At 57.6% G+C, this 55,512-nt stretch carries 56 protein-coding genes and 3 tRNA genes (1 of these 59 only partly in view); 36 read left to right on the top strand and 23 right to left on the bottom strand.

All coding sequences use genetic code 11. The features are described 5' to 3' along the window. On the top strand, positions 1–280 hold a 280-nt coding region (locus RRU01S_RS04130), incomplete at its 5' end, for a GNAT family N-acetyltransferase (protein ID WP_045229003.1). Here the strand turns inward: RRU01S_RS04130 and RRU01S_RS04135 are convergent. After that, the gene (locus RRU01S_RS04135; protein WP_045229073.1) at positions 281–958 is read right to left on the bottom strand and encodes an alpha/beta hydrolase; all 678 of its coding nucleotides are present in this window, start codon (positions 956–958) and stop codon (positions 281–283) included. Between the two features lie 213 nt (positions 959–1,171). Between RRU01S_RS04135 and RRU01S_RS04140 the strand changes: the two genes are divergently transcribed. From RRU01S_RS04140 to sufA, 8 genes are all read left to right on the top strand, one after another. After that, positions 1,172–2,341, top strand: coding sequence for a cysteine desulfurase family protein (locus RRU01S_RS04140; RefSeq protein WP_045229004.1), 1,170 nt, complete (start codon positions 1,172–1,174; stop codon positions 2,339–2,341). A gap of 180 nt (positions 2,342–2,521) precedes the next feature. Beyond that, positions 2,522–3,991, top strand: coding sequence for a Fe-S cluster assembly protein SufB (sufB, locus tag RRU01S_RS04145; RefSeq protein WP_045229005.1), 1,470 nt, complete (start codon positions 2,522–2,524; stop codon positions 3,989–3,991). A gap of 5 nt (positions 3,992–3,996) precedes the next feature. After that, complete coding sequence (locus tag RRU01S_RS04150; protein WP_165572206.1) at positions 3,997–4,695, top strand: hypothetical protein; 699 nt, start codon at positions 3,997–3,999, stop codon at positions 4,693–4,695. Further along, positions 4,688–5,443, top strand: a complete 756-nt coding sequence (gene sufC, locus RRU01S_RS04155; protein WP_045229007.1) for a Fe-S cluster assembly ATPase SufC — start codon at positions 4,688–4,690, stop codon at positions 5,441–5,443. Before RRU01S_RS04150 ends, sufC begins: the two co-directional genes overlap by 8 nt. Before the next feature lie 21 nt (positions 5,444–5,464). Next, complete coding sequence (gene sufD / locus RRU01S_RS04160; protein ID WP_045229008.1) at positions 5,465–6,736, top strand: Fe-S cluster assembly protein SufD; 1,272 nt, start codon at positions 5,465–5,467, stop codon at positions 6,734–6,736. Then, positions 6,729–7,979 (top strand): cysteine desulfurase, encoded by a 1,251-nt coding sequence (locus tag RRU01S_RS04165; protein ID WP_045229009.1) that lies wholly within the window; start codon positions 6,729–6,731, stop codon positions 7,977–7,979. Before sufD ends, RRU01S_RS04165 begins: the two co-directional genes overlap by 8 nt. A 12-nt stretch (positions 7,980–7,991) precedes the next feature. Next, entirely contained in the window at positions 7,992–8,375 is a 384-nt protein-coding gene (locus RRU01S_RS04170; protein ID WP_045229010.1) for an SUF system Fe-S cluster assembly protein, read from the top strand. Between the two features lie 85 nt (positions 8,376–8,460). Next, positions 8,461–8,850, top strand: a complete 390-nt coding sequence (sufA, locus tag RRU01S_RS04175; protein WP_045229011.1) for a Fe-S cluster assembly scaffold SufA — start codon at positions 8,461–8,463, stop codon at positions 8,848–8,850. A 152-nt stretch (positions 8,851–9,002) separates the two neighbouring features. Here sufA and RRU01S_RS04180 read toward each other — a convergent pair whose 3' ends face one another. The 5 genes from RRU01S_RS04180 to RRU01S_RS04200 all read right to left on the bottom strand — a co-directional run bounded on the left by RRU01S_RS04180 (position 9,003) and on the right by RRU01S_RS04200 (position 13,779). Then, positions 9,003–9,920 carry an MYG1 family protein gene (locus RRU01S_RS04180; RefSeq protein ID WP_045229012.1) on the bottom strand — a complete coding sequence of 306 codons (918 nt, stop codon included), beginning with the start codon at positions 9,918–9,920 and terminating at the stop codon, positions 9,003–9,005. Between the two features lie 80 nt (positions 9,921–10,000). Further along, the gene (greA, locus tag RRU01S_RS04185) at positions 10,001–10,483 is read right to left on the bottom strand and encodes a transcription elongation factor GreA (protein ID WP_045229013.1); all 483 of its coding nucleotides are present in this window, start codon (positions 10,481–10,483) and stop codon (positions 10,001–10,003) included. Positions 10,484–10,548: 65 nt separating this feature from the next. After that, complete coding sequence (locus RRU01S_RS04190; RefSeq protein ID WP_045229014.1) at positions 10,549–11,757, bottom strand: ABC transporter permease; 1,209 nt, start codon at positions 11,755–11,757, stop codon at positions 10,549–10,551. Beyond that, complete coding sequence (locus RRU01S_RS04195; RefSeq protein WP_045229074.1) at positions 11,747–12,466, bottom strand: ABC transporter ATP-binding protein; 720 nt, start codon at positions 12,464–12,466, stop codon at positions 11,747–11,749. The genes RRU01S_RS04190 and RRU01S_RS04195 overlap by 11 nt, the downstream gene beginning before the upstream one ends. Positions 12,467–12,480: 14 nt before the next feature. After that, positions 12,481–13,779 carry an efflux RND transporter periplasmic adaptor subunit gene (locus RRU01S_RS04200; RefSeq protein WP_045229015.1) on the bottom strand — a complete coding sequence of 433 codons (1,299 nt, stop codon included), beginning with the start codon at positions 13,777–13,779 and terminating at the stop codon, positions 12,481–12,483. 273 nt (positions 13,780–14,052) lie between these two features. On the opposite strand from RRU01S_RS04200, the gene RRU01S_RS04205 reads away from it, so the two are divergent. Beyond that, positions 14,053–14,129, top strand: a tRNA-Pro gene (locus tag RRU01S_RS04205). A 104-nt stretch (positions 14,130–14,233) separates the two neighbouring features. Here RRU01S_RS04205 and RRU01S_RS26165 read toward each other — a convergent pair. Further along, entirely contained in the window at positions 14,234–14,380 is a 147-nt protein-coding gene (locus tag RRU01S_RS26165) for a hypothetical protein (protein ID WP_165572207.1), read from the bottom strand. Positions 14,381–14,623: 243 nt separating this feature from the next. On the opposite strand from RRU01S_RS26165, the gene RRU01S_RS04215 reads away from it, so the two are divergent. Both RRU01S_RS04215 and RRU01S_RS04220 read left to right on the top strand, forming a co-directional pair. Beyond that, the gene (locus RRU01S_RS04215; protein WP_045229017.1) at positions 14,624–14,929 is read left to right on the top strand and encodes an ETC complex I subunit; all 306 of its coding nucleotides are present in this window, start codon (positions 14,624–14,626) and stop codon (positions 14,927–14,929) included. A gap of 13 nt (positions 14,930–14,942) precedes the next feature. Beyond that, positions 14,943–15,019: transfer RNA gene (locus RRU01S_RS04220), tRNA-Arg, on the top strand. An 82-nt stretch (positions 15,020–15,101) separates the two neighbouring features. On the opposite strand, the gene RRU01S_RS04225 is transcribed toward RRU01S_RS04220, so the two are convergent. Next, complete coding sequence (locus tag RRU01S_RS04225) at positions 15,102–15,371, bottom strand: DUF982 domain-containing protein (protein WP_045229018.1); 270 nt, start codon at positions 15,369–15,371, stop codon at positions 15,102–15,104. A 189-nt stretch (positions 15,372–15,560) separates the two neighbouring features. On the opposite strand from RRU01S_RS04225, the gene RRU01S_RS04230 reads away from it, so the two are divergent. Continuing rightward, on the top strand, positions 15,561–15,809 hold the full coding sequence (locus RRU01S_RS04230; RefSeq protein ID WP_045229075.1) for a BON domain-containing protein: 249 nt from the start codon (positions 15,561–15,563) through the stop codon (positions 15,807–15,809). A 41-nt stretch (positions 15,810–15,850) separates the two neighbouring features. On the opposite strand, the gene RRU01S_RS04235 is transcribed toward RRU01S_RS04230, so the two are convergent. Together RRU01S_RS04235 and RRU01S_RS04240 are read right to left on the bottom strand one after the other, a co-directional pair. Beyond that, positions 15,851–16,336: a DUF192 domain-containing protein gene (locus tag RRU01S_RS04235; RefSeq protein ID WP_045229019.1), complete on the bottom strand. Its 486-nt coding sequence runs from the start codon at positions 16,334–16,336 to the stop codon at positions 15,851–15,853. Next, positions 16,336–16,914 (bottom strand): cold-shock protein, encoded by a 579-nt coding sequence (locus tag RRU01S_RS04240; protein ID WP_045229020.1) that lies wholly within the window; start codon positions 16,912–16,914, stop codon positions 16,336–16,338. The genes RRU01S_RS04235 and RRU01S_RS04240 overlap by 1 nt, the downstream gene beginning before the upstream one ends. A 188-nt stretch (positions 16,915–17,102) precedes the next feature. Between RRU01S_RS04240 and RRU01S_RS04245 the strand changes: the two genes are divergently transcribed. From RRU01S_RS04245 to RRU01S_RS26350, 3 genes are all read left to right on the top strand, one after another. Further along, the gene (locus tag RRU01S_RS04245; protein WP_045229021.1) at positions 17,103–17,543 is read left to right on the top strand and encodes a VOC family protein; all 441 of its coding nucleotides are present in this window, start codon (positions 17,103–17,105) and stop codon (positions 17,541–17,543) included. Positions 17,544–17,694: 151 nt separating this feature from the next. Beyond that, positions 17,695–18,909 carry a YcbK family protein gene (locus RRU01S_RS04250; RefSeq protein ID WP_045229076.1) on the top strand — a complete coding sequence of 405 codons (1,215 nt, stop codon included), beginning with the start codon at positions 17,695–17,697 and terminating at the stop codon, positions 18,907–18,909. Positions 18,910–19,006: 97 nt separating this feature from the next. After that, a complete protein-coding gene (locus RRU01S_RS26350) occupies positions 19,007–19,225 on the top strand; it encodes a hypothetical protein (protein WP_045229022.1) in 219 nt (72 codons plus the stop codon). A gap of 264 nt (positions 19,226–19,489) precedes the next feature. Here RRU01S_RS26350 and RRU01S_RS04260 read toward each other — a convergent pair. Then, positions 19,490–19,565 (bottom strand) — tRNA-Lys (locus tag RRU01S_RS04260). 237 nt (positions 19,566–19,802) lie between these two features. On the opposite strand from RRU01S_RS04260, the gene RRU01S_RS04265 reads away from it, so the two are divergent. After that, on the top strand, positions 19,803–20,549 hold the full coding sequence (locus RRU01S_RS04265; RefSeq protein ID WP_045229077.1) for a cytochrome c biogenesis CcdA family protein: 747 nt from the start codon (positions 19,803–19,805) through the stop codon (positions 20,547–20,549). Between the two features lie 34 nt (positions 20,550–20,583). Beyond that, positions 20,584–21,528 carry an AEC family transporter gene (locus RRU01S_RS04270; protein ID WP_045229023.1) on the top strand — a complete coding sequence of 315 codons (945 nt, stop codon included), beginning with the start codon at positions 20,584–20,586 and terminating at the stop codon, positions 21,526–21,528. On the opposite strand, the gene RRU01S_RS04275 is transcribed toward RRU01S_RS04270, so the two are convergent. Then, complete coding sequence (locus tag RRU01S_RS04275; RefSeq protein WP_045229078.1) at positions 21,506–22,720, bottom strand: UbiH/UbiF family hydroxylase; 1,215 nt, start codon at positions 22,718–22,720, stop codon at positions 21,506–21,508. The two genes, RRU01S_RS04270 and RRU01S_RS04275, sit on opposite strands and share 23 nt — an antisense overlap. A gap of 209 nt (positions 22,721–22,929) precedes the next feature. Between RRU01S_RS04275 and pcsA the strand changes: the two genes are divergently transcribed. From pcsA to RRU01S_RS04320, 9 genes are all read left to right on the top strand, one after another. Then, complete coding sequence (pcsA, locus tag RRU01S_RS04280; RefSeq protein ID WP_045229024.1) at positions 22,930–23,661, top strand: phosphatidylcholine synthase; 732 nt, start codon at positions 22,930–22,932, stop codon at positions 23,659–23,661. 172 nt (positions 23,662–23,833) lie between these two features. Continuing rightward, positions 23,834–25,405 carry an ABC transporter ATP-binding protein gene (locus tag RRU01S_RS04285; protein WP_412674260.1) on the top strand — a complete coding sequence of 524 codons (1,572 nt, stop codon included), beginning with the start codon at positions 23,834–23,836 and terminating at the stop codon, positions 25,403–25,405. Further along, complete coding sequence (locus RRU01S_RS04290; RefSeq protein ID WP_045229025.1) at positions 25,395–26,483, top strand: ABC transporter permease; 1,089 nt, start codon at positions 25,395–25,397, stop codon at positions 26,481–26,483. The genes RRU01S_RS04285 and RRU01S_RS04290 overlap by 11 nt, the downstream gene beginning before the upstream one ends. Next, on the top strand, positions 26,483–27,403 hold the full coding sequence (locus tag RRU01S_RS04295; protein WP_045229026.1) for an ABC transporter permease: 921 nt from the start codon (positions 26,483–26,485) through the stop codon (positions 27,401–27,403). The genes RRU01S_RS04290 and RRU01S_RS04295 overlap by 1 nt, the downstream gene beginning before the upstream one ends. 37 nt (positions 27,404–27,440) lie before the next feature. Then, entirely contained in the window at positions 27,441–28,514 is a 1,074-nt protein-coding gene (locus tag RRU01S_RS04300) for a BMP family ABC transporter substrate-binding protein (protein ID WP_045229027.1), read from the top strand. A 76-nt stretch (positions 28,515–28,590) separates the two neighbouring features. Then, the gene (locus RRU01S_RS04305) at positions 28,591–28,929 is read left to right on the top strand and encodes a pentapeptide repeat-containing protein (protein ID WP_045229080.1); all 339 of its coding nucleotides are present in this window, start codon (positions 28,591–28,593) and stop codon (positions 28,927–28,929) included. Between the two features lie 91 nt (positions 28,930–29,020). Further along, positions 29,021–30,379, top strand: coding sequence for a bifunctional UDP-N-acetylglucosamine diphosphorylase/glucosamine-1-phosphate N-acetyltransferase GlmU (gene glmU / locus RRU01S_RS04310; RefSeq protein ID WP_045229028.1), 1,359 nt, complete (start codon positions 29,021–29,023; stop codon positions 30,377–30,379). Positions 30,380–30,479: 100 nt separating this feature from the next. Beyond that, positions 30,480–32,306, top strand: a complete 1,827-nt coding sequence (gene glmS / locus RRU01S_RS04315; protein WP_045229029.1) for a glutamine--fructose-6-phosphate transaminase (isomerizing) — start codon at positions 30,480–30,482, stop codon at positions 32,304–32,306. A gap of 185 nt (positions 32,307–32,491) precedes the next feature. Next, positions 32,492–33,160, top strand: a complete 669-nt coding sequence (locus tag RRU01S_RS04320) for a DUF502 domain-containing protein (RefSeq protein ID WP_045229030.1) — start codon at positions 32,492–32,494, stop codon at positions 33,158–33,160. A gap of 3 nt (positions 33,161–33,163) precedes the next feature. Here RRU01S_RS04320 and RRU01S_RS04325 read toward each other — a convergent pair whose 3' ends face one another. Both RRU01S_RS04325 and recG read right to left on the bottom strand, forming a co-directional pair. Continuing rightward, on the bottom strand, positions 33,164–33,424 hold the full coding sequence (locus RRU01S_RS04325; RefSeq protein WP_045229031.1) for a hypothetical protein: 261 nt from the start codon (positions 33,422–33,424) through the stop codon (positions 33,164–33,166). Between the two features lie 5 nt (positions 33,425–33,429). Then, a complete protein-coding gene (recG, locus tag RRU01S_RS04330) occupies positions 33,430–35,535 on the bottom strand; it encodes an ATP-dependent DNA helicase RecG (protein WP_045229032.1) in 2,106 nt (701 codons plus the stop codon). 398 nt (positions 35,536–35,933) lie between these two features. On the opposite strand from recG, the gene RRU01S_RS04335 reads away from it, so the two are divergent. From RRU01S_RS04335 to RRU01S_RS04345, 3 genes are all read left to right on the top strand, one after another. Next, on the top strand, positions 35,934–36,251 hold the full coding sequence (locus RRU01S_RS04335; RefSeq protein ID WP_045229033.1) for a succinate dehydrogenase assembly factor 2: 318 nt from the start codon (positions 35,934–35,936) through the stop codon (positions 36,249–36,251). Next, positions 36,248–39,745, top strand: a complete 3,498-nt coding sequence (gene mfd / locus RRU01S_RS04340) for a transcription-repair coupling factor (protein ID WP_045229034.1) — start codon at positions 36,248–36,250, stop codon at positions 39,743–39,745. Before RRU01S_RS04335 ends, mfd begins: the two co-directional genes overlap by 4 nt. A gap of 132 nt (positions 39,746–39,877) precedes the next feature. Then, entirely contained in the window at positions 39,878–40,204 is a 327-nt protein-coding gene (locus RRU01S_RS04345) for a hypothetical protein (RefSeq protein ID WP_045229035.1), read from the top strand. Positions 40,205–40,224: 20 nt separating this feature from the next. Here the strand turns inward: RRU01S_RS04345 and RRU01S_RS04350 are convergent, their stop codons facing one another. The 3 genes from RRU01S_RS04350 to RRU01S_RS04360 all read right to left on the bottom strand — a co-directional run bounded on the left by RRU01S_RS04350 (position 40,225) and on the right by RRU01S_RS04360 (position 43,818). Beyond that, positions 40,225–41,169, bottom strand: a complete 945-nt coding sequence (locus tag RRU01S_RS04350) for a DMT family transporter (RefSeq protein WP_045229036.1) — start codon at positions 41,167–41,169, stop codon at positions 40,225–40,227. Positions 41,170–41,224: 55 nt separating this feature from the next. Then, a complete protein-coding gene (locus RRU01S_RS04355; protein ID WP_045229037.1) occupies positions 41,225–41,896 on the bottom strand; it encodes a DsbA family oxidoreductase in 672 nt (223 codons plus the stop codon). A 95-nt stretch (positions 41,897–41,991) separates the two neighbouring features. After that, a complete protein-coding gene (locus tag RRU01S_RS04360) occupies positions 41,992–43,818 on the bottom strand; it encodes an extracellular solute-binding protein (RefSeq protein WP_045229038.1) in 1,827 nt (608 codons plus the stop codon). Positions 43,819–44,142: 324 nt separating this feature from the next. On the opposite strand from RRU01S_RS04360, the gene RRU01S_RS04370 reads away from it, so the two are divergent. Continuing rightward, positions 44,143–44,799, top strand: a complete 657-nt coding sequence (locus RRU01S_RS04370; protein ID WP_045229040.1) for an invasion associated locus B family protein — start codon at positions 44,143–44,145, stop codon at positions 44,797–44,799. A 72-nt stretch (positions 44,800–44,871) separates the two neighbouring features. Here RRU01S_RS04370 and hspQ read toward each other — a convergent pair whose 3' ends face one another. The 3 genes from hspQ to RRU01S_RS04385 all read right to left on the bottom strand — a co-directional run bounded on the left by hspQ (position 44,872) and on the right by RRU01S_RS04385 (position 47,160). Further along, on the bottom strand, positions 44,872–45,201 hold the full coding sequence (gene hspQ / locus RRU01S_RS04375) for a heat shock protein HspQ (RefSeq protein ID WP_045229041.1): 330 nt from the start codon (positions 45,199–45,201) through the stop codon (positions 44,872–44,874). Positions 45,202–45,347: 146 nt separating this feature from the next. Continuing rightward, a complete protein-coding gene (gene glnA, locus RRU01S_RS04380; protein WP_045229042.1) occupies positions 45,348–46,757 on the bottom strand; it encodes a type I glutamate--ammonia ligase in 1,410 nt (469 codons plus the stop codon). Positions 46,758–46,821: 64 nt separating this feature from the next. Further along, positions 46,822–47,160, bottom strand: coding sequence for a P-II family nitrogen regulator (locus RRU01S_RS04385; protein ID WP_007753933.1), 339 nt, complete (start codon positions 47,158–47,160; stop codon positions 46,822–46,824). Between the two features lie 348 nt (positions 47,161–47,508). Here RRU01S_RS04385 and RRU01S_RS04390 point away from each other — a divergent pair, with 348 nt between their 5' ends. Beyond that, entirely contained in the window at positions 47,509–48,984 is a 1,476-nt protein-coding gene (locus RRU01S_RS04390; RefSeq protein WP_045229043.1) for a bifunctional ADP-dependent NAD(P)H-hydrate dehydratase/NAD(P)H-hydrate epimerase, read from the top strand. Here the strand turns inward: RRU01S_RS04390 and RRU01S_RS04395 are convergent. Then, complete coding sequence (locus tag RRU01S_RS04395) at positions 48,981–49,979, bottom strand: GlxA family transcriptional regulator (RefSeq protein WP_178126726.1); 999 nt, start codon at positions 49,977–49,979, stop codon at positions 48,981–48,983. The genes RRU01S_RS04390 and RRU01S_RS04395 overlap by 4 nt on opposite strands. Positions 49,980–50,407: 428 nt before the next feature. Between RRU01S_RS04395 and RRU01S_RS04400 the strand changes: the two genes are divergently transcribed. Next, entirely contained in the window at positions 50,408–50,836 is a 429-nt protein-coding gene (locus RRU01S_RS04400; RefSeq protein WP_045229044.1) for a response regulator, read from the top strand. Positions 50,837–50,892: 56 nt separating this feature from the next. On the opposite strand, the gene glgX is transcribed toward RRU01S_RS04400, so the two are convergent. Continuing rightward, positions 50,893–52,968: a glycogen debranching protein GlgX gene (glgX, locus tag RRU01S_RS04405; protein WP_045229045.1), complete on the bottom strand. Its 2,076-nt coding sequence runs from the start codon at positions 52,966–52,968 to the stop codon at positions 50,893–50,895. Positions 52,969–53,092: 124 nt separating this feature from the next. Next, positions 53,093–53,533 carry a DUF1127 domain-containing protein gene (locus tag RRU01S_RS26425; RefSeq protein WP_234935995.1) on the bottom strand — a complete coding sequence of 147 codons (441 nt, stop codon included), beginning with the start codon at positions 53,531–53,533 and terminating at the stop codon, positions 53,093–53,095. Positions 53,534–53,538: 5 nt separating this feature from the next. Here RRU01S_RS26425 and RRU01S_RS04415 point away from each other — a divergent pair, with 5 nt between their 5' ends. From RRU01S_RS04415 to RRU01S_RS04425, 3 genes are all read left to right on the top strand, one after another. Continuing rightward, complete coding sequence (locus RRU01S_RS04415; protein ID WP_045229046.1) at positions 53,539–54,435, top strand: LysR family transcriptional regulator; 897 nt, start codon at positions 53,539–53,541, stop codon at positions 54,433–54,435. A 114-nt stretch (positions 54,436–54,549) separates the two neighbouring features. Next, positions 54,550–54,711, top strand: a complete 162-nt coding sequence (locus RRU01S_RS04420) for an entericidin domain-containing protein (RefSeq protein WP_045229047.1) — start codon at positions 54,550–54,552, stop codon at positions 54,709–54,711. Between the two features lie 184 nt (positions 54,712–54,895). After that, positions 54,896–55,512 carry the 5' portion of a phosphodiester glycosidase family protein gene (locus RRU01S_RS04425; protein ID WP_045229048.1) on the top strand. The gene runs 136 nt beyond the window's last position, so the window shows 617 of its 753 coding nt (coding positions 1–617); its start codon is at positions 54,896–54,898; its stop codon lies beyond the right edge, outside the window.

Raw genomic sequence — 55,512 nt, forward strand, 5'->3', positions numbered from 1 at the left:
GCTGCCGACTACCGGGTCAATCACCGAACCGGATTTCGAGTTGGGCTATTCTCTTTCTCAGAACGAATGGGGGCAAGGTTACGCCACCGAAATCGCTTCAGCGCTACGCGACTGGTTTTTCGATCAAAATCTCGCGTCCAAGTTCGTTGCTTTCACGCATCCAGACAATGCCGCATCCCAAAACGTTTTAACAAAAATTGGCATGCGTTGCCGCATGCCGATGATAATTGACGGGCTCGAATGCCCGACTTTTGAATATTCTGCGCAGATGCGCAGCTAACTACCGAATCCGCTTAGCTGCAGGCTCTGGCACCAACTCGCCGTTCAAACGGCGGTCGAGGTAGTCTTCGCATTCGGCCATCAGCGTATCCACCTGGCCGTTGAAGAAGTGGTTTGCGCCGGGAACGGTGCGGTGGGTGATGAGGATGCCCTTTTGGGTCTTAAGCTTTTCCACCAGAACATTCACATCCTTCTCCGGCGCAACCTTATCCGCATCACCATTGATGATGAGGCCCGACGATGGGCATGGTGCCAGGAACGAGAAGTCGTAGGTGTTGGGTTGCGGTGCAATCGACATGAAGCCTTCGATCTCAGGGCGGCGCATCAGAAGCTGCATGCCGATCCATGAGCCGAAGGAGTAACCGGCCACCCAACAGCTCTTCGAATCCGGGTGCAGGCTCTGGACCCAGTCGAGCGCCGATGCTGCATCCGACAACTCTCCTGCGCCGTGGTCGAACTCGCCTTGGCTGCGGCCGATGGAGCGGAAGTTGAAGCGCAATGTGGTGAAGCCGCGCTTCTGGAACAGATAGAACAGCTGGTAGACGATCTGGTTGTTCATCGTGCCGCCGAACTGCGGGTGCGGATGCAGAATAATCGCAATCGGGGCGCTTTTTTCCTTGGACGGCTGGTAACGGCCTTCGAGGCGACCCGCAGGGCCGTTGAAAATGACTTCGGGCATATGTACTCCGGTCGTGTTTTTCTGTTTCTGAACCTTTTCCATGCGCAAGAAGACTTGACGCGGATGGTCAGCTTTTCTAAAACCCAGTTTAGAATTATTCGAAACTTCGTGTGCTGTCTGCACTGTTGGACGTGTCATAAGGCAAGCACGACGGAAATTTCAAGGAAAATGCGCTTTGGCGCATCAATCATAGGTAAACAGAGCCGATATCCCATGGGCAGCATGATGCGCACATATCTCGATTGGAACGCGACAGCACCTTTGCTGCCCGCCGTTCGGGATGCGCTCGTCTCTGCGCTGGATTTGTCCGGCAACCCGTCTTCCGTTCATAAGGAAGGCCGCGTGGTTCGCGCCGCAATCGAATCCGCGCGCCGCGATGTGGCTGCTCTGGTCGGTGCGCAGGCGTCGCAAGTCATTTTCAACAGCGGTGCGACGGAAGCTGCCAATCTGGTTCTTTCGCCTGCCTTCAAGATGGGGCGTTCGGCGCTTTCCATCGGCCATCTCTACGTTTCGGCCATCGAACATCCGGCCATTCGTGAGGGCGGGCGGTTCGACAAGGCTGATGTAAGCGAAATCGCAGTTACGGCTGATGGTATTCTAGACCTCGCGGCGCTTGAAGCTGCGCTGGCATCGCATGATGCCGCCAAAGGTCTGCCGATGGTTGCGCTGATGCTGGTCAATAACGAGACAGGCATTATCCAGCCCGTGGAAGAAGCTGCACGTCTGGTTCACGCTGCTGGCGGTCTGCTGGTTGTCGATGCCGTTCAGGCTGTTGGCCGTATTGCTGTCGATATCGAGACGCTTGGCGCGGATTTTCTGATTGTCTCCTCCCACAAGATCGGCGGCCCGAAGGGCATGGGCGCATTGATCTCGCGTGGTGAAGTGATGATGCCGAAGCCTTTGATCCACGGTGGCGGGCAGGAAAAGGGGCATCGTTCCGGCACGGAAAATACCTCTGCTATTATCGGGTTTGGAACGGCTGCCGTTGAAGCGTCGAAAAACCTCGATGGTGAAGCTGCGCGCCTGAATGGGCTGCGGGCCGTGCTGGAAGATGCGATGCGTGTGGCGGCGCCCGATGTCATTATTCATGGTGCCGATGCTGCGCGGGTTTGCAACACGACCTTCTTCACGCTGCCGGGCCTCAAATCCGAAACGGGGCAGATCGCATTCGATATTGAAGGTATCGCGCTTTCGGCAGGTGCTGCCTGCTCTTCGGGCAAGGTGGGCGAGAGCCATGTGCTGACGGCCATGGGGCATGATCCCAAGCTGGGTGCGCTGCGCGTATCGTTGGGCGCGGCGACGACTGAGGCAGATATCGACAAGGCCATAGCAGCTTTTGCCAAGATTGCCGGGCGGCGAAAGCTGGCCGTGCAGGCAGCGTAGGGCCAAAAACAATTGCGGAAAGTCAAATTTCCGCTTGCCGGAGAGTGTGAAAAGCGCCATCCGAACACTAAATAAGGCATGACGACGAAAGTTATGCTGGACACGAATGAAGGCGGGTCTTCCGTCTTGATACGTTGACAAGCCACCGGACCTTGGATCCGGCGAGATTGGAGAACGACTATGGCAGCGGTTCAGGAAACGATCGATCAGGTCCGCCAGATCGATGTGGACCAGTACAAATACGGTTTTGAAACCGAGATCGAAGTGGACAAGGCTCCGAAGGGTCTTTCCGAAGAGGTCATCCGTTTCATTTCCGCCAAGAAGGAAGAGCCGGAATGGATGCTTGCATGGCGTCTTGAGGCTTACCAGCGTTGGCTGACGATGGAAGAGCCCACCTGGGCCCGCGTCAATTACCCCAAGATCGATTTCAACGATCTCTATTATTACGCCGCACCGAAGAGCACACCCGGCCCGAAATCGCTTGAGGATGTCGATCCCGAGCTGTTGAAGGTTTACGAGAAGCTCGGCATTCCCTTGATGGAACAGGAAATTCTGGCTGGCGTCGAAAACCGTCGCGTGGCCGTTGATGCCGTGTTCGACTCGGTCTCTGTCGTCACGACCTTCAAGAAAGAGCTGATGAAGGCCGGCGTGATTTTCATGTCGATCTCGGAAGCCATTCGCGAATATCCTGATCTGGTGAAGAAATACATCGGCTCGGTCGTCCCGACGACGGACAATTATTATGCGACGTTGAACTCGGCGGTCTTCACCGATGGTTCCTTTGTGTTCGTGCCCAAGGGCGTTCGTTGCCCGATGGAGCTGTCTACCTATTTCCGTATCAACGAGAAGAACACCGGCCAGTTCGAACGCACGCTGATCATCGCGGAAGAGGGCGCCTACGTGTCCTATCTCGAAGGCTGCACGGCCCCGCAGCGCGACGAAAACCAGCTTCATGCTGCCGTGGTCGAGCTTGTGGCGCTTGATGATGCCGAAATCAAATATTCCACCGTCCAGAACTGGTATCCTGGTGATAAGGACGGCAAGGGTGGCATCTATAACTTCGTGACCAAGCGCGGCGATTGCCGTGGCCACCGTTCGAAGATTTCGTGGACGCAGGTGGAAACCGGCTCTGCCATCACCTGGAAATACCCATCATGCATTCTGCGCGGCGATGACAGCCGTGGTGAGTTCTACTCGATTGCCGTCTCCAACGGCCATCAGCAGATCGACAGCGGCACCAAGATGATCCACCTCGGCAAGAACACGTCGAGCCGCATCATCGCCAAGGGCATCGCTGCCGGTTTCTCGGAAAACGTCTATCGCGGCCAGGTTTCGGCGCATCGCAAGGCGACCAACACGCGCAACTTCACGCAGTGCGATAGCCTTCTGATTGGCGACAAGTGCGGCGCGCATACCGTGCCTTACATCGAAGCAAAGAACTCGTCCTGCCAGTTCGAGCACGAAGCAACGACATCCAAGATTTCCGAGGACCAGCTGTTCTACTGCCTGCAACGCGGCATTCCCGAGGAGTCGGCCATTGCGCTGATCGTCAACGGCTTCGTGAAGGATGTGATCCAGCAGTTGCCGATGGAATTTGCGGTTGAAGCGCAGAAGCTGATCGGGATTTCGCTGGAAGGTAGTGTGGGTTGATGTCTATGACAGGCGAAGATTCATTTTTTGATGAGTTGCCAGAAGACGGTGAGCTCGCTTTTATAAAATACGCCTTAAAGGTAAAAGACGAGATAATTTCCTATGATAATGACGGGGACCCGATTCCTGTGACTGTTGAGTTGTACCGCAGTCGTCTTATCCAGGTATCTTCGTTGTTTGAGCTTTCAGATGAGACCCTTCTCGCCGTGAACACTAATTCGGCTATAGATAATTGGGCCTCCGCAAAGGCATATTTGTTCGGCATAAGTGGTTTGCGCGACATCAAGATGCTTTCGGAATCTCGTAAAAAGCACTCTGTAGTTTTTGAATATGTGGAAATTGATGAACACTACAAAGGCAATATTCGAGATCTTGTTGATCGAATTAAAGCTAGGATTGACGCTGCCGATGTCGGCGTTGAGAAGCGCGACAGCTTATTCGGAAAGCTCAATTTATTCTTAAATGAGTTAGACAAAAGCAGAACCAAGCTCACTGCTTTGACTGCCGCTTTTGTGCAAGTTAGCGGTGCTGTAGGCGAGGCAGCAGAGAAGTTAGAGCCAGCTATCGAGTTGTTTGAACGCATCATGAAGGCAGTTGGTTACGGTAGCAAACCTATGCCTAGTCTGCCGAAATCGGAAGAGGATCAAAAACGACTTCCTCCACCAGACGTAAGCGACGAAGAGAAAGAGAACGAACATGCTTGAAATCATCGACCTGCACGCAAAGATCGCCGATACCGAAACCGAGATCATCAAGGGCTTGAACCTGAAGGTTGCGGCTGGGGAAGTGGCGGCTATCATGGGGCCGAATGGCTCTGGCAAGTCCACGCTGTCCTACATTCTGTCGGGCCGCGAAGATTACGAAGTCACTTCCGGTGACATTCTTTATAACGGCGAAAGCATTCTGGAACTGGACGCTGCCGAGCGTGCGGCCAAGGGCATCTTCCTTGCCTTCCAGTACCCGGTTGAAATTCCGGGTGTTGCCACCATGCAGTTCCTGAAGGTTGCGATGAACGAGCAGCGCAAGGCACGCGGCGAGGCTGAGCTGACGACGCCTGATTTCATCAAGAAGGTCAAGGAAGCTGCTGGCGATCTGAGGATCGACATGGACATGCTGAAGCGTCCGCTGAATGTCGGCTTCTCCGGTGGTGAAAAGAAGCGCGCCGAAATTCTGCAGATGGCGCTGCTGGAGCCGAAGCTTTGCGTGCTGGACGAAACCGACTCCGGTCTCGACATCGATGCGCTGAAGATCGTGGCCGATGGCGTCAACGCGCTGAAGTCCCCGGATCGCGCCACCATCGTCATCACCCACTATCAGCGCCTGCTCGATTACATCGTGCCTGATAGCGTTCACGTTCTCTACAAGGGCAAGATCATCCGTTCCGGCGACAAGAGCCTGGCGCTCGATCTGGAATCCAACGGTTACGCCGACATCATCGGTGAAGCAGCCTGATTGGCTGGGAAAGGTGATGTGATGAACATGCAAACAACCAACCGGCAGACGCCAGCGGAACTTGCGCTGGCAGACGCTTTCACCGCCAAGTTCAGCGCGCTGCCCGGCGACGGTAACGTCGTCGCTGCACGCGATGTGCTGTTCGATGATCTGAAGACCGGTGGCCTGCCGACACGTCGCGTCGAGGCCTGGCACTATACCGATCTGAAGACACTGCTACGTGGCATCCCTGAAGATGCGCCTGCACCCATGATCGAAAAGCGTGCCGCACTCGTTTCCGGTGCGCCGATTGCTTACGTCATGCACGGCAAGGCTATCGATTCCGAAATCGAAGGCTTCAGGATCGAAAGTTATGCGGAGAGCCTCACCGATGGCACCGCTGCGGCAGCTCTCGTTGCTGCGAGCAGGGACGATGCGATCGGTCGCATCAATGGCAGCTTCGTGCGTGATGGCCTGTCCGTCATCGTTCCCGATGATTCCGTTTTCGTCAATCCGCTAGAACTTCAGGCCATCCACGGTGCAGGGCAGGTGCATAGCCGTTTCCCTGTTACCTTCGGCAAGGGCTCCAAGGCAACGATCATCGAACGTCACCTTTCGGTGACTGGTGAAGCAGCCTTCGTGTCTTCGGTCAGCGAGATCGAGGTTCAGGACGGTGCGGAAGCGACTTACGTCATTCTCCAGCAACAGGGTGCAGCCGATACGCATCTCGGTCAACTGCGCATCGTCATGGGTGCGGATGCCACGCTGCGGCTGTTCGTCATCAATGCCGGTGGCAAGCTGGTACGTCAGGAACTGCGCGTCGATGTGAACGGTGAGGGCTCCGACCTCTCCATCCGTGGCGTCAACCTGCTGGGTGGCGAAACGCATACCGACGTAACCATGGTTCTCGGCCACAACGTGCCGAACACGACCTCGACGGAAGTGTTCCGCAACGTGGTGTTCGACCGTGCCAAGGGCATCTTCCAGGGCATGATCCGGGTTGCGCCCGATGCCCAGAAGACCGATGCCAAGATGGCCTGCAATACGCTGCTGATGTCCGACGATGGCGAGTTTTCTGCCAAGCCGGAACTCGAAATCTTTGCGGATGACGTTCAGTGCGGCCATGGTGCGACCGTTGCCGATATCAGCGACAACCATCTCTACTACCTGATGGCACGTGGCGTGCCACGGGCGAAGGCGCGGGCCGTGCTGGTCAATGCTTTTGTCGATGAGATCATCGAAGAGCTGGAAGACGAACAACTGGTGGAAGCGCTGGAAGACATCATCGCCAGCTGGCTGGAACATCATGCCTGATCGCGAACGCGCCGCCGTGGCCGCCCCTTATGACGTTGAAGCCGTGCGGAAGGATTTTCCGATCCTTTCGCGCGAGGTCTACGGCAAGCCGCTGGTCTATCTTGACAACGGCGCGTCCGCGCAAAAGCCGCAGGTCGTCATCGATGCCATCTCGAATGCCTATTCGAACGAATATGCCAATGTGCATCGCGGCCTGCATTTTCTCTCCAATGCCGCCACGGACGCTTATGAAGCATCGCGCGAAAAGGTGCGTCGCTTTCTGAATGCCGGTTCGGTGGACGAGATCGTCTTTACCAAATCTTCCACCGAAGCCATCAACACGGTGGCTTATGGTTATGGCATGCCGAAGATCGGGGATGGCGACGAGATCGTCATCTCGATCATGGAGCATCATTCCAATATCGTTCCATGGCATTTCATTCGTGAGCGGCAGGGTGCCAAGCTCGTCTGGGTGCCGGTGGATGATGATGGCGCTTTTCACATCGAGGATTTCGAAAAGAGCCTGACCGAAAAGACCAAGCTGGTTGCCATCACGCATATGTCCAATGCGCTCGGCACCGTCGTGCCGGTCAAGGAAATCTGCCGCATTGCGCATGAGCGCGGCATCCCGGTGCTGGTCGACGGCAGCCAGGCTGCCGTTCATATGCCGGTCGATGTGCGCGATATTGATTGCGACTGGTATGTGATGACCGGCCACAAGCTGTACGGCCCGTCGGGCATCGGCGTGCTCTATGGCAAGGCCGACCGCTTGAAAGAGATGCGTCCGTTCCAGGGCGGCGGCGAGATGATTCTCGACGTCTCCGAAGACGAAATCACCTACAACGAGCCGCCGCATCGTTTTGAGGCGGGCACGCCACCCATCGTGCAGGCCATCGGTCTTGGTTACGCGCTGGATTATATGGACGGCATCGGCCGTGCAGCCATTGCGGCGCATGAGGCGGATCTGGCTGCCTATGCGGCGGAACGTCTGCGCGAGATCAACTCGCTGCGCATCATCGGCAATGCGCCGGGCAAGGGTGGTATCTTCTCGTTTGAGCTTGAGGGCATTCACGCCCATGATGTCTCGATGGTGATCGACCGTCGCGGCGTTGCCGTGCGGGCTGGCACCCATTGCGCCATGCCGCTCTTGAAACGCTTCGGCGTCACCTCCACATGCCGTGCATCGTTCGGCCTCTACAATACGCGCGCGGAAGTGGACGCTCTGGCCGAAGCGCTGGATTACGCCCGCACATTTTTCGCCTGAAGGATCAGGATCATGACGACTGACATCACCGAGCAGACACCAGCCGTAACAGACGTTCCGGCAAAGGTTTCGACAATCGCATCGGATGAACTGGCGCGCATCAGCGACGACGTGATCGCCGCGCTCAAAACGGTCTACGACCCGGAAATTCCGGCGGATATTTTCGAACTCGGTCTTATCTACAAGATCGACGTGGAAGACGACCGCATGGTCAAGATCATGATGACGCTGACCGCCCCTGGTTGCCCCGTTGCCGGGGAAATGCCGGGCTGGGTGGAAAATGCCGTCGGTGCTGTCGAAGGCGTTTCCGGTGTGACTGTCGAAATGACGTTCGATCCACCATGGACGCCGGATCGCATGTCGGAGGAAGCGCAGGTTGCCGTCGGTTGGTATTGAGCCTTGATACCGGCTGACGATGAGACTAGATTCAATCCATGAAAGCATCGGGCCTTGAACCCGATTGTTGAAGGAGAATGGGCCCATGGGCTTTGCAGTAATGACGATGACCGAGGCTGCGGCTTCCCGTGTCAAAGCAATCGTCGAGAATTCCGGGCCAGACGCCAAGGGCCTTCGCGTAGGCATCAAAAAGGGTGGCTGCGCTGGCATGGAATACACCATCGACATGGTGACCGAGCCCTTCGCCAAGGATGATCTCATCGAGTTTCAGGACGCCAAAGTCTGGATCGAACCATCGGCTGTGCTTTATCTGCTCGGCACGCAGATGGATTTCGAGACGACGACGTTGCGCTCTGGGTTTACGTTTACGAACCCGAACCAGACATCGGCCTGTGGCTGTGGAGAGTCGGTAGAGTTGAAGCCTGCGGATCTGGCGGCACTGGCGAAACAACGCCAAGAGGCAGTTGGGGCTTAGGAAATTGTTTTGCGGTAGGTCGCAAACCTCACCTTCATCATGCTCGGGCTTGTCCCTGATATCTGCTAGGTCTCATTTCTCGCAACGTGATTAGATCCTCGGGACAGGCCCGAGGATGACGAGAGGGGTAGTCTGCGTCTTTATAGCGCTGCTTAAACCGCTTCCCGCACAGCAATCTCCGCCATGGCCAGCGCAGCTTCCCGCGTCTTCGCCGCAGCAATAAATCGTCCGTTGTGACAGAAGGTTGCACCTTCCACACCTGATGCCGTTTCCAGATCACCATTCGTCAGTCCGGCCCATGCGGCGGGCAGGTCGGCGCGCAGTTCGAAGCCTTCGTCGGCGCGGCGGATGCCGGTCACGCACCAGTCCTTGTCACGGGGGTGGACGACGAAGAGCAGGTGGTCTGCGCCGGCCTTGATGATGGCGGGGCGGAAGGGCATGCCTCGGGAGAGTTCCAGAACGCGGCTTTCGCCTGCGGCCTCGATCGAGCCAAGCACCTGCGTTTCTGCACGCAATTTCGCAGCTTTTTTCTCGATGCTGGCTTCAACGAAGCTGCGGGCGATGGCGAGGGCTGCGTGGAACGCGAGATCGTCGGCCTTCGGGTCGTCATTGTCGAAGGTGGGTTTCAGCGTTTCCAGCAGGGACGGCAGCGTCAGGCCTGCGAGAGGACCCGCGATCGATGGGCTGAGTGCGCCATTATCCGTGAGATCGATGGGCAAAACGAAGCTTTTGTCGAAAGACTGATGGATCGTTTCGGTGTGACCTTCTGGAATGCCGTAGGCTGCAAGATAGGCATGGCCGTAGTGCTTCCAGATCAGCCCAAACGAGCTGTAGGGCTGGCCGTCTTCCCGAAGCGGAGCGCCGCGCTGGTGATGGTCGAAAATGCGTGCGTCCGCGTCATAGGCACCGCCGACATCATAGATGATGCGGTCTTCGCTTGGCGTGATCCACTCCGGGGCGCGGCTACGAACGATCTTCGCCTGCGGGAACAGCCGGGTGAGGATGACGCTGGACAGCAGTTCATCGGCATGGAAGCCACCGGAATGGGTGACGAGAAAATCCACTGACATGGGAGGACCGGCCTTATTGTTCGGACAGAGCGTGATGACCGATCAGATACCGTTTGTGTGCCTACGCCGCAACCCGCCAATCAGGCGATTGCGGTGATTTCCAGCTCCTGATCGCCAACTTGCACGAGGTCACCCAACGCCTTGCCCAGAAGGGCGCGGGCAACGGGTGATACATGCGACATCGAGCCCGCCTTCGGGTCCGCTTCGTCTTCTCCAACGATACGAAATGTCTGCACGCGCCCGTCATCCCTGTCGAACGTAACCGTACTGCCGAAGGCGACGACGTCGTTGCTCTCAGGGGCTGGCATAGGCTGGGCCGTGTGCAGCCGTTCCGAGAAATAGCGAAGGTCGCGCATGTGCGGTGCCGCCAGTCGTCTCCGCTCATTGATATCTTCGATGGCGTTTGCCTCGTCGAAAGCCTTGCGGGCTTCATCAACCTGCGCCGCCAATGCTTTCAGCCCGGCTTCGGTGACGAGGTTTGGGTGTGGCGAGACGGGGCGATCGGGCAGCTGTGTTTCTGCTGCGGTTTCGGCACTCTCTTCTTTGACAAAGGCGACGCTCACTTCAAAACTCCTCTTTCATACCTTTCTTATATGGAGAGGGGATGGATGAATGACAACGGGCTGCGTCATTCATGCCGCAGCGCTTCGATGGGGCTGAGGCTCGCGGCTCTGCGCGCCGGGAAGTAGCCGAAGATAACACCGATGGCCGCCGAGAAGGCAAAGGCGAGCGCTATGATCGCCGGGCTGGTGACGAAGGGAACGCCGAGGAAGCTGACGACGCTATAGGCGAGGCCAAGACCGAACAATATGCCTGCTACGCCGCCGAAGGCAGAGAGCATGACGGCCTCCACCAGAAACTGTGTCAGCACCTGCTTTTCTAGCGCGCCGATGGCCAGGCGTATGCCAATTTCGCGCGTTCGTTCCGTCACCGACACCAGCATGATGTTCATAATACCGATACCGCCGACCAGAAGGCTGACGGCAGCGACTGCGCCCAACAGGCCGGTCAGCAGCGTCGTCGTGCCTGTCATGGCGGATGCGATCTGCGCCATGTCGTTGACGGTGAAATCATCATCGCGGCCCAGCGCTATGCGACGACGTTCGCGCAGGAGGTTTTCGATATCGGACTGAACCTTGGCCGTGGATACGCCGTCCTGCGCCGACACCATGATGCTTGAAATGGTGGTGGTGCCGCCGATGCGTCGCTGGTGGATTTTCAGCGGCATGATGATGGTGTCATCCTGATCGTCGCCCAGGCCGGATTGTCCCTTACGGGCGAGAACAGCGATGACAGGGCAGGCGATATTGCTGACGCGAATCGTCTGTCCAACCGGATTTGCCGAGCCGAACAATTCCTGACGCACGGTTTCGCCGATGATGCAGCCGATCTGCCCGCCGCGATCTTCCGCTGGCAGAAAGGTGCGGCCCTGTGACAGCGTCCAGTCCTGCGTGACCAGATAATCATTGGTGGTGCCGACGACGCTGGTGGAATGGTTCTTGCCGCCATAGATCACGGTGGCTGCCGAGCTTCTGTTGACCGGCGCGACCGCTCTGATGCCGCTCAGCTGATCGCGCATGGCCTGTATGTCGTGGTCGTTGAAACGCTTTGCCTCGGTACTAGCACGGCCGGGGCCGAACTGGCCGGGGCGAACGAACAGCATGTTGGTGCCAAGGCGTGACAGTTCCGATTTCACCTGTGCCGTCGTGCCATTGCCGATCGTGACCATGGCGATGACGGCGGCCACGCCGATGACGACGCCGAGCACGGTCAGAAACGAGCGCAGAATGTTGCGGCTGATGGCGCGCAGTGCGAGGCGCGCGGTTTCAAGAAACATCTGCAACCTCCTGCCGTTCGGCGGCGCTGTCTGATTCCAGATGCCCATCCTTGAAGCGCAGCAGCCGGTTGCCGTAGGCGGCTATGTCTTCTTCATGCGTGACCATGACAACGGTAATGCCCCTGTCGCGGTTGAGCGAGGTGATCAGCTCCATGATTTCGGTGCTGGTCTTGGTATCGAGATTGCCGGTCGGCTCATCGGCTAAAAGCAGGGCAGGGCGTGTCACGATGGCTCGGGCAATGGCCACGCGCTGTTGCTGACCGCCGGAAAGCTCCTGCGTGGTGTGGTGCTCGCGTCCTGCCAAGCCAACCTGCGCCAGCGCTTCCATGGCCTGCGGGCGTCGTTCTGCCGCCTTCATGCCGCGATAGATCAGGGGCAATTCCACATTCTCGACGGCAGATGTGCGTGGCAAGAGGTTAAAGCCCTGAAACACGAAACCCAGCATGTGACGACGCAACAGCGTCAGTTGCTCGTTATCGAAACCGCTGGTGGGCACGCCCTGAAACAGATACTCGCCCGCTGTCGGGGTATCGAGGCAGCCGATGATGTTCATCGACGTGGATTTGCCGGAGCCGGAGGGGCCCATGATGGCGACGAATTCCCTCTCATGGATAGCAAGACTGACGCCATCCAGCGCGCGGATCGTCGCTTCGCCAAGGCCATATTGTTTGATGACGCTGCGAAATTCGATGAGGGGCTGGGCTGTCATTGGCTCATCCCGCATCAGTTGCTGCGCTGGGTGGCATCGGTGATAACCTGATCGTCCGCGGTGATCTCTCCCGATTTGATGGCCGTGAATTGCCCATCGGTGGAGCCCGTCTCGATCTGCACGGAGACGGGCGCATTGTTGCGCAACACCCAGATACTGCGTTTCGTTACGGCCTGATCGCCACCACCACCGCCACGCTGGCGGTTCATGCGCGGTGGGCGGAAAAGACCCATCAAGCCGCCGCCACGTGATGCCTGCTCGCGCGGAGGTGTATAGCGAAGCGCAGCATTGGGAACGAGGATCGCGTCTTTCACCTGCTCGACGACGATGTTGGCCGTTGCCGTCATGCCGGGGCGCAGCAGCAGTTCGGCATTGTCCACCGTCAAGATGCCTTTGTAGGTCACGACATTGGAGACGGTTTCCGAAGCGAATCGTACGGTTTCGATGGCCGCGGGAAAACTCCGTTCCGGATAGGCATCCACGTTGAACGTCGCGGTCTGCCCTGTCTCCACCTTGCCGACATCCGCCTCATCGATGGCCACCTGAAGCTCCATATGGCGCAAGTCACCAGCGATAGTGAACAGCACAGGTGCATTGAGCGAAGAGGCGACGGTTGCGCCGGGATCGACATCACGCGTCAGAACCACCCCGTCGATTGGGGATACGATCTTCGCCTTGCTGAGATTAAGATCTGCCAGACGCAGATCGGCCTCGGACGACAGAACCGATGCGCTGTTGACTTCAAGTGTTGCGGCAGCAGCGTCATAATTGAACTGCGCCACTTCCAGATCCTGCTGGCTGGACACGCGGCTTTGAACCAGCGATCTCAGCCGGTCCATCGATGATTTGGCAGACCCCAGGTCTGCCTGTGCCTTCAGGACGCTGGCCTTGGCGGAGGCAAGCTTGGCGCGCGCGCTTTGCACGTCCGCCTCCAGCTTGTTGGTATCCAGTTCGGCCAGCACATCGCCGGATTTGACCGCGCTGTTATAGGTGACATTGACCTTGCGGATGGTACCGGAAAGCTCGCTGGAAATATCCACCTGATCTGTCGGCTGCACCGATCCGGTGGATGTGACGATGACGGACAGCTCGCCCTTCTTCACCGGCTGTGTCGTATAGGTGTAAGCAACGCCCGACCCACCGGCGACATAATAATAGGCGCCAGCACCCGCCAGCGCCAAAAGCGCGACGGTGACATAGACAGAACGACGCGATTTCTTTTTGCCCGATTTGGCCGAAACCAGAATGTCACGCAGATCCGGCGACGGTGTCGGCGTGGTCGATATCGAGCTCTTATCGTCGGCAGACGTCATTCAATGGTCCTATCAAGACAATGCCAAAGGAGGCGGGCGGCCTTTGCAAAAGCCGCAGCGCTCGTAAGCGTTATCGCGTCTTTCGGCAGCGTTTCCTCACAATTATCCCCGGCTTCGCATAGCTTTGGTGCCGGGTGAAGTGAAAACTTCGTAATAATGGCGTGCGGAACGGTATCAGCCCGTTTCAGATGCCTCGATAAAAAAACAAAAGAAAAGATGATTTTACCTGTTGCAGGGCAGGGATGAACCGTGTATCTCCCCACCATCGAAAGACGGAGTGTAGCGCAGTCTGGTAGCGCATCTGGTTTGGGACCAGAGGGTCGGGAGTTCGAATCTCTCCACTCCGACCACTTTCTCGGAAGTCATATTTTACAATGACTTCGGCAATTTCCCCAAGAAATTGATTGAAGATTTAAGCGCTCACCATTCACGTGTAGCGCTTTTTGCTTCTCCCTTATGCCACATACTGGAAGTATGCCCAGGCCGCGGCGAAGAAGGCGATGACGCCGACGACGATTGCCAGTTTGCGCAGTTGCGGGTTGGGCTTGCGCGGCTGTTTGGGTGGTTCCGGTTTGCGGAATTTGATGACGTTTTCGTTCATGTCTGAGATCCCATTGAATTGCTGGCCGATAAAATATGCTTCGCTGGCAACGTGCAAGACGGGGACGGGTCTTTTCCGTGTTGATGGCTTTTATGGTTTCCGCAATATGCGTGTCGCGAGCGGCTTGACTTCGAGGGTGAGTCGGTCCAATTGAGTTTTGCTATCGCGTTGTTATCAATCTATGATGCGTGATGGCGAGAAAAAGCGGAAGGCCGTTTGATCGCAAGACCGGAGCAGTTTGAGATGTCTGCAAAAATTTATCGTCCAGCAAAAACGGCCATGCAATCCGGCAAGGCGAAGACCAATCTCTGGGTGCTGGAATTCGACGCTGAAATTCCGCGCAAGATCGATCCGATCATGGGTTACACGTCGTCCTCGGACATGAACCAGCAGGTCAAGCTATCGTTCGAAACGCAAGAGCAGGCGGAAGCCTACGCTCATCGCAAGGGGATCGAGTACCGGGTGATCTTGCCGCAGGAAGCAACGCGCAAAGTCGTGTCCTACACGGACAATTTCAAATACAGCCGCACCCAGCCCTGGACACACTAATTCAATTACCAAAGGCCCCTTAGCTCAACTGGATAGAGCAACTGCCTTCTAAGCAGTAGGTCGCAGGTTCGAGTCCTGCAGGGGTCGCCAACATCATAACGCCCTCGGACATCGTCCGGGGGCGTTTTTATTTGTCTTGCGATTGGTAAATCCGCTGAATGGGTCAGCTTGCTCAGTGCACGTTCAAAACGTGGGCATGATTGCTGGCAAGCAGAAACGATTCGCGGGCTTTTTCTATATCGCATTTGCCTTCGATGGCTTCGAGGCAGTTGCGTCGTGCCTGTTCATATTCGGAGCCGTGATCGTTGGGCCAGCGATACATCAGTATGTCGAGCGCGATCAATGGGCTATAGATTTCCAGTGCCGCGCAGAGCGGCAGATGGATAGCCACCGGCTTGACCCAGCGGGCATGATGGCATGGTTCGGTTCTGTGGATGAGCATTGGGATCCTCCTTCCCGTCGTCCGGATCGCAAACCCCAGATTCACGAATTAGTTCCCGCTCACGTAAAACGTGAACGGTTTAGGGGTTTCCTTTTTCCCAGATGAATGGAATATGAACAACTAAATGAACTGAAGATGAACGAAAACACGAATCAAGCGTTTACCGCTCACGATGTAGGAGATCCGATCATGTTCAATATGTCTGGAATTCAGGAAAGCTTCTTTGGTGACCGTATGGCTGGCGTATGCCAGGCTATCACCTCGGCACTGGCATTTGAGTCGGGCCTCGAGAAGTCCAGTATCCTGGCGACCGTCGATAACGACGTTATCTACCTGGAAGGAACGGCGGATTCCGTCGAAGCCATCGACATCGCTATCAGCCTGGCATCCTCCATCTCGAATTGCCGTATTCTGAGCCACATCGAGCCTTGCTACTGATGTGATGCATCGCCGGGCGGCGCTCGCCCGGCCACCGGTCGCTAGTTTGCGTTGCCGATCTGTTTGCTGCGAACGATATCGCCGCGCGTTATTCCAAGATTTTTAGCTGCACCTCCATTCAGTTCCAGAACGTAGCGAACCGCGCCGTTCGAGCTGATGATGGACTCCGAATGCGGAACCGCGTTCGGATGAATATGCTGGATTTTTCCATCCTTTGCGATGAACAGCATATCAAGTGGAATGAGCGTATTGCGCATCCACATGTTGACCTCACGATCTGTCCCAAAATCGAACAGCATGCCGCTCGTCGGTGCCATCGTCTTGCGGTACATCAGCCCCTGCTGGCGCTGACCATCCGTGGTGGCAAGCTCTGCTGTAAATTGATGCGCCTTTCCATCTGCCGTCTGGATCGACAGGGGTTCCGAGGGGAACGTCTCTTCGGCTGCAAGCGGCAGAGTGGCTGCAACGCAAAAAGTGAGCACTGCCAGAGCGCTCACGATAGACTTAGACAGCAATTTCGCGATCATCAGTGGGCCATGCCTATAGGAGCGGGATTGTCGGGGTGAATTTCAGCCGCCATCAGGCCCTTGTCGCCATCACCGAAGCGCACGAGCACGACCTGTCCGGGACGCAGTTCGGCAAGGCCGAAGCGACGCAGCGTTTCCATGTGAATGAAGATGTCTTCGGTGCCTTCGCCGCGGCTGAGGAAGCCGAAGCCTTTGGTTCGGTTGAACCATTTGACGATGGCGCGTTCCAGCCCACTCGACGGCGTGACCTGAACATGCGTGCGCACGGGCGGCAGTTGAGACGGGTGGACGGCTGTGGATTGGTCCATGGAGAGGATGCGGAACGTCTGATATCCGCGATCCCGGCGCTGGATGAGTGCCACGATGCGGGTGCCTTCCAGAATTGTCTGGTAACCGTCGCGTCTGAGGCACGAAACGTGTACAAGAACGTCCTGCATGCCGTTATCCGGTACGATGAAGCCGAACCCTTTGGCCACATCAAACCACTTGACGACGCCGGTGATCTCGATGAGGTCTACCGCATCACTCGAAAGGTCTTCGAATTCCGCTATGTTTTTTGACGACATTCTGTCAGCCATTTCGCCCCAGCCCCTCTACGCACACACCACTACCGGTCAACTGATTCCCTAACGGTAGATTAACATCTTGGTAACGGTTTCGCGCAAGCCCTAGTTTTTGATTTATCCACCTGCTTTTATGGCTTTGGGCTTGCTCAAGGCTGACTTACCTGCCGTTACGGCAAGTTTAGAACTCAAAGGAGAAGTACATGCGATATCTGCACACGATGGTTCGTGTAAAAGACCTCGAAAAATCCCTGGAATTTTACTGTAATCTTTTCGAACTGGCGGAAGTTCGCCGGATCGAAAACGATAAGGGACGCTTCACGCTGGTGTTTCTTGCTGCAAAGGACGACGTGGCGGCAGCACGCGAGAACAAGGCGCCGTGCCTGGAGCTCACCTATAATTGGCATGCCGAGGACTATACCGGCGGCCGCAACTTCGGACATCTGGCCTATGAGGTGGACGATATCTACGAAACCTGCACCAAACTTCAGGCCGGTGGCGTGACGATCAACCGCCCGCCGCGCGATGGCCATATGGCGTTCGTGCGCTCCCCCGACGGCATTTCCATCGAGATATTGCAAAAAGGCGCAAGCCTTGCACCAGCCGAGCCGTGGATATCCATGGAGAATACCGGCTCCTGGTGAGGTGATTCCTGTTCGTCAGGAATTCCTCACTTTCGTATGAGCGTTGCCAGATGAGCATTTCGTCCTTAAACGTACGACATGCTCATCGCTTTAAAGGGAACGCGACGCGACTGCGTCGGTCTGGTTGAAACGCATCTGCGGAGGCTTGGCCTTGAAAATCGTTAAAGGCAGTTCGGCATACAGGGCTCAACGCTGCCTCGCTGCCTTTTTTCTTCTGGTACTCTCTGGATGCGTATCTGCCGTCTCCGAAGACAAGGATGTGTCGGCTGGCGTTGCGCCAGCTGTTGCTGCCACGCCTGCTGGCACTGCAAACACTGACCAAGCCAAGCTTGCTGCTGCTCAGCGTCAGGTTCCGGGCTATGTCGACCCGGCCATGGTTTCTGCCAATTCCGCCCAGGCATCACCCGCAGTTTCTGCCACCGCGCAAGTGCCAGGGGCGCCGCAGGTTTACGGGCAGGCTCCTCAGGTGTCAGGCCTCGTGACGCAGCCCACCGGCATCTCTGCCAGTTCGCTGAGCATCTATGCCAGCACGGCGCCGGGTGCGGCACCTGTGGCTGCGCAGACCGGAAATGCGGCGACTGCAAATATTCCGGCTTACTCGGCGTCTACCAAAATCGTTCCCGCTTTCAACAGCGTCTATTCGACACCTGCGGGCGCCCCGCAACCCGCACCCGTCGCCTCTCCGGTGCCTCAAGAGCATTCGGCGACGGCCACGATGCCTAATGTAACGCAGAAGGTTGCGGCACAAACGGAGCCTGCGAGCGGCAAGGTGCCTGCCGATCCATCCGGCGTGCCGATCGCAGCCTTTTTCGCAAGTGCCGCCAAGAAACGTGGTGTTGGTGCGACGCAAGGGTTGACGCAGATGGCTGCCTTGCCTGCGTCCACACAGCCTGTCGGCATTGCGCTGGCCGGTCGCTCCACTATGAATGATGGGTTCGATGACAGTCATGCGGACGAGGATGACAGCAAACCGGCCGGTTTGATGAAACTCGCCTCGCTCTCCGGCCTTAGCCGCGTTGCGCCCAACGGCCTGCTGCTGCAAACGGAACAGGTCAATGTCGGCTGTTTCAAGCCGGAAATGATCCGGCGGATCAAGGAAGTCGAGGCCCATTACGGTCGTCCTGCCATGGTCACCTCCGGTTACAGGCCACCCAGAGCCACCACACAGGGCTCCAAGCATTATACCTGTGATGCTGCCGATATTCAGGTCAGCGGCGTTTCCAAGTGGGATTTGGCCAATTATCTGCGCTCGATTCCAGATCGTGGTGGCGTTGGCACCTATTGTCATACCGAGTCTGTTCACATGGATCTTGGTGAGCCGCGTGACTGGAATTGGCGCTGCCGCCGGACGTCGAAAAGCCTTTAATCCGCTGCTGATTTCGTAAAACCATGTCCGTTCAAACGTTCAGCGCCCCGACACGAGGTGACGGAGCGCTGAGTTCGTTCTGGAATGAAACGTCGTTATGACGTCCAGTCTTGTAGGCCTACACCAATATTATGGTGCTGCTGGCGTTGCTGGGGCCGGCGTTGCAGGGGCAGGTGCTGGCGTAGACGGTGCCGGTGTTGCCGGGGCAGGCGTCGCAGGCGCTGGTGCAGGCGTGCTAGGCTGTGTTGTGGTCGCTGCTGGCGGTGTTGCTGGCGCGGTTGTCGTGCTGGGTGTGCTCGATCCCATCATAAAATAAGCGAGTGCCAGGACTACGACGATACCTGCAATTACGATTGTCAAAGTACGATTGTTCATGAATGCTTCCTCCAAAATCACTACAATGCCGATAATCGGCATTCCAGATGACCTCATAACAATGTGGTATCAGCGTGATTGGTTTCAACTGGAAAGATTATTCAGTTAATAAAATGTCCAGGAACGCAACTCATGGCATGGTTGAGTACAGCCCGCATAAAGGTATTCCGGCGTAATTGATGCATGTTTTGATTGTTTGGAAAAGTGGTGAGAGGCGTGGGACTCGAACCCACGACCCGCGCATTAAAAGTGCGCTGCTCTACCAGCTGAGCTAGCCTCTCTCACCATTTTCGTCTGCGCGTCTCAATTGCCTTATCGGCAAAACTGCGCTTGTTCCGCTTGGCGGCGAAGCGCCCCTCGGAAGTGGGCGGAACATAGGGAGGGGCACGTCTGCGGTCAACCCATAAAAATGCGATTATTTCTCCATCCTGCGTTTTTTTGTCGCTGATACAAAAAGATGATTGGTCGTAAGGGGTTGGCGGCGCTAAATGCAGTTTGAAATCTCGCGGAGTCCTGCCTTGTCCATCGCCGATATATCCCTTTTCACAGCGCTTCTGGCGGGTGCACTTTCGTTTCTGTCGCCCTGCGTGCTGCCGTTGGTGCCGCCCTATCTGTGTTACATGGCCGGTGTTTCCGTCGAGCAGTTCCGTGATGACCGGTTCGAGGCAAAGCCGCAAGTTCGCAAAGCCGTCATGCTGGCGGCACTGTTTTTCACGCTGGGGTTTGCCACGGTTTTCATCGCTTTGGGGGCGGGGGCATCCAGCATCGGCATGGTGCTGCGGCAAAATCTCGATATTCTCGCAAAAATCGGTGGCTTCATCATCATTCTGATGGGGCTGAATTTTCTGGGCGTCTTCCGTATTGGCATGTTTTCGCGCGAGGCGCGCTTTCAAAGCGGCGGCAAGCCTGCGACGCTGTCGGGTGCCTATATCATGGGGCTCGCCTTTGCCTTTGGCTGGACACCCTGCATCGGCCCGGTGCTGGGTGCCATCCTGGGCGTCGCCGCATCACGTGACACGGTGGGTGATGGGGCGATGTTGCTTGCCGTCTATTCGGCGGGTCTTGCCATCCCGTTCTGGATTGCGGCTGCCTTTTCGGGAAGTTTCATGCGGTTTCTCGCCCGCTTCCGCCGCCATCTTGGCGTGGTGGAAAAGGCCATGGGCGTGCTTCTGGTGCTGACCGGCATCGCCTTCATGTCCGGTTTCGCCACCAACGTGGCGATCTGGTTTCAGGAAAGCTTTCCAATCCTCATGCAAATCGGCTAAACGCTGCCGGGCATAAAATACGGCGAGGGGAGCCATGGCCGACATCGCCGGATTGCTGTTTCCATTTTTCGGACTGATTTTCATCGGCTATCTGGCAGGGCGCATCACCCGCCAACCCGCTGAAGCGATGGGATGGCTGAACACCTTCATCATCTATGCCGCCTTGCCCGCGCTGTTCTTCAAGCTGGTGGCAAAGACACCGGTCGATCAACTGGCGCGCATGGATTTCGTGGGCCTGAGCCTTCTGGCGACCTATTCCATTTTCGCGCTGCTGTTCGTCATTGGTTACGTCATCCGCCGCAACAGCCTGGCTGATTCCACCATTCAGAGTTTTGCCGGAAGCTACGGCAATATCGGCTACATGGGTCCCGGCCTTGCGCTGCTGGCGTTAGGTGAACGGGCGGCGGTGCCGGTGGCGCTGATTGTCTGTCTGGAAAACGCCATGCATTTCATCACGGCCCCCGCATTGATGGCGGTGGCCGGTGGGGACAAGCGGTCACCGCTGAAACTGGCGGGCGATGTGACGAAGAAGGTGCTGACACATCCTTTCATCCTGTCGGTCATTGCTGGGTTTCTGGCGGCTGTCATCGGCTGGGCACCGCCGCAGCCGGTGCAGCAACTGGTGGATTATCTGGCGCAATCGGCAGCGCCCTGCGCCCTGTTTGCCATGGGGGTGACGCTGGCGCTGCGACCTTTGAAGCGTGTGCCGGTCGAGGTCAGCTATATCGTCCCGGCCAAGCTCATTCTGCATCCGTTGCTGGCCTATGCCATTCTGTCGTCGTTTGGAAATTTCGATCCTGTCTGGGTCTCGACGGCGGTGCTTCTGGCAGCGCTGCCTACGGCAACGAATGTCTTTGTCATCGGCCAGCAATATCAGGTCTGGCAGGAGCGCGCCTCGGCAACCATCCTGATTTCCACGGCGCTTTCGGTTTTTACCGTAACGGGCGTGCTGTATGTCATCCGTTCCATGAGCGTCTGAGGCTGCCGACCAGAAGAGACGGCAGCGCCTTTAGCCCACGGCCCGGCTCGATTCCTTCTCGCATGACCAGACCGCGCAAGGGTCCGACGTTGGAAAGCACATGCAGCCCTGCTGCGCGCGCCACCTGCATCGACAGGAAGCTGGACAGAAGCGAGCGGTTGAGCAGATCGACGCTCAAGGTGCGGCTTACCACATCGGCGCGGCGGCGGCGGTCGAATGCGTTGCCTGCATCGGCGGGAATAGGCCCGCCTGTCAACGTGCCCGAAAGCTCCGTCAAGACAATGATATCACGCAGGCTGAGGTTCAGGCCCTGCGCGCCAATGGGCGGAAAGCCGTGTCCCGCTTCACCCACCAGTGCTACGCGGCCCTTGCCGAAGCGATGGGCGGTCATGCTGGAAAGCGGCCATGTCTGGACGCTGTCTTCGACGGTTACGGAGCCGAGCATGGACTGCATGCGCTCTTCCACCCGAAGGCTCAGTTGATCGAGCGGCAGCGCGGAGAGTTCCGCAGCCTGTTCCGGCGTTACCACCCAGACGAGGCTGGAGCGGTCGCCCGTCAATGGTACCTGCGTAAACGGGCCTGTCGGTGTGTGGAACTCGGTGGAGACATTGCCGTGCGGGCGGGTGTGGGCGAAGTTCAGCACCAGCGCCGTCTGCGGGTAAGACCACGTGCGCACGCCGATTTCGGCGACCTCGCGCACCCTGGATTTGCGGCCATCGGCACCGATCAAAAAGTTTGCCGAGATGTGCTCACCGTTATCGAGCGTGATGGTGGCATCGTGCTGACCGATATCGATGGTCTCGGCGACCGCGTCGATGACGGTGATGTTGTTTTCCTGCGCTACCGCTTCTCCAAGCGCCGTCAGCAGCGCTTCGTTGGGCATGTTCCAGCCAAAGGCGGTTAGGCCGATTTCGGAGGAGCGGAAGGCGACCGTGGGCGCCCGCAACAGACGCTCGGTTCCATCGATGATCTGCATGGTGGAAAGCTTGGCGGCGGATGGCTCGATCTTCGACCAGAGGCCGAGGCGGTCGAGAAAGCGAATGGACTGGTCCATCAACGCCGTCGTGCGCTTGTCCACCTTTTCGGTTTTCGGGGCAATCAGCGCCACACTGCGACCGGAACGCGCCAGCGCAATGGCGGCGATTTGACCGGCAAGGCCAGCACCAACGATAGCGATCTCGACGTTTTTCATCGTGTCGTTCCAATTCTGACGCGCATCCACGTCCCCAACATAGGATTTTCAGCCCGGCAAATCCAGACGGCAGATGTGTCGTGGGGACCATGATCCTGATGTAAAATCCATATTAGTCCTAGGATAAGCCTTGAGGAATGGTTGCAAACAGCGATGAATGGTCGCATACCGGAATGGATATTGCGGATTAAAGCGAGGCGCATGCGCTGATGAAGATATTCAAATACAAGCGCGTGCCCTATGCAGAAATGCGGGCCTTCTCGGTCCACATTCTGACTGCATCCGGTTCCTTCCTCGCATTTCTGGGCGTCGTGGCGGCTGCTGAGCATCGCTTCGTCGATATGTTCTGGTGGCTGGGTCTGGCGCTCGCCGTCGACGGTATCGATGGACCCATTGCCCGCAAGGTTCGGGTGAAAGAGGTTCTGCCCAACTGGTCCGGCGATACGCTCGACAATATCATCGACTATGTGACCTATGTCCTGCTGCCCGCTTTCGCGCTTTATCAGAGCGGCATGATCGGCGAGCCCTGGTCCTTCGTTGCCGCAGGCATGATCGTGGTGTCCAGCGCCATCTATTATGCCGATATGGGCATGAAAACAGACGAATACTTCTTCTCTGGCTTCCCCGTGGTCTGGAACATGGTGGTCTTCACGCTGTTCGTCATAGATGCGAGCGCGACCACGGCCATGACCGTCGTGACCATTTCGGTCATCCTGACCTTCCTGAATATCAATTTTCTGCATCCGGTGCGCGTCAAGCGTCTGCGCCCGCTTAACATGACGATTTTCCTCGTATGGTGCGTGCTGGGAGGGTATTCTCTGCTGCTGCATTTCGACACGCCGACATGGGTGGCCGTGGGCGTGGCAATTACCGGGCTCTACCTCTATTGCGTCGGTGGGATCATGCAATTGTTTCCAAAACTCGGCACCCGCGCGGAATAGAAAAAACAGTCGTTCAAAACTTGCATGCCCGGTCTGTTTTGCAGTTGTGCGCAGCCATAAAACGGGTATCTAGTACCAATAACGGGCACTGCCCAATTTTAGTGCATGGTTATCGGTCCGGCGGCTCAACACTTCGTAGAAAGTGCGGCACCGGGTTGGAAAAGGGGAACAGGTGACGGGATCGGTGACGTCTGGGGCCTTGCCTCTATTGTCCGTTCGCCAGCTAACCAAGCTGTTTGGAACATTCGGCGCTTGCAATGCGATCGATCTCGATATTGCGCCCGGTGAAATTCATGCGCTGCTGGGTGAGAACGGGGCTGGAAAATCCACGCTGGTCAAAATGCTGTTCGGCGTGCTGGAACCATCGGCAGGCGACATCCTGTGGAAGGGTGAGCCGGTTCGCATCACCTCTCCGGGTGAGGCGCGCAAGCTTGGTATCGGCATGGTCTTCCAGCACTTCTCGCTGTTCGAAGCGCTGACGGTTGCCGAAAACATCGCGCTGTCGCTGGATCCGAAAATTTCGCTGAAAGAGATTGCCCGCGAGGCGGAAGCGCTGTCCAAGGCCTATGGTCTGCCGCTCGACCCTTATGCCCACGTAGCCGACCTTTCGGTGGGCGAGCGCCAGCGCATCGAGATCGTGCGCGCTCTATTGCAAAATCCGCAGCTCATCATTCTGGATGAACCGACCTCGGTACTGACCCCGCAGGAGGCCGACCGTCTCTTCGAAACGCTGGCAAAGCTGAAGGCGGAAGGGCGCTCCGTTCTCTACATCAGCCACCGTCTGGAAGAAGTGCAGCGCATCTGCGACCGCGCGACCGTTCTGCGCCATGGCCAAGTGACGGGCGCCTGCGATCCGCGCAAGGAAACGCCGTCTTCTCTGGCACGCATGATGGTGGGTTCCGATGTCGCAGGCATTCAGCGTGATGACACCTGTACGATCGGTGACATGAGCGTGGAGATGATCGGCCTTTCGGTCGCGGCCCGCACGCCGTTCGCCGTTTCGCTCAAAGACGTCTCCATGAAGGTTCGCTCCGGTGAGGTTCTGGCCATTGCCGGTGTTGCCGGAAACGGGCAGGGGGAACTGTTCGATGCGCTCTCAGGTGAATATCCTGTCGCGAAGGACGACTCGATCTTCCTGCGTGGCAAGCCGGTGGGGCGCATGGGTATCAATGGCCGCCGCCTGCTGGGTGCCGGTTTTGTGCCGGAAGAACGCCACGGCCACGCCGCCGTGCCGACCATGACGCTCTCTGACAATCTGCTTCTGGCGCGCTGTCGCTCCGACAGAAAGGCCTTCCTTAGCGGCGGTTTTCTGAAGGTCATTCGCAGCTCGACCATCAAGAATGCGGCCAGACGCATCTCTACATCGATGGATGTACGCAAGAGCGGGGACGATCCGCTGGCCGGATCGCTTTCGGGTGGCAACCTGCAAAAGTTCATCGTCGGGCGTGAGCTCGATCGCCAGCCGTCCGTGCTGGTCGTCAACCAGCCGACATGGGGAGTGGATGCCGGAGCCGCCAGCCGCATTCGTCAGGCACTGGTCGATCTGGCCAAGGCTGGCTCTGCGGTTATCGTCATCAGCCAGGATCTGGATGAAATCTTTGAAGTGGCCTCCAGCATCGCTGTCATTTCCGATGGGCGTCTGTCGCAATCCTATCCGGCGGGCGAGATGAACCGGGAAAAGATCGGACTTTTGATGGGCGGTGTTCACGCGGGACATGCGGAGGCTGCCGCACATGCGCATTGAGCTCGAAAAACGCACCGGCGTCTCCAACCTCTTCGCCATTCTCTCGCCTCTGCTGGCGCTGGCTCTGACGCTGGTCTTCGGCGCGATCATGTTTGCGCTTTTGGGCAAGAACCCGTTCAGCGCGCTCTACAGCTTCTTTATCGATCCGCTCTTGGAAGTCTGGTCGCTGCATGAGCTGGCGATCAAGGCTGCACCTTTGATTCTTATCGCGGTCGGCCTGTCGGTCTGCTACCGCTCGAACAACTGGAATATCGGTGCCGAAGGGCAGTTCACCATCGGTGCGATCACGGGTTCCATCCTGCCGGTGCTCTATCCGCAGTGGCAGTCGCCCATGATCCTGCCGCTGATGCTCATCATGGGTGCTGCCGGCGGCGCGCTCTATGCCGGTATTCCGGCGCTGCTCAAAACGCGTTTCAACACCAATGAAATTCTGACCAGCCTGATGTTGGTCTATGTCGCGCAATTGTTTCTGGACTGGCTGACGCGGGGCATCTGGCGTGATCCGGCGGGCTATAATTTCCCCCAGACAACAGCCTTCAACGAAAGCGCTGTGCTGCCGGAAATTCTGGAATCCGGTCGCGCCCATTGGGGCATCGTCTTTGCCATCATCGCGGCCATCGCGCTGTGGTTCATGATGCGCTTTATGCTCAAGGGGTTTCAAGTGACCGTGCTGGGCCAGTCGCCACGGGCAGGACGCTTTGCCGGTTTTTCCTCGCGCGGCATGGTGTGGTTTTCGCTGGTGCTATCAGGCGCGCTGGCGGGGCTTGCCGGTATTTCGGAAGTCTCAGGCTCCATCGGCCATTTGCAGCCGTCCATCTCGCCCGGTTACGGCTTTACCGCCATCATCGTTGCGTTTCTGGGGCGCTTGAACCCGCTCGGCATCATCGCCTCCGGCTTCGTGTTGGCGCTGACTTATCTGGGTGGCGAGGCGGCGCAGCTTTCCATCGGCGTGTCCGATAAGGTTACACGCGTCTTTCAGGGGCTGATGCTGTTCTTCGTGCTCTCCTGCGATACGCTGATCATCTACAAAATCCGCATCCGTTTCGGGCGCGGCAATAGCACCGAAGGAGCCGCATGATGGATATGTTTCAGGCGATCCTTCTCACCGTCATCACCGCTGCGACGCCGCTGGTCATTGCCGCTCTCGGCGAGCTGGTAACCGAGCGCGCAGGCGTGCTCAACCTCGGCGTCGAGGGCATGATGATCATGGGCGCGGTCTGCGCCTTTGCTGCCGCCCACATCACTGGCTCGCCCTATATCGGCATCGTCGCTGGTATCGCATCCGGTGCTGTCTTCTCGCTGCTCTTCGGTTTCCTGACGCTGACACTGGTGACAAATCAGGTGGCGACAGGGCTGGCGCTGACCATTCTCGGACTTGGCGTTTCCGGCATGCTGGGCGAAACATTCGTGGGTCTGCCCGGCGTCAAGCTGCCGCCCATCGTCTTTCCCGTTCTGTCCGAAATCCCAATCATCGGACCCGCCCTGTTCCGGCAGGATCTGATTTTCTACATGTCGATCGCGCTCGTCATCGGCATCGGCTGGTTCCTGTTCAAAAGCCGCACGGGACTGAAAATCCGTGCCATTGGCGATAATCACGGCTCTGCCCATGCGCTCGGCATCAACGTCATCCGCACGCGCTACCTTGCCGTCATGTTTGGCGGTGCCTGTGCGGGTCTCGCCGGTGCACAGCTTTCGCTGGTCTATACGCCGCAATGGGTGGAAAACATGTCTGCCGGGCGTGGCTGGATTGCGCTGGCGCTAGTGGTGTTTGCCTCCTGGCGGCCATGGCGGGTTCTGGCGGGCGGATATCTCTTTGGGGCCGTCACCATCGGCCAGTTGCACGCGCAGGCTCTCGGCATCGGTGTGCCGTCCCAACTTCTTTCAGCAATGCCTTACATAGCGACTATTGTGGTCCTCATCATCATCTCCCATAATCGTCGCACAACGCTGATCAATACACCGGCATCGCTCGGCAAACCGTTCGTGCCGGACCGCTAAAAAAACCAGGTTCACGCCTAACCAAGCAGGGGTAAAAATGAAAAGACTCATCATCGCACTGGCCGCCTCGGCCGCCGCAATCGTCGGCGTGGTTCCAGCCGCCCAGGCCGCAGACGCCAAAAAGGTCTGCTTCGTCTATGTCGGCACCAAGACGGATGGCGGCTGGACGCAGGCGCATGACATCGGCCGTCAGGAATTGCAGAAGCATTTCGGTGACAAGATCGAAACGCCGTTCCTTGAAAGCGTTCCCGAGGGACCAGACGCCGAACGCGCCATCGAGCGCATGGCCCGTTCCGGCTGCGAGCTGATCTACACGACGTCGTTCGGCTTCATGGATGCCACCGTCAAGGTTGCCCAGAAGTTCCCGAAGGTGAAGTTCGAACACGCGACCGGCTTCAAGAACGCCGAGAACCTCGCGACCTACAATTCGCGCTTCTATGAAGGACGTTACATTCAGGGCCAGATCGCAGCCAAAATGTCGAAGAAGGGTGTCGCCGGTTACATCGCGTCCTTCCCGATTCCTGAAGTCGTGATGGGCATCGACGCCTTCGTTCTGGGCGCACAGTCCGTGAACCCTGAATTCAAGGTCAAGGTCGTCTGGGCCAACACATGGTTCGACCCCGGCAAGGAAGCCGATGCCGCCAAGGCACTGATCGACCAGGGCGTCGACATTCTGACCCAGCATACCGACACCACAGCCCCGATGCAGGTTGCAGCCGAGCGCGGCATCAAGGCCTTCGGTCAGGCATCCGACATGATCAAGGCCGGTCCAAACACGCAGATGACGGCCATCGTCGATACCTGGGGCGCTTACTACATCAAGCGCACACAGGCGCTTCTGGATGGCACATGGAAGTCCGAATCGATCTGGGACGGTCTCAAAGACGGCATCCTCACCATGGCGCCTTACACCAACATGCCAGATGACGTGAAGAAAATGGCCGAGGAAACCGAAGCCAAGATCAAGTCCGGCGAGTTGCACCCCTTCACCGGCCCGATCAAGAAGCAGGACGGTTCCGAGTGGCTGAAGGCTGGCGAAAAGGCTGAAGACAAGGTCCTTCTCGGCCTGAACTTCTACGTCGCAGGCGTAGACGACAAGCTGCCGCAGTAACGGTTGCGTCTAAAATTCTTCATCACTATCATGCCGCGCATATCGAAATATGCGCGGCATTTTTTTGGAGAAAAAGATGAAGTTATTTCGGACGACAGAGATTCTTGAAGTCAACGACAGCGACCTTTCCGGCTCGACTTTCAATGATGCTAATCTTTCGGGCACTTCTTTCAACCAAATCAATTTTTCAGGTGCGTCCTTCAATGACAGCAACATGAGTGGCTGGTCCGTAAATGACGTCAACCTGTCTGGCTTGGCCATGAACGCCGTAAATTTGTCAGGTGCCGTTATCAAGAACGCGAATCTGACCGGTGCGCAGTTCTCCGGGTGTCGTTTGATGGGTGCTACCATCGAGGGGGTCGAGATCAGCGAACTTCTGGCTGTCTATAAGGCAAACGGCCCCGTCAAATCCTAAGCTTTCGATCTTGCTTTGATCTTTATGGCGCAACTGCTAAATGACCGACGCGTGCTTTGGTACGCGTCGTTTGTTTGTTACGGAGATACCAATGGAACGCAGTTGCCTTGCCGTCATTCTCGCCGCTGGTGAAAGCACACGCATGAAATCGTCCATGTCGAAGGTGCTGCATCCCGTGGCTGGCCGGGCGATGATCGCGCATGTGATGCAGGCTGTCGCAGGGGCTGGAGTCAGCTCTGCCGCACTCGTGGTCGGGCGTGATGCGGACAAGGTGGCGGATGCGGCGCGCAATGCTGGCGTCAGCGTCGAGCCCTATCTCCAGAAAGAGCGTCTCGGCACCGGCAACGCCGTGCTGGCTGCCCGCGCCGCCATCGAAAGCGGTTACGACGATGTGCTGATCGCCTATGGCGACGTGCCTCTGCTGACATCCGAAACGCTTGATAAGGCGCGTCAGGCGCTGAGCGAGAATGTCGATGTCGTGGTTATCGGTTTCCATACCGATAAGCCGACCGGCTATGGTCGTCTGCTGGTCGAGAATGGTGAGCTAGTCGCCATCCGCGAGGAAAAAGACGCAACAGAGGACGAGCGCAAGGTTACTTGGTGCAACAGTGGCCTGATAGCGATCAATGGTCGTCGTGCGCTGAATCTTCTGACCCGCATCGGCAACAACAATGCCAAGGGCGAATATTACCTGACGGATATCGTCGAGATCGCTCGCTCGTTGGGCGGTAAGGCCGTCGCCATTGATGCGCCTGAGACAGAATTGATCGGCTGCAACAACCGCGCCGAACTGGCTACCATCGAAAAGCTCTGGCAGGAACGCGCCCGTCACCAGTTCATGATCGATGGTGTCTCGATGATTGCGCCGGAAACCGTGTTTCTGTCCTGGGATACGAAGATCGGGCAGGATGCGCTGATCGAACCCAATGTGGTGATCGGGCCCGGCGTCACCATCGAATCGGGAGCCGTCATCCATGCCTTTTCGCATCTGGAAGGTGCGCATGTCAGCGGTGGCGCGACGGTTGGTCCCTACGCGCGGCTGCGTCCGGGTGCCAATCTGGCCGCCAATTCCAAGGTTGGCAATTTCTGCGAGGTCAAGAAGGCCGAGATCGGTGAGGGTGCCAAGGTCAATCACCTTACCTATATCGGCGATGCCTTTGTGGGTGCTGGCAGCAACATCGGGGCAGGGACGATCACCTGCAATTACGATGGCATCAACAAGCACGAGACGCGAATCGGCAAAAACGCCTTCGTCGGTTCCAATTCCTCGCTGGTGGCACCCGTCAATATCGGTGACGATGCCTATGTCGCATCCGGCAGCGTTATAACCGAAGATGTGCCCGCCGATGCACTGGCCTTTGGCCGGGCGCGGCAGGAGATTAAGGAGGGTCGCGCCAATGCGTTGCGCGCCCGTGCGCAGGCCATCAAGGATGCCAAGAAAAAGTCCTGATATCGTAACGGATAGACATTGAAAGTGACCGCGGTTGCAATTGCGATTTTTGCGGAAATCGCTAGGACTTCGGTCAACATAAAATACCTCGGAGAATTGTATGTGCGGCATTGTTGGCATTGTTGGAACGCAGCCGGTTGCGGAGCGCCTTGTGGATGCGCTGAAGCGTCTGGAATATCGGGGTTATGACTCCGCTGGCGTCGCAACGATCCATGATGGCGCATTGGCCCGCCGCCGTGCCGAGGGCAAGCTCTTCAATCTGGAAAAGAAGCTGTCGGAAGAGCCGCTTCCCGGCCTCACGGGCATCGCCCACACCCGCTGGGCAACCCACGGCGTGCCGAACGAAACCAACGCCCATCCGCATTTCGTGGATGGCGTGGCCGTCGTCCATAACGGCATTATCGAGAACTTCTCCGAGTTGCGCGATGAGCTGACGGCGGAAGGTGCCACCTTTACCACGCAGACAGACACGGAAGTCGTCGCTCAGCTTTTGGCAAAATTCACCCGCGATGGTCTTGATCATCGTGCCGCCATGTTGGCCATGCTCAACCGCGTCACCGGTGCCTATGCGCTGGGCGTCATGTTTCAGGATGACCCTACGACGCTGCTGTCTGCACGTTCCGGGCCTCCGCTGGCCATCGGTTACGGGCGTGGCGAAATGTTCCTCGGTTCGGACGCCATCGCGCTGTCGCCCTTCACAAACGAGATCACCTATTTGGTGGACGGCGATTGCGCCATCATCACCGCCAAGGGTGCTGAGATCATCGATTTCTCCGGCAATCCCGTCGAGCGCCAGCGCCAGATTTCGCAGGCGACGGCCTATGTGGTGGACAAGGGCAACCATCGCCACTTCATGGAAAAGGAAATCTACGAACAGCCAGAGGTCATCTCCCACGCGCTCAGCCACTATGTGGACTTCGCCGAAAAGCGCGTGAAGGATGCCGATCCGGCCATCGATTTCTCCAAGCTGACCGGCCTTGCCATTTCCGCCTGCGGCACGGCCTATCTGTCCGGCCTCATCGGCAAATACTGGTTCGAGCGCTATGCACGCTTGCCAGTGGAAATCGATGTCGCCTCGGAGTTCCGCTACCGCGAAATGCCGCTTATGCCGACGCAGGCAGCACTCTTCATTTCGCAGTCCGGCGAGACGGCTGATACTTTGGCATCGCTGCGCTATTGCCAGGAAAACGGACTGAAGATCGGCACCGTCGTCAATGTTCGCGAATCGACCATGGCGCGCGAATCGGATGCGGTGTTTCCGATTCTTGCTGGTCCTGAAATCGGCGTCGCATCCACAAAAGCCTTCACCTGCCAGTTGGCCGTTCTGGCCTCACTCGCCATTGCCGCTGGCAAGGCTCGCGGCACGTTGACGGTTGAGCAGGAAACGGACCTCGTCCGAAACCTGATCGAAATGCCTCGTGTCATGAGCGAAGTGCTCAACGCCATCCAGCCGCAGATCGAAACCCTGTCGCGTGATCTCTCCCGCTTCAAGGACGTGCTATATCTCGGTCGCGGCACCAGCTATCCGTTGGCGCTGGAAGGCGCGCTCAAGCTCAAGGAAATCTCTTATATCCACGCGGAAGGTTACGCAGCAGGCGAGTTGAAGCATGGGCCGATTGCGCTGATCGATGAGAACATGCCCGTCATCGTCATCGCCCCGCATGACCGCTTCTTCGACAAGACCGTATCCAACATGCAGGAAGTCGCAGCCCGCGGCGGCAAGATCATCTTCATCACCGACGAGAAGGGCGCTGCCGCCTCCAAGCTCGAAACGATGGCCACCATCGTTCTGCCGAACGTGGACGAAATCATCGCTCCGATGGTCTTCTCGCTCCCGATCCAGCTCTTGGCCTATCACACCGCCGTCTTCATGGGCACAGATGTGGACCAGCCGCGCAACTTGGCGAAGTCGGTGACGGTGGAGTAATCTGCCTCCACTGATTTTTTCTTTGGACTTCCAATGAACACGTGGCGATAACGCACCTGCGAACAGGATTATGTATCGCAGTGCACACCGGCTCGATTATTCACTTGAAACGCGGAACGCGTTTCGCCACTGTCCGTTTCAAGAAAGTCTTCATCTCTTGAAGTTTCTCGAATTTGCGCGGGCTCATGACCGAAATTCCTGTCAAAATTTCCTTCGCAACGCGCTTGCGCAACAGCTTCCTGACAGGCGTGCTCATCCTTGCACCTGTGACCATCACCATGTGGCTGGTCTGGACCTTCCTGCAATGGGTGGACAGTTGGGTTAAGCCCTATATTCCGGCGCGGTACGATCCCGAGCAATATTTCGATGTCGCCATTCCCGGTTTCGGTCTTCTGGTGGCGGTCATCGGAATTACGCTGATCGGTTTTCTCGGCAACAACCTCATCGGCAAATGGATCGTCGGCTTTGGCGAGTCGGTGCTCAACCATATGCCATTCGTCCGGCCCATCTACAAAAGCATCAAGCAGCTTTTCGAATCGGTTCTGAAGGAACATTCCAGCTCGTTCAAAAAGGTCGGCCTCATCGAGTTTCCATCACCCGGCACATGGGCCATGGTTTTCGTGGCGTCGGATGCCAAGGGCGAGCTGGCCTATCGCTTCAACGAAATCGGTCAGGAAATGGTCGCGGTCTTCCTGCCGCCAACACCGGTGCCGACAGCGGGCTTTCTGCTGTTCGTGCCCAAAGACAAGATCATCATGCTGGATATGTCACCGGAAGATGGCGCAAAGCTGTTGATCTCCGGCGGTCTCGTTGCCCCGGATTTCGAGTTGCCGAAGGCGATTGCGCCGGTTTGACGATCAATCGTCGTCAAAAACCTCGCCGCCAACTGTGGATGTCGCGTGAAACACCGGCACAAACACGCGCATATAGACGAAGCGCACGCTCCAGCCCTTTTCCTGCGCGTCTGCCCATGCCTTCTTGCGCCCCGGTTTCTTGAAGTTCTTGCCGATCGCCTTCTTTTCGCTTTTGGCGAAGGTCTCCGGGAGCAGCAGGTTGTCTGGTGAGCACAGCGCATAGCCTTTGCTGAAGGCGGCTGGCGGTAGGGGCATGTCATTCATGGTCGTTAGCCTGCATGGAGGAAACGGATCGCTTCGTCACGGCGATGGAGGTAGAGCAGGGTGCGCAGATTGCGGCCTCGCTCGCTGGTCAGTTCTGCGTCGCGTTCGATGATATAGGCGGCGTCCTTGCGGGCGATTTCGAGAAGATCGGCATGGGCTTCAAGGCTGGCGATGCGGAAGCCGGGCGTGCCGGATTGGCGGGTGCCCAGAAGCTCGCCTTCGCCGCGCAGCTTCAAATCTTCTTCGGCAATCAGGAAGCCGTCCTCGCTATCACGCAGAATGGACAGGCGTGCCTTGCCGTTTTCACTGAGCGGCCCCTTATAGAGCAGAATGCAGGTGGAGGCCTCATCGCCACGCCCGACGCGCCCGCGCAGCTGGTGAAGCTGGGCAAGGCCGAAATTTTCTGCGTGTTCGATGACCATGATCGTCGCATCCGGCACATCCACGCCCACTTCCACGACGGTAGTTGCCACCAGCAGGCGGGTCTCGCCGGTCTTGAAGGCGAGCATGGCCGCGTCCTTCTCCGGTCCACTCATGCGCCCGTGGATGAGGCCAATATCTGCGCCAAGTGACTTGGACAGAACAGCATGGCGCTCCTCCGCCGACATGAGATCGGATTCTTCCGATTCCTCCACAAGCGGGCAGATCCAGTAGGCTTTCTTGCCTTCGGACAGCGCACTTTTCAGCCGTGCAACGATATCGCCGATGCGCTCTGTCGGGATTGTCACGGTCGTGATGGGTTTGCGGCCAGCCGGTTTTTCGGTCAGCTTGGAAACATCCATATCCCCGAAAGCGGCCAGAACCAGTGTGCGGGGAATGGGCGTTGCCGTCATGACGAGCATGTGCGGTGAGATGCCCTTGGCGGTCAGCCGCAGGCGCTGGTGCACGCCAAAGCGATGCTGCTCATCCACCACCGCCAGCACGAGGTTTTTGTAGCTGACGCTATCCTGAAACAGCGCGTGGGTGCCGATAATGATCTGCGCCTCACCCGACGCGATGCGCTCCTCGATCTCGCGGCGTTCCTTGCCCTTTGTGCGACCGGTCAGAACCTCGCAGGAGATACCGGCGGTGGCTGCGAATTTCGAGATTGTCGCGAAATGTTGGCGGGCGAGAATTTCGGTGGGTGCCATCAGCACGGCCTGGCCGCCAGCCTCGACGGCTGTGGCCATGGCCATCAGCGCCACCAGCGTCTTGCCCGCGCCGACATCGCCCTGCAACAGCCGCAACATGCGGTCTTCGCCCGCCATGTCTGTCAGAATATCCTTCACCGCAGCGCTTTGGCTTGCCGTCATTGAAAACGGCAGGTTCGCCAGAATTTTGGCGGCAAAATCGCCCTTGGCACGGATGGGTTGGCCGGTGACCTTGCGCAGCCTTTGACGCACCAGCGCCAGCGAAAGCTGACCCGCCAGAAACTCGTCATAGGCAAGGCGGCGTCTGGCAGGGGCTTGTGGGTCGATATCGGCCTCGTCCCGCGGATCGTGCAGATCGCGAAAGGCATCGGCTACATGTGGAAAGCTCTCGCGTGCCGCCAGCGCTTCGTCGATCCATTCGGGGAAGACCGGCATTTTGGTCAGTGCGCCATCGATCGCTCGCCGCAAGACCTTGGGCGAGAGCCCGGCTGTCAACGGGTAGACCGGCTCGACCAGCGGCAGGTTCTCGGCCTCCGAGACCTTCACCATGAAATCCGGGTGCACCATGGAGGCACGACCGTTGAACCAGTCGATCTTGCCGCTGACCATTACCTCTTCGTCCACCGGCAATGCCTTGGACAGCCAGTCGCCTCTTGCGCGGAAGAATGTCAACGCCAGTTCGCCGGTTTCATCGTGCAGGAAGACCCGATAAGGGGCAGACCGGTTGCCGGGCGGTGCCGGTTGGTGGCGGTCCACACGTCCCTGAATGGTGACAATGGCGCCCTGTGGTGCATGGGCGATGCCGGGGCGGTTGCGTCTGTCGATAATGTTGTAGGGAGCATGAAAAAGCAGGTCGACAACGCGGCTTTCCTCAACGCTGTCCCGGCCCAGAAGTTTCGCCAGCAAATCGGCAAGCTTCGGCCCTACGCCGGTCAGCGTGGCGACGGTAGCAAACAGCGGATCGAGGAGGGCGGGGCGCATGGCGAGCAAAATCGTGGAAGGGCGGGCGCAATGCAAGAGCGGTGGGATGAGAAACTCGGTTTATCACCGGCAGATTTTCCGGCCTGTGGCGATATTTGCGTAAAAAGCGGTTCCCAATCGTTCCTGTCCTGTTCTATAGGAAAGGCAACAGATGAATTTGATTGAAGGACGCTCCGCGATTACGAGGCCCGCTTTCTTCGGCCATCCTTTCTTCTCCCTCATCCCTGTGCTTGTCACAGGGATCCAGTCAGCCCAAGTCTTTGGGCTGAAAAGCCTCTTTGACCTGACAGACGTCAGGTCGCTGGATTCCTGTGACAAGCACAGGAATGAGGGTGGTGGAGGCGGACCGACAGGTGGGCTGTCGAAACGTAAGTCGTCCCAAAGGGAAGGAAAATGCGATGACAGGACTGGTACGCACAAGTGCCGACCTCGATCCGAGGCGCAGGCGGATTCTTTATCGGTGCTGGCATCGTGGCATCAGGGAAATGGACCTTGTTCTCGGCCAGTTTGCGGAAGAGAACATTGCTGATCTCTCGGATGAGCAACTGGACGAGCTTGAAATCATCATGGACGAGGAAGATCAGGACCTCGTGCAGATGGTAACGGGCGCGCAGGCCATTCCTGAAAAATTCCAGACGCCGTTGTTCATGACGATCGTTTCCTACCGCCCGGATTTCGATCTGGTCACTGCCCAGAACGGACACAGCCCAAAATGATAGCCGGATTCGATGTCAGGCTGGTGGCATCGGCCGATACGCCGTTGACCATTGGCAACGTGCCCTCCGGCACGGAAGCCTTTTTGCTCGCGGATTTGGCACGACAGGGCACGCCCGTGGCCTATGTGCTCTCCGATGGTCAGCGCGTGGCCGATCTGGAGCAGATGCTGGGCTTCGTTGCGCCTGACATTCCGGTTCTGACATTACCTGCCTGGGATTGCCTGCCCTATGACCGCGTGTCGCCCAGCGCGCATGTCTCGGCGCGCCGTCTTGCCACGCTTTCCGGCCTTATCCATCACCAGAAAAAGCCGCATCCGGCCATCGTACTCGTCACCGTCAACGCCATGCTGCAAAAGATGGCGCCGCGTGATGTGATCGAAAGTCTGGCCTTCTCGGCCAAGCCCGGCAATCAGATCCGCATGGATGACATCGCCGCCAGGCTGGAGCGCAACGGTTTCGACCGTGTGGCAACGGTGCGCGAAGTGGGCGAATTTGCCGTGCGCGGTGGCATTCTCGACGTGTTCGTGCCCGGCACGGAAGAGCCTGTGCGGCTGGATTTCTTCGGCGATACGCTGGAGAGCATCCGTACCTTCGATCCAGCCAGCCAGCGCACCATCGGCCAGGCGCGTTCGCTCGATCTGAACCCGATGAGCGAAGTGACGCTGACACCGGATACGATCAGCCGTTTCCGCAAGAACTATCTCTCGTTGTTTGGCGCGGCGACACGGGATGACGCGCTCTATCAGGCCGTGTCCGAAGGCCGTCGTTATGCCGGTATGGAGCATTGGCTGCCGCTGTTTTACGAGCATCTGGAAACGGCCTTCGATTATCTCAAGGGCTTCCGCATCGTAACCGACCACACGGCGCGCGAGGCTGCTGTCGAACGCTCCAAGCTGGTGCATGATTATTTCGAGGCACGGCAACAATCCGGCCAGACGAAAGGCGCAACGCAGGGCGCGCCCTACAAGCCCGTCTCGCCCAGCCAGATTTATCTCGGCGGCAAGAGCTTCGATGAGGCGCTGAACGCCGTCAACGCGGTGCGCCTGACGCCGTTCAACGAGCAGGATTCCAAGGACAAGCCGGTCGCGATGTTGGATGCCCATGTCGGTCCGCGCTGGGCAAAATCGCAGACGGAAAGTGAAAGCGAAGAACGCATCAATGTCTTCACGCTTGCTGTCAAGCACATTGCCGAGCGTCGCTCCAAGGGCTGGAAGGTTCTGATTACCGGTTGGTCCGAGGGTTCGCTCGACCGCATGTTGCAGGTGCTGAACGAGCATGGGCTTGAGAACATCAAGACCATCCAGTCGTTCAAGGAAGTCGAAAAGCTCGGCAAGGGCGAGGCCGCCGCTGCGGTGCTGAGCCTGGAAGCCGGGTTTGAAACCGGCAATCTCGCCGTCATCGGTGAGCAGGATATTCTGGGCGACCGCATGGTGCGCCGTTCCAAGCGCCGCAAGCGCGGGGCGGATTTCATCTCGGAAGTCGCGGGGTTGGATGAAGGCTCGCTCGTCGTTCACGCCGAACACGGTATCGGGCGGTTCGTCGGTCTGCGCACCATCGAGGCTGCGGGTGCGCCGCGTGATTGTCTTGAGCTTCACTATGCCGATGAGGCCAAGCTGTTCCTGCCGGTCGAAAATATCGATCTTCTGTCGCGTTACGGCTCGGATGCGGCGGAAGCCAATCTCGACAAGCTGGGTGGCGGCGCATGGCAGATGCGCAAGGCCAAGCTCAAGAAGCGCCTGCTGGATATGGCGGGTGATCTTATCCGCATTGCCGCTGCGCGTATGGTTCGCCATGCGCCCGCGCTGATTGCGCCCGATGGCCTTTACGACGAATTCGCTGCCCGTTTCCCCTATGACGAGACGGAAGATCAGCTCAATGCCATCGAATCCGTTCGCGAGGATTTGGGTGCCGGTCGCCCGATGGACCGCCTTATCTGCGGTGACGTCGGCTTCGGCAAGACGGAAGTGGCGCTGCGCGCTGCCTTCCTGGCTGCCATGAACGGCGTGCAGGTGGCAGTCGTCGTGCCGACCACGCTCTTGGCGCGCCAGCATTTCCGCACCTTCTCCGAACGCTTCCGTGGCTTGCCGATCCGCGTGCAGCAGGCCTCGCGCCTTGTTGGCACAAAGGAACTGGCGCTGACGAAAAAGGAAGTGGCCGAGGGCAAGACGGATATCGTCGTCGGCACCCACGCGCTGCTCGGCGCTGGCATCAATTTCGCCAATCTCGGCCTTCTCATCATCGATGAGGAGCAGCATTTTGGCGTGAAACACAAAGAGCGGCTGAAAGAGCTGAAGAGCGATGTGCATGTGCTGACACTGTCGGCCACGCCCATTCCGCGCACGCTTCAGCTTGCCATGACGGGCGTTCGGGAACTGTCCCTCATCACCACCGCACCGGTGGACCGCATGGCGGTGCGCACCTTCATCTCGCCGTTTGATGCGTTGGTCATCCGCGAAACGCTGATGCGTGAGCATTATCGCGGTGGCCAGAGCTTCTATGTCTGCCCACGTCTTGCCGATCTCGCCGATATTCACGCCTTCCTGCAATCGGACGTGCCGGAACTGAAGGTCGCCGTTGCCCATGGCCAGATGGCGGCAGGTGAGCTGGAAGACATCATGAACGCCTTCTATGACGGCAAATATGATGTGCTGCTTTCCACCACCATCGTCGAGTCGGGTCTGGACGTGCCAACAGCCAACACGCTGATTGTCCACCGTGCCGATATGTTCGGTCTGGCGCAGCTCTATCAGCTGCGTGGTCGTGTCGGACGTTCCAAGGTTCGCGCTTTCGCGCTGTTCACGCTGCCGGTCAACAAGGTACTGACGACCATGGCGGAACGCCGCCTGAAGGTTCTGCAATCGCTCGATACGCTGGGTGCGGGCTTCCAGCTTGCCAGCCATGATTTGGATATTCGCGGCGCTGGCAATCTGCTGGGCGAAGAACAGTCCGGTCACATCAAGGAAGTCGGTTTCGAGCTTTACCAGCAGATGCTGGAAGAGGCCGTGGCCGAAGTGAAGGGCGAGGACGACGTCATCGACAGCGGCTGGTCGCCGCAGATTTCTGTCGGTACATCGGTCATGATCCCGGAAAATTACGTTCCGGATCTGCACCTGCGCATGGGCCTTTACCGTCGCCTCGGCGAGTTGACCGATCTGAACGAAATCGATGGCTTCGGCGCCGAGATGATCGACCGTTTCGGTCCGCTGCCGAAGGAAGTGCAGCACCTGCTCAAGATCGTCTACGTCAAGTCACTGTGCCGAACTGCCAATGTCGAAAAGCTGGATGCCGGTCCGAAGGGTGTCGTCGTGCAGTTCCGCAACAAGGAGTTCCCGAACCCTGCGGCACTGGTTGGCTACATCGCCAAGCAGGGCTCCATGGCGAAGATCAGGCCAGATCACAGCGTGTTCCTGACCCGCGATCTGCCGACTCCGGAGAAGCGTCTGGCAGGTGCTGCGATGGTGATGACGCAGCTGGCTGAACTGGCGAAATCCTGACCAATATTGGATCGCCGTTTCTTACGGCGATTTAATCAAACGGACATCTGGCTGTAGGATTGAGAGGCATAATCTTGTTCTCATCGGCACGGCACTGTTTCGCCTGATGCCGTTGAACGAAGGAGCAGGACTATGTTGACCACCATGAACAGGTTTGTCACCGCTGGTCTGGTTGCTTTGACAATTGCGGGCACCACAATTGCCACCACCAGCCAGGCAGAAGCACGTAACAATTTCGGACGCGGATTTGGCGCAGGTATCGCTGGAGCCGTCGTTGGCGGTGCGTTGATTGCGGGCGCGCGCAACTATTATGGCCCGCCAGCCTATAGCTACACACCCGTTTACAGCCAGCCCGTTTACGGCCCACCTGTGGTCTATGAGCCTGTCTATCACCGCTGCCATCTGGCATGGCGTCAGGATGGCTATGGCGACATGTATCGTGTGCGTGTCTGCAATTGATGGAGCCGGGGACGGGCTGATCAGTCCGTCTTATCCTCATCACTCTCCGGTGTCATCGCGACGGCAACATTCTGGTCTGCCGCCGCAATCGATGTGGGCAGAGCGACATGTCTCTGACGCTCGCGGATGAGCGTGATCAGCCCGGAGCCGATGATGAGGGCGATGCCCACCAGCATCCAGCCATCAACACCATCTCCGAAAATCAGATAACCGAACAGAATGGCCCAGAGCATCTGGCTATATTGCGTCGGCCCGATGACGGCTGCTGGCGCATATTTCGCCGCATACATGACCAGCCCGTTGGCGACAGCACCGAGAAGGCCGTAACCGGCCAGAAACATCCACTGCTGCGCATTGGGCGGTGTGAACGACGATGTCATCGCCACACCGCAAATCACCAGCGTTCCCAGCAACCCCGCACCATAGAGCGAGATGTTCTTTTCCGATGGCCCCATGGCGCGGAAGATGACGATGGAAATCGCACCGCAGAGACCGGCAACGATGGCCGCGAAATGGCCAGTCGACAGCTCACGGAAACCGGGTCTCAAGATGACAAGAACACCCGCAAAGCCGATGATGACGGCAGACCAGCGTTTGATACCGACCTGCTCCTTCAGGAACAGAACCGACATCATGGTGACGAAAGCGGGCAACAGGAAGATAAGCGCAAAGGCTTCCGCCATGGAAAGATGGGTGAAAGCCGTGACCGAGGTGATGGCGCCGAGGCCGGATGACACGAAACGCAACAGCCACAGTGGGCGGTTGGTGGTGCGCACGATGTCGCGCCAGTCGTCATTGCGCTTGCGGATGAAGGGCAGGGCGCAGAGCCCGAACAGCGCGCCGAAGAAGGCGGATTGAATGGGCGACAATTGCCCTTCGATGAGCTTCACGCTCGCATCGCTCCAGGCGTAGGCCGCAAAGGCTGCGAATGCGAGCAGAATGCCCTTCAACGTGCTATCGGACACGGAAACACCTGGAACTATTAGGGGCCGGAAATCGACAGCGGGGAGGCGCTGACGATCAGTTCATTGCCCTATGCTCTTCCAGCTTCATTCTGGCAATATCCCGCAGTGCATTAATCAGCACTTCCTTGCTTTGCGCACCGCTGACCGCATATTTCTGGTCGAGAATGAAGAAGGGTACGCCCGAAACACCCATCTGCTGGGCCGCGTCGATTTCCGCAACGACCGTGTCCTTGTCCGCGTCGGAGGCGAGCAGCTTCTCCACGACGTCGCGGTTCATCCCGGCCTTTTCACCGATATCGGCCAGCACGGTGTGGTCACCGATGTTGAGGCCTTCCTCGAAATTGGCGCGGAACAGTTCGTTCACGACCTTGTCCTGAAACTCGCGTCCCTCGGCATGGGCCCAGAGCGACAGGCGGTGGGCATCCAGCGTGTTGGGGCCAACCTTGATGGCGTCGAAATCGAAGGCGATGCCGACTTCCTTGCCAAGTTGCGTCAGCATCTCGTGCGCTTGCTCGACCTTTTCCTTGCCGCCCAGCTTCTTTTCAAGCTCGGCCTTCTGGTCAACGCCTTCAGGAGGGTAATCCGGGTTCAGGCGATAGGGACGCCAGTTCACATCGACGCTGACCTCATCGAGAATTTCGGCCAGCGCCAGATCGAGCCGCGCCTTGCCGAGATAGCACCACGGGCAGACCATGTCCGAGACGACGTCGATAACAATGCGTTGCATGGTACTTCCCTTTCAGACCCGAAAATATCCGCTTCATCTAGGGGCGTTGCCGCGCTCGCGCAAGGCGTTACCTCAAGAGAACCATGTCGCGCGCCTCATTGAGCGCGTGCATCCCACCATGTGCTTTTCTGGTTGCCCAGAAGCGGCGTGGTCTCGGGCCGCTCGATATATTTCCACCGCGCCACCCACTGCGCACCGATGTAATAGAGCGGAATGATGTAGTGGCCTGCGGTCAGCAGCCGGTCATAGGCGCGGACGGCGGCCTGAAAATCCTCGGTCGAGCGCGCCTGCAAAAGCGCCTCCAGCATACGGTCCACGTCAGGATCGGCAACACCCGCATAGTTGAAGCTGCCATTGGCATCGCGCGAATCAGAGCCCCAGCGGTTGAGCTGTTCTGCCCCCGGCGACAGCGAGGAGGGCAGCGAGCGGATGATCATGTCATAGTCAAAGCTGTTGGAGCGGGCCTGATATTGCCCGTCATCGACGGAGCGGATGGCCATATCGACGCCGATCAGCTTTAGAGAGCGTTGATAGGCAAGTGCGATCCGTTCCTGTGCGGGGTTCTGTGTCATGATTTCGAAGGCCAGCGGGCGGCCCTTTGCATCCGACATCTTGCCGCTTTTGATCGTGTAACCGGCCTCTTTCAGCCTATCGACGGCGAGTTTCAGCACCTTTCGGTCGGCACCGGAGCCGTCTGTCACGGGCATGGCGTAGGTGCCAGCCAGCAATGCAGGCGGAAGTTTCTTGGCGGCATCGCCCAGCAGCGCAAGTTCACGTGCATCCGCCGCGTTGCCGAAAGCACCGAGCGCAGAATTCTGCCAATAGCTTTGCGTTCGCTGGAAGGCACCGCCCAGAATGTTGCGGTTCATCCACTCGAAATCGAGCGCATAGGATAGACCTTCGCGCACTTTCTCATCGGCAAAGATGGCGCGTCGCGTGTTGAAGACGAGGCCGAACATGCCCGATGGCAGGCGCGATTCGAAAACGTCGCGGGCAATGTCTCCGCGATGCACCGCCGGGAAATTGTAAGCCTGACCCCAATGTGATGAGTCGGCTGAACCATTGATGGCATCGCCTTCGGGGTAGATGTCAATATCGCCTTTCTTGAAGGCCTCGAACATCGTCGTGACCTGTAGGAAATAGAGAATGCTGATCTCGTCGTAGTTATCAGAGCCGACCTTGGACGGCACATCCTTGCCCCAGTAATCAGGGTTACGCTCCCAAACCACACGCTCTCCGGGGCGCAGGGTTTTGATTCGGTAAGGACCAGAGCCGACCACGGGGCCAAGGCCGCCTTGCTCGAATGTCGCCTGATCAATGGCATGCTTCGGCAGGATCGGCGTCGAGGACGCCAGAATGAGTGGCGTTTCGCGATTGGCATTTTCGTTGAAGGTAAAGCGCACACCGTGCTCGCCGATCTTCTCCATCTTCGCCACGCCGTTCAGGCGGCTGTTGAAGGGCGGGCGGCTTTTTTCCTTCAAAAGATTGAAGGTGAAGATCACATCATCGGGCGTGACAGGCTGGCCGTCCTGCCATTTGGCTTTCGGATTGATGTTGAACTGGATGTAGGTGCGGTCGTCATCCCATTCGGCGGTTTCCGCCAGCAGGCCATAGAGCGAGAAGGGTTCGTCGTTGGACCGCTGCATCAGCGGCTCATAGAGCAGATTGCCGAATTCCGGGTCCCACACGCCGCGTGCGGTGGTGCGCATGCCCTTCAAAACAAAGGGATTGAGGCTGTCGAAGGTGCCAACGACGCCGTAGGAAATGCGGCCACCTTTTTTCACGTCCGGCTTCACATAGGGAAAGTTCTTATAGTCGGCGGGCAGGGCGACCGTGCCATGCATCGAAATCCCGTGGAGTGGTTCCGCCATCGCCAGACCTGAAAAAAGAAGGGCGGGGATGAACGCCAAAAGGCTTCGCATGGTAATTGTCCTGTCACATTCGGGCTGTCTCATCACGGCATTGCTACGTTGGCCAAACGCCGCCCGTCTTGTATTGATTCCCGCGGGAATGTATCACACCCAACTATGGCAGGCATCCGACCACGGAAAATCTGTCGGGGCTCAAGAAAAGTTGAAAGAAGTGCTGGATATCGCACTCAACGGGATGTAACAGGGTTGCCGAAACCGTCGGGTCACGCATTTGCCTCATTTAAACGACAGTGGAACGGGCAGACGGATACCGATGATGTTGAGCAGTTCGTCCCGTTCTGCTTCGCATAAGAAAATTCAGGAGACGGAACTCTTATGATGCAATTCGCAAACACATTTACCCGCGCAGGCTTGTCTGCTCTCGTTCTTTCGCTGGGTGCCGTGTCTGCACCAGCCGTATCGCAGGCTCAGCAGGCTGCTCCTGCGGCAGGTGGTGCCGGTGCACCTCCGCTTGGCTGGTTCAAGACTTGCAGCAAGCAGGAAGACAATGATGTTTGCGTTGTGCAGAACGTTGTTCTCGCCCAGAACGGCCAGATGATCACGGCTGTTGGCCTCATCAGCGTCGAAGGCAAGGTCAACCGCAAGCTGCTTCAGGTTTCGGTTCCAACTGCACGCCTGCTGCCTCCTGGCGTCATGATGCAGATCGATGGTGCCAAGGGCCAGAAGCTCGATTACGCCGTCTGCCTTCCAGACAAGTGCACGGCTGAAGTGCCTTTGACGGACGCGATGATTGCCAGCATGAAGAAGGGCACGGAAATCGTGTTCACCTCCATCAACTTCCGTCGCGCGCCAAACCCGATCAAGATCGCTCTCAGCGGCTTCACCGGTGCTTATGACGGCCAGCCGATCACGCAGTCGCAGCTTGCTGAAAGCCAGCGTTCCCTCCAGGAAGGCATGCAGAAGAAGGCTGAAGAGGCTCGCAAGAAGCTCGAAGCCGCTCAGGACGCAGCAAAGTCCAAGCCTGCTAACTAAGACATTCGACATTAAAAAACCGGCCTGAGATTTCAGGCCGGTTTTTTGTTGTTCAGATTTCAGATCTGACGGTCAGTGCGTCATCGCTGACTTTGCCCGCAGCACACCGTTGGGAGTGGTGTCGAATATGCGGGAAATATTCGGGTTCCGCAGAGGCTGGTCACTCTCGTCATGAACGAGGTTCTGCTCCGATACGTAAGCGACATATTCGGATTCGTCGTTTTCAGCCAGAAGGTGGTAAAATGGCTGGTCGCGATCCGGGCGGATTTCCTTCGGGATGGCGTTCCACCACTCCTCCGTGTTCGAATATTCCGGGTCTACGTCGAATACCACACCGCGGAACGGAAACACCCTGTGGCGAACAACCTCGCCAATCGTAAACTTTGCGTCTCTTTGTTTCATGGCATGCACATCCTTTCCCCATACAATTTGGGGGCTGGATAAAAAATATCAAGATATCGGGTTGCAACACCGCATTTTGTTGATTGCATCCGGCACGTCACCCAAAAGAAAAAAGGCGCCCCGAGAGGCGCCTTTTAAATTCACTATTAGGCCGAGTAGTACATATCGAATTCGACCGGGTGAGGGGTCATTTCGAAACGCATGACTTCGTGCATCTTCAGTTCGATGAAGGAATCGATCTGGTCGTCATCGAACACGCCGCCAGCTGTCAGGAACTTGCGATCCTTGTCGAGGCTGTCGAGGGCTTCACGCAACGAGGCGCAGACGGTTGGAATCTTCTTCAATTCCTTTGTCGGCAGGTCATAGAGATCCTTGTCCATCGGCTTGCCGGGGTGGATCTTGTTCTTGATACCATCGAGACCAGCCATCAGCATCGCGGCAAAGCCGAGATACGGGTTCTGGGCGGGGTCAGGGAAGCGAACTTCGACGCGCTTGGCCTTCGGGTTGGAGCCGAACGGAATGCGGCAGGAGGCGGAGCGGTTGCGGGCGGAATAGGCCAGCAGAACCGGTGCTTCGTAACCTGGGACCAGACGCTTGTAGGAGTTGGTCGTCGGGTTGGTGAAGGCGTTGATCGCCTTGGCATGCTTGATGATGCCGCCGATGTAGTAAAGGCAAGTCTCGGACAGGCCTGCATATTCGTCACCAGCGAAGGTTGGCTTGCCGCCCTTCCAGATGGACTGGTGAACGTGCATGCCCGAACCGTTGTCGCCGAAGATCGGCTTTGGCATAAAGGTTGCCGTCTTGCCGTAAGCGTTGGCAACCTGATGCACCACATATTTGTAGATCTGCATCTTGTCGGCGCTCGATACCATCGTGTCGAACTTCACGCCCAGCTCGTGCTGTGCAGAAGCGACTTCATGGTGGTGCTTTTCAACGACAACACCCATCTCGCCGAGAACCGTCAGCATTTCGGAACGCATGTCCTGAAGGCTGTCGACCGGAGGAACCGGGAAGTAGCCGCCCTTGACGCGCGGACGGTGGCCGAGGTTGCCGGTTTCGTAGTCGGTGTCGTCGTTGGATGGCAGCTCGGACGAGTCCAGCTTGAAGCCCGTATTGTACGGGTCTGCCTTGTACTTCACGTCGTCGAACACGAAGAATTCCGGCTCTGGACCAACGAACACCGTGTCGCCGATACCCGACGCCTTCAGGTAGGCTTCAGCCTTTTTGGCCGTGCCGCGTGGGTCGCGGTTGTAGGACTCGCCGGAGATCGGGTCGAGAATGTCACAGATAATGACCATGGTGGACTGTGCAAAGAACGGGTCCATGTGAACCGTTCCCGTATCGGGCATCAGCACCATGTCGGACTCGTTGATGGCCTTCCAGCCAGCGATCGAGGAGCCGTCGAACATGACGCCATCGGCGAACATGTCTTCGTCCACGCAGGCCACGTCCATCGTCACGTGCTGCAGCTTGCCCTTTGGGTCGGTAAAGCGCAGGTCCACGAACTTGACGTCGTTGTCCTTGATCTGCTTGAGAATATCGTTTGCGGTCGTCATTGAAACTTTTCCTTGAGTGTTTTGATAACAAGGTGAAGTCCCGGCTTTCCCGGGTTCAGTCTTTTTATATGGCGTCTACGCCTGTCTCACCCGTACGGATACGGATGACCTCTTCCACGTTGGACACGAAAATCTTTCCGTCACCAATGCGGCCGGTCTGGGCGGCATTGCGAATGGCCTCGATCACGGCATCCGCATTTTCATCCGCAAGCACGACTTCGACTTTCACCTTCGGCAAAAAGTCGACGACATACTCTGCCCCGCGATAGAGTTCCGTATGGCCTTTTTGACGACCAAAGCCCTTGGCTTCTGTAACCGTTATTCCCTGGAGTCCGACTTCCTGAAGGGCTTCCTTCACTTCGTCGAGCTTAAAAGGCTTAATGATCGCTTCGATCTTTTTCATGAGAAAATATCTCTCCGCTTCTCCCGTTCAAGCGGTCTTTCCGCTCTGCCACAAGAATGCACGTATCGTGCCAGATCGGAAGTCGCTTTGAATAAAAAATCTTCGAAAAATGCCTGGACAAAGCGAAATTTGGCGCATCTTCACTGTTTCCGTGGACAAAAATACCGCTCCCAGCACGCAAGATGATGATTTTTTCACGATTTTGCCAAATTTCCGAGCTGTTACGCGCAGGTCAATGGTGTCAATGAATTGCGTATTTATTGCTCTTTTGCATATAATTTATGCAATCTAAATTGCCTAATTATGCACCGATTGCCTTTTGCCTGTTTTTGAGCTGAATATGCAGCCATGATATTTTTAGCCCAGCATGTCTTGATCGATCCTGCCGCCATGGCGCGCATCGATGCGAGTGCCGAAAAAAACGGTCTTTCCATCGCCTCCCTGATGGAACGGGCGGGGCAGGCGGTTTCGGCCTGCGCGCTCAGACACTATCCACAAGCCCTGCGGTATATCGTCCTTTGCGGCACCGGTAACAATGGCGGCGATGGGTTCGTCGCGGCACGCGCCCTGAAGAAAAGTGGCGCAGAGGTTGCCGGCTACGTCTTCGGTGATGTTGCCCGATTGAAGGGGGCAGCGACGCAGGCATTCGATGCTTTGGGCATTTCCCCGAAAACACTCGATAGCTACCGGCCCCAGTCCGGCGATGTGGTGATCGACGCGATCTTTGGTGCGGGCCTTTCCCGCGATGTGCCTGCCGAAGTGGCGGCTGTGATCGATCGTGTCGAAAAGGCGTCTGTGCCAGTGCTGGCCGTCGATCTGCCATCCGGCCTGTGCGGACGGCGGGGCGTTCCGCTCGGGCGTGCGTTTCAGGCTGAGCGAACGGTGACGTTCATGGCGCGCAAACCGGGCCATGTCTTGATGCCGGGACGTTCGCTGTGTGGAGAAGTCGAAGTGTTCGATATCGGCATCCCGCTTCGAATTGTGAAAGAGCATTGTGGGTCTGTCTTCGAAAACCACCCTTCGCTCTGGAAGAGCGCCTTTCCAAGGTCTGACGAGGACACGCATAAATTCAAGCGTGGGCATCTGACTGTCTTTTCCGGTCCATCGCATGCGACCGGCGCTGCCCGTATGGCGGCGATGGCGAGTGTTCGGGCCGGTGCAGGCATCGTCACCATTGCTGCACCCCACGATGCCCTCGGCGTTCTCTCGGCAACGCTGACAGTGGTCATGGTGTCGGGCATCGAAAGCGACGAGGAACTCGCTGCCTGGCGTGAAGATAAGCGCCATGCGACCTATGTTCTCGGTCCCGGCTTCGGCGATCTGGAGCGCGCACGCCGTTTCGTCTCTTTGTTGAAAGACAAGGCAATGGTCCTAGATGCCGACGGCATAACGGCGTTCAAACATGAGCCACAACAGCTTTTCGATCTGTTCGCCTCTGACGCGCCGCGTATCCTCACACCGCATGAGGGCGAGTTTGGACGTCTGTTTCCAGACATCGCGGCGGACAGAACGCTCAGCAAGATCGAAAAGGCACAGGCGGCGGCTGCGCTCAGCAATGCGGTTATCGTCTATAAAGGCGCAGATACCGTCATCGCAGCGCCGGATGGCCGTGCTGCCGTCAACACCAACGCGCCGTCTTATCTCGCCACAGCCGGGTCGGGAGACGTGCTGGCCGGTATCGCAGGCGGGTTTTTGGCGCAGCAGGTTCCAGCCTTTGAAGCTGCCGCTGCCGCCGTCTGGCTGCATGGCGAGACCGCACAGCGGCTGGGTCCTGGCTTGACGGCTGAGGATTTGGCGGCGGATGTCAGGCCATTCCAGCGTTAATGAACCGGTTTGCCCTGGCTGGTGATGGCCGCCATGCGCGACGCGCTGATAACAAGCTTGCGCTCCGCACGCTCCTGCTGCGGGGTGCGATTGTAGATTTCGCGATAACATTTGGAAAAGTGCGAGGCAGACACGAAACCACAGGCGACGGCCACCTCCACCACGGGCATGGCCGATTGTACCAGCAGATGACGCGCCCGGTCCAGCCGGATTTCCAGATAATAGCGGGCAGGGGAACGTCCCATTTCCTGCCGGAAAAGCCGCTCTACCTGTCTGCGTGAAAGGTCCGCATCGTCTGCGATATCCAGCAGAGATAACGGTTCTGACAGGTTGCTTTCCATCAACTCGATGATCGACAAAACCTTGTCGTTCTGCACGCCGAGACGGGCACGCAGCGGCAGACGCTGGCGGTCATGCGGGTTGCGCACCCGGTCCGTCAGTTGCTGTTCGCAGACGCGGTTGACGAGGTTTTCGCCGAAATCCTGACCGATGAGGTTCAGCATCATGTCGAGAGACGCCGTGCCGCCTGCGCAGGTGTAGATGTTGCCATCCACCTCGTAGAGATCGGCGTAAACCTCGACCTGCGGAAACGCTTCGGAAAAGCCGGGCAGGTTCTCCCAGTGGATCGCGCATCGCTTGCCGTTGAGCAATCCCGCCTGGGCCAGCACATGCGCGCCGGTACAGAGGCTGCCGACGGCGATGCCGCGATTGTGCGACTCGCGTAGCCACGCGTTGACGGATTTGTTGTTGTATTGCTCGATATCGATGCCCGAACAGATCAGCACCATGCTTGGGCGATTTTCACCGCTGACCGATTTGCGCTCTTCGGCCAGTGACGTATTGGCTTCCAGCGCGATACCGCTGGAAGAGGCGACCTTCTGCCCATCGCTGGAGGCCAGCCGCCACTCATAAGCGGCATAACCCAGCATGCGGTTGGCAATGCGCAGCGTTTCGACCGCAGCCGTGAAGGGCAGCATGGTGAACTCCGGCACCATGAAAAACACGATAGTGCGTTTTTTGGGAGGCGTTTTGCTCACGGCGACGATGCTCCATTGCGGAAACGCAATTCCTTGCTTGGAAATCGTCCGCTGTATATCGCATTTGCGACACTCTTGGCGCAAGATACGACGTGGTAGGTGCGCTGTCAAAAAACTTAATCGCCTGTGAGCCAAGGCGTTCGAGTGAAAGCACGCAGACGTGAAAGTCTTGGACGTCTGCACGGAGATATTTTGCATTTTATTAATATTGTTTTCAATTTTTAAGCGCAGCCTTCAGCCATATCGTTCACTTGCGCGTTCTATCGACGTGACGAATGGCGGCGTCTCTTAAAAGGGTGTCGCAAGGTCGTCTTTTGTTACGGTGTCGGGTTGCCCGAGAATGGCTCTGCCGTTCCTGCCCGGTGCTTTCGAGCGGAGTATTGCGTATGCATGAAGCTGGTCACACTGTTCTCGTCGTCGAAGACGAACCGATCATTCGATTTACGCTTGTGGATGCACTCGAAGAGGCGGGCTACCGTGTCCTGGAGGCATGCAACGTGCTCGAAGCGATCGCCATCATCGGCAAGGTCGACACGATCTCAGCTGTCGTGACAGACATCGATATGCCAGGCGGCCTGTCGGGTCTGGATCTGGTGCGCATGCTCTCATCGTGTCAGGATCAGATTGCCGTCGTTGTCACATCCGGTGGGCATACGCCCGATGCGCTGGAACTGCCGGAAGACGTGCGCTTCTTCAGCAAGCCCTATCATTTCGACGACATCTTCTTTGCGTTGCGCGCTGGCATTGCCGCCAAGACGAAGAGTGTGCGTCGAAAGATTGCCGTGCGGCTTGAAGGCCTTCAATTCAGCCACTGAAACGAAAAACGCCGGAGTTTCCTCCGGCGTTGATGTCTGTCGATGAATGCGCGAAATCAGGCGGCGCGCAGCACGACCAGCGTGCGGCCTTCGACCGAATAAGTCTCGCCATTTGCGATCTTGTCGGCATTTGCCTCAGGATCGGCGGTCGTCAACTCCGTCATCCAGCCGTGCTCGGCGTCCGGCAGCTTGAATTCCACGATGCCGTCATGCGGGTTGAAGAGGATGAGCACATCGCGCCATTCCTCCGCATCGCCGTTGTCATCCTGCGACAGACGTAAGCCCAGCGACGTGCTGCCCGGATCTTCCCACTGAGCCTGCGTCTGCTCGCCACCGCCTGGGTTCAGCCAAGTGATGTGGGTGCCGTCGCGCCAGCTGTCGCGGCGTAGAACGGAATGGTTCTGACGCAGTTCGATCAGCTTGGCGGTGAACTTGCGGAGCGTTTCTGCGCTGTCGGGCAGATTTTCCCAATGCACCCAGCTCAGTTCGCTGTCCTGGCAATAGCCATTGTTGTTGCCCATTTGGCTACGACCAAACTCGTCACCGGCCAGCAGCATCGGTGTGCCGTGGGAGAGGAGGAGGGTGGCGAGGAAGTTGCGCTTCTGGCGGTCGCGCACCGCAATGATGCCTTCGTCGTCGGTCGGGCCTTCCACGCCGTAGTTGTAGCTGCGGTTATGGTCGTGGCCGTCCTTGTTGTCTTCGCCGTTCGCCTCGTTGTGCTTCTCGTCGTAGGACACGAGGTCGTTCAGCGTGAAGCCGTCATGGGCGGTAATGAAGTTGACGCTCGACCAGGGCCGACGGCCACGCAGATCGTAGACATCGCCGGAACCGAGAACGCGGGCGGCGAAATCACCGGCGGTGCCGTCTTCGTCCTTCCAGTAGTCGCGCACGGTGTCGCGGTATTTGTCGTTCCACTCTGCCCAACCGGGAGGGAAGCCGCCGACCTGATAGCCGCCGGGGCCGATATCCCAGGGTTCACCCACCAGCTTCAGCTTGGACAGAACAGGATCCTGGCCGACGGCATCGAAGAAGCCGCTGCGCTGGTCGAAACCTTCCGGCTCACGACCGAGGATGGTGCCCAAATCGAAGCGGAAGCCATCGATATGCATGTCTTCGGCCCAGTATCGCAGCGAGTCCGTCACCATCTGCAGCACGCGGGGGTGCGAGGTGTTGACGGTGTTTCCGGTGCCGGTGTCGTTGATGTAGTAACGCGGCTGGTCGGGCAGGGTGCGGTAATAGGAGAAGTTGTCGATACCCTTGAACGACAGGGTCGGCCCAAGCTCGTTGCCTTCGGCCGTGTGGTTGTAGACCACGTCGAGAATGACCTCGATTCCGCCGTCGTGGAACGCGCGCACCATGTCGCGGAAACCAGCCATGCCCTTGGGGCCGTAATAGCGCGAAGCAGGCGAAAAGAAACCGAGCGAGTTGTAGCCCCAGAAGTTCTTCAGGCCTTTATCCAGCAAGTGCGAATCGTCGGGGAATGAGTGGATCGGCAGAAGCTCGACGGAGGTGATCCCGAGGCTTTTCATATAATCGACGATCTGCTTGTCGCCGAGGCCCTCATATGTACCGCGCAGATTTTCAGCGATGCCGGGGTGAAGCTGCGTGAAGCCCTTCACATGGGTTTCATAAAAAATGGTCTTCGACCAAGGCACGTTCGGCTTCTTGTCGCTCGACCAGTCGTAATCCGCGGGATCGATCACGCGGCACTTCGGCATCTTGGCGGCGCTATCGCTGTCGTTGAAAGATAGGTCCTTGTCTTCTGCATCCAGAATGTAACCGAACTGTTCCGGTCCCCATTCGATATCGCCGACGAGTTCGCGGGCGTAAGGATCGACAAGCAGCTTGTTGGGGTTGAAGCGGTGGCCGTTTTCCGGGTCGTAGGGACCGTGAACGCGATAGCCATACAGCGCGCCGGGCTTCAGGCCGGGAATAAAGCCGTGCCAGATTTCGTTGGTGAATTCCGGAAGCGTGATGCGCTCGATTTCGTTTTTGCCGCTCTCATCGAAGAGGCACAATTCGATGCGTTCTGCGTGGGCGCTGAAGATCGCGAAATTGACACCATCACCGTCGAAATTCGCGCCAAGGCGGGTGAAGTCGCCGGGCAAAATGCTGGAACCGAACTGGGCCATAGATATCCTCATGCTTGATAGGGGCAGGGGGAAATGTGGTGGCAGGGTATTTGTTCCGCACTGCAAAAAAATGGCTCGCCGAGATCAGTCTCGCGAGCCATTCATGCTTTATTGGAAACGGATTTTATCTGCGAACAATCCGTGTCTGCTTGCTGTCTGTCGTTGGCCATCCAATATCCTTGAGCGTGTCTGCGGGCAGGGCTTCCAATGCGCGTAGTGTCTGCTTGCGACGCCATGCGGTCTGTAGCTCCAAAACAAGCTCGGTCAGGCGTGATAGCCACCTGCGGGTAAACAGCCGACCCCTTGAAGGGCTGGGGCTGTGGTGGGTGATCATGGTCATTTTGGAACTCCTTTCATGATCCATATTCGGTTTCGACATCATCGGTATGCGCCGCAAAATCACATCAATCAATTGAATGATTTTCATGCCATCAATGACAAAGCGTGATGTATTTCCGGTGTGAAACCCGGCCTCATTACCGGCTTCGTTTTTGACAATGCGAAATTGTTGACATTCAATCAAACGAAATGATATCGATCCATTGATCAGAAAAATTGAAGGCATGTGCCATGACCGTTTCCTTCCGCCAGCCTCTGCCCCTTTTGGACAACGACATCTTGCGAACCTTCGTGGCTATCGCAGAAACCGGCAATTTTTCCACCGCCGCCGAAGTGGTGTTTCGAACGCCGTCTGCCGTGTCCATGCAGATCAAGAAACTGGAAGAGCAGCTCAAGACCACCCTGTTCCTGCGTGATGCACGGTCGGTCACCCTCACCGCCCATGGCGAAACGCTTTTGACCTATGCGCGGCGGATGATCGCGCTGTCCAATGAGGCTGTCGCGCGCTTCGTCATGCCTGAGCTGTCTGGCGTGGTGCGGCTGGGTGCGCCGGAGGATATTGGCGAGCGCGGCCTGCTGCCCGGCATCCTCAAACGCTTTGCCGAAGCCTTCCCCGCCATCATGGTGGATGTCGTGATCGATTCGAGCTCGCAGCTCTACCGGCGTATGGATGAGCAGCGGCTGGATATCGCACTCGTCAACTGCGCGTCGCTGCCGCTGCGAAATACCGGCGAAGTCTTGATGCGCGAGCGGCTCGTCTGGGCGGGTGCCAAATGCGGTACGGCGCATTTGCGTGATCCCATTCCCATTTCGATCTGGGAAGATGGCTGCATCTGGCGATCCGAGGCGACATCGTCGCTCGAAAAGCAGAACCGTCCCTATCGCGTCGCCTATCTCAGCGGTCACACAATGGCGCAAAAGGCGGCCATCGAGGCGGATCTGGCGGTCGCACCTCTGCCGCGTTCCTATGTGCAGAACAACATGGTCATTCTGGGTGAAAAGGACGGAATGCCGGAGCTTGGTTGCTTCGATATCCGCCTCATCGTCGCCGATAAACCGACCCGTCCCGTGCAGGCGGTTGCCGACAGCATTCGCAACGCGTTCAAGGACATTGCTCAGCCTCTGTAAGGCTGTCACATTATTTTTATCGGGCCACGGAACCGCTTTCGATTGCCTGCGTTTTCTGCGCGCTAATTAGATTGTCTTTGGCGCTCATGCGCAGACATTAAGGGGAGTTTCCATATGTCCACACGTTTCTTCGCAACAACTGCCGCTGTCCTCATCGCCCTCGTTTCCCTGAGCTCTTGCGGCAACACCATTCGCGGCGTCGGCAAGGATGTTGCAGGCACTGTAGAAGGCACACAGGCTGCTGGACGAAGCGTTGACCACGCTGCGCGCCGTTAATTGACGCAATACAGCGTCCTGACATTGAAGCAGAAGCCGGCGATCCTTCGTCGGCTTTTTTGTAGTCAGGCCACGGTGAAGGCGGTCCAGTCCAAAATGCATATTCGCTCTCGAGAGGCCATATTCTCGTCGCTGTCAGGCGATCTACAATGGACAAGAGAAATTTGATCCGCCTTGGGGAACGATGCGCAGACTGATCCAATATTTGCTGGCTGCTTTGCTGCCCACTGGAGCCATCGCGGCACCCCTGCCTGACTTTTGCCAATCGCTGGACCATATGGGTGGGCGCTATACGGTGTGCAGTTTCGACCCTGCAAAAAGCGACATCCGACTTTACCATTGGGATTATGTCACCTCGAAACCCTATGGATCGTTCGAGGCTTTGTCGTCAGCTCTATGGCGGCAGCACAGCTTCGTCACCTTTGCCATGAATGCTGGAATGTATCACCGCGACCTATCGCCGGTCGGTCTGTTCATCGATCATGGTGTCGAGACAGCACCTATCAGCACCGGTGGCGGGTGGGGTAATTTTCACATGCAGCCCAATGGCGTGTTCTTCATGGAGGGCAAAAGGGCGGGCGTGCTGGAAACCAGCGCTTATCTCAATGCCAATAGATCGCCGGATTTTGCCACCCAGTCAGGTCCGATGCTGGTCATTGACGGGCAGCTGCACCCGCGATTTCTGCCGGACAGCGATAGCTTGAACACACGCAACGGCGTGGGTGTATCGGCCGACGGCATGGTGCACTTTGCTATCTCGGAACATCCTGTGCGGTTTTATGATTTTGCGACCCTGTTCCG

The sequence above is a fragment of the Agrobacterium rubi TR3 = NBRC 13261 genome (genome assembly GCF_000739935.1).
Taxonomy (GTDB): Bacteria; Pseudomonadota; Alphaproteobacteria; order Rhizobiales; family Rhizobiaceae; genus Agrobacterium; species Agrobacterium rubi.

What these genes read in the sequence shown, in the direction of transcription:
- RRU01S_RS04240 (WP_045229020.1), bottom strand. Translation starts at nt 16,914, where the DNA reads ATGGCTGACAGAATGTCGTCAAAAAACATAGCGGAATTCGAAGACCTT.
- sufC (WP_045229007.1), top strand. Translation starts at nt 4,688, where the DNA reads ATGCTTGAAATCATCGACCTGCACGCAAAGATCGCCGATACCGAAACC.
- hspQ (WP_045229041.1), bottom strand. Translation starts at nt 45,201, where the DNA reads ATGAAACAAAGAGACGCAAAGTTTACGATTGGCGAGGTTGTTCGCCAC.
- RRU01S_RS04165 (WP_045229009.1), top strand. Translation starts at nt 6,729, where the DNA reads ATGCCTGATCGCGAACGCGCCGCCGTGGCCGCCCCTTATGACGTTGAA.
- RRU01S_RS04225 (WP_045229018.1), bottom strand. Translation starts at nt 15,371, where the DNA reads ATGCTCATCCACAGAACCGAACCATGCCATCATGCCCGCTGGGTCAAG.
- RRU01S_RS04300 (WP_045229027.1), top strand. Translation starts at nt 27,441, where the DNA reads ATGAAAAGACTCATCATCGCACTGGCCGCCTCGGCCGCCGCAATCGTC.
- glmU (WP_045229028.1), top strand. Translation starts at nt 29,021, where the DNA reads ATGGAACGCAGTTGCCTTGCCGTCATTCTCGCCGCTGGTGAAAGCACA.
- sufB (WP_045229005.1), top strand. Translation starts at nt 2,522, where the DNA reads ATGGCAGCGGTTCAGGAAACGATCGATCAGGTCCGCCAGATCGATGTG.
- RRU01S_RS04290 (WP_045229025.1), top strand. Translation starts at nt 25,395, where the DNA reads ATGCGCATTGAGCTCGAAAAACGCACCGGCGTCTCCAACCTCTTCGCC.
- RRU01S_RS04235 (WP_045229019.1), bottom strand. Translation starts at nt 16,336, where the DNA reads ATGATCGCGAAATTGCTGTCTAAGTCTATCGTGAGCGCTCTGGCAGTG.
- RRU01S_RS04195 (WP_045229074.1), bottom strand. Translation starts at nt 12,466, where the DNA reads ATGACAGCCCAGCCCCTCATCGAATTTCGCAGCGTCATCAAACAATAT.
- RRU01S_RS04325 (WP_045229031.1), bottom strand. Translation starts at nt 33,424, where the DNA reads ATGAATGACATGCCCCTACCGCCAGCCGCCTTCAGCAAAGGCTATGCG.
- RRU01S_RS04245 (WP_045229021.1), top strand. Translation starts at nt 17,103, where the DNA reads ATGCGATATCTGCACACGATGGTTCGTGTAAAAGACCTCGAAAAATCC.
- RRU01S_RS04395 (WP_178126726.1), bottom strand. Translation starts at nt 49,979, where the DNA reads ATGGTGCCGGAGTTCACCATGCTGCCCTTCACGGCTGCGGTCGAAACG.
- glmS (WP_045229029.1), top strand. Translation starts at nt 30,480, where the DNA reads ATGTGCGGCATTGTTGGCATTGTTGGAACGCAGCCGGTTGCGGAGCGC.
- RRU01S_RS04190 (WP_045229014.1), bottom strand. Translation starts at nt 11,757, where the DNA reads ATGTTTCTTGAAACCGCGCGCCTCGCACTGCGCGCCATCAGCCGCAAC.
- recG (WP_045229032.1), bottom strand. Translation starts at nt 35,535, where the DNA reads ATGCGCCCCGCCCTCCTCGATCCGCTGTTTGCTACCGTCGCCACGCTG.
- RRU01S_RS04355 (WP_045229037.1), bottom strand. Translation starts at nt 41,896, where the DNA reads ATGCAACGCATTGTTATCGACGTCGTCTCGGACATGGTCTGCCCGTGG.
- RRU01S_RS04230 (WP_045229075.1), top strand. Translation starts at nt 15,561, where the DNA reads ATGTTCAATATGTCTGGAATTCAGGAAAGCTTCTTTGGTGACCGTATG.
- RRU01S_RS04360 (WP_045229038.1), bottom strand. Translation starts at nt 43,818, where the DNA reads ATGCGAAGCCTTTTGGCGTTCATCCCCGCCCTTCTTTTTTCAGGTCTG.
- RRU01S_RS04150 (WP_165572206.1), top strand. Translation starts at nt 3,997, where the DNA reads ATGACAGGCGAAGATTCATTTTTTGATGAGTTGCCAGAAGACGGTGAG.
- RRU01S_RS04415 (WP_045229046.1), top strand. Translation starts at nt 53,539, where the DNA reads ATGACCGTTTCCTTCCGCCAGCCTCTGCCCCTTTTGGACAACGACATC.
- RRU01S_RS26425 (WP_234935995.1), bottom strand. Translation starts at nt 53,533, where the DNA reads ATGCCTTCAATTTTTCTGATCAATGGATCGATATCATTTCGTTTGATT.
- RRU01S_RS04370 (WP_045229040.1), top strand. Translation starts at nt 44,143, where the DNA reads ATGATGCAATTCGCAAACACATTTACCCGCGCAGGCTTGTCTGCTCTC.
- RRU01S_RS04200 (WP_045229015.1), bottom strand. Translation starts at nt 13,779, where the DNA reads ATGACGTCTGCCGACGATAAGAGCTCGATATCGACCACGCCGACACCG.
- RRU01S_RS04270 (WP_045229023.1), top strand. Translation starts at nt 20,584, where the DNA reads ATGGCCGACATCGCCGGATTGCTGTTTCCATTTTTCGGACTGATTTTC.
- RRU01S_RS26350 (WP_045229022.1), top strand. Translation starts at nt 19,007, where the DNA reads ATGACGTCCAGTCTTGTAGGCCTACACCAATATTATGGTGCTGCTGGC.
- RRU01S_RS04180 (WP_045229012.1), bottom strand. Translation starts at nt 9,920, where the DNA reads ATGTCAGTGGATTTTCTCGTCACCCATTCCGGTGGCTTCCATGCCGAT.
- RRU01S_RS04135 (WP_045229073.1), bottom strand. Translation starts at nt 958, where the DNA reads ATGCCCGAAGTCATTTTCAACGGCCCTGCGGGTCGCCTCGAAGGCCGT.
- RRU01S_RS26165 (WP_165572207.1), bottom strand. Translation starts at nt 14,380, where the DNA reads ATGAACGAAAACGTCATCAAATTCCGCAAACCGGAACCACCCAAACAG.
- mfd (WP_045229034.1), top strand. Translation starts at nt 36,248, where the DNA reads ATGATAGCCGGATTCGATGTCAGGCTGGTGGCATCGGCCGATACGCCG.
- glnA (WP_045229042.1), bottom strand. Translation starts at nt 46,757, where the DNA reads ATGACGACCGCAAACGATATTCTCAAGCAGATCAAGGACAACGACGTC.
- pcsA (WP_045229024.1), top strand. Translation starts at nt 22,930, where the DNA reads ATGAAGATATTCAAATACAAGCGCGTGCCCTATGCAGAAATGCGGGCC.
- RRU01S_RS04420 (WP_045229047.1), top strand. Translation starts at nt 54,550, where the DNA reads ATGTCCACACGTTTCTTCGCAACAACTGCCGCTGTCCTCATCGCCCTC.
- RRU01S_RS04295 (WP_045229026.1), top strand. Translation starts at nt 26,483, where the DNA reads ATGGATATGTTTCAGGCGATCCTTCTCACCGTCATCACCGCTGCGACG.
- RRU01S_RS04215 (WP_045229017.1), top strand. Translation starts at nt 14,624, where the DNA reads ATGTCTGCAAAAATTTATCGTCCAGCAAAAACGGCCATGCAATCCGGC.
- RRU01S_RS04400 (WP_045229044.1), top strand. Translation starts at nt 50,408, where the DNA reads ATGCATGAAGCTGGTCACACTGTTCTCGTCGTCGAAGACGAACCGATC.
- glgX (WP_045229045.1), bottom strand. Translation starts at nt 52,968, where the DNA reads ATGGCCCAGTTCGGTTCCAGCATTTTGCCCGGCGACTTCACCCGCCTT.
- RRU01S_RS04390 (WP_045229043.1), top strand. Translation starts at nt 47,509, where the DNA reads ATGATATTTTTAGCCCAGCATGTCTTGATCGATCCTGCCGCCATGGCG.
- RRU01S_RS04320 (WP_045229030.1), top strand. Translation starts at nt 32,492, where the DNA reads ATGACCGAAATTCCTGTCAAAATTTCCTTCGCAACGCGCTTGCGCAAC.
- RRU01S_RS04140 (WP_045229004.1), top strand. Translation starts at nt 1,172, where the DNA reads ATGGGCAGCATGATGCGCACATATCTCGATTGGAACGCGACAGCACCT.
- sufA (WP_045229011.1), top strand. Translation starts at nt 8,461, where the DNA reads ATGGGCTTTGCAGTAATGACGATGACCGAGGCTGCGGCTTCCCGTGTC.
- RRU01S_RS04385 (WP_007753933.1), bottom strand. Translation starts at nt 47,160, where the DNA reads ATGAAAAAGATCGAAGCGATCATTAAGCCTTTTAAGCTCGACGAAGTG.
- RRU01S_RS04345 (WP_045229035.1), top strand. Translation starts at nt 39,878, where the DNA reads ATGTTGACCACCATGAACAGGTTTGTCACCGCTGGTCTGGTTGCTTTG.
- RRU01S_RS04170 (WP_045229010.1), top strand. Translation starts at nt 7,992, where the DNA reads ATGACGACTGACATCACCGAGCAGACACCAGCCGTAACAGACGTTCCG.
- RRU01S_RS04275 (WP_045229078.1), bottom strand. Translation starts at nt 22,720, where the DNA reads ATGAAAAACGTCGAGATCGCTATCGTTGGTGCTGGCCTTGCCGGTCAA.
- RRU01S_RS04335 (WP_045229033.1), top strand. Translation starts at nt 35,934, where the DNA reads ATGACAGGACTGGTACGCACAAGTGCCGACCTCGATCCGAGGCGCAGG.
- RRU01S_RS04305 (WP_045229080.1), top strand. Translation starts at nt 28,591, where the DNA reads ATGAAGTTATTTCGGACGACAGAGATTCTTGAAGTCAACGACAGCGAC.
- sufD (WP_045229008.1), top strand. Translation starts at nt 5,465, where the DNA reads ATGAACATGCAAACAACCAACCGGCAGACGCCAGCGGAACTTGCGCTG.